This is a genomic window from Vreelandella sulfidaeris Esulfide1, from assembly GCF_054072535.1.
Window position 1 is genome coordinate 2,232,746 of sequence record NZ_CM133364.1, and the last position, 57,671, is coordinate 2,290,416.

A 57,671-nucleotide genomic window follows, 5' to 3' on the forward strand; every position below is an offset into this window, starting at 1 on the left:
TCCAGTATTATTGTTGTTATTACTCTTCGTTAGATTAGGACAGGGTTAAGTGAGATATTAGCAGTATAGAAAATATGTGCCATTCGTCACGCTTTGCTTATTTAACGCTCTCAACGCTTTTCAGCGGGCAGCGAAAATAGCCAGAAAAAAGAGCAGCGAAACAAATAACAGCGTAATCACTACGCCAACAGCAATGAAGGCAGCTGGCCTGTTACTACTAAAATCTTTTTCCCGCTGTTGGTTGCTCTGAACGCCCAGTAGCGCTGCTAACACTGACTTCACCACCGACCACATAAAACCTCCAAGTGAATGTCGCTTTCACATGCCTTTAGGCCTGCAAGGTTATCCTACTACTATCATAGACATACCCAATCAGTGCGTCAGGTCAAGAGAAAAGATCTTAACGTTTACAGCTAAGGAAATGACCACCTATAGTTTCTCGGTATGCGATACTAAGCTTTTCCTAAGTAAATAGCGTCCCCCTATGGAGTGCCCATGTTCAAGCGCCGCTCAATGCTACCAGCCAAAACTTTATTGATTGCTTTTCCCCTGCTATTAGCTGGGTGTACTACATACACATGGCCGGACGGCTCACAGGAAACCGTCATTGGCGTTGTACCCGAGGAAGAAAATCAACGCTTCGAAGAACAACAAGTTGAAGGCGTACGCTACCGCATTCCCGATGAAATTCCCGAAAAACGCAGCGAGTAAGAGCCGGTAGCACAGCGATAATTGTCACACTTTCCGCTTGGTATGCGCGGTTGGGGGTGACGTAAGCGGATCCTCTGGCCAAGGATGCTTAGGGTAACGGCCTCGCATTTCCTTGCGTACCTCAGGGTAGCCATTTCGCCAAAAGCTGACCAGATCTTGGGTGATTTGTAGTGGCCTACGCGCCGGTGAAAGTAAATGAATCATCACGGCAACGGTACCATTAACAATGGTGGGCGTTATTCGCCAGCCAAACGCTTCCTGAAGTTTCAATGCTAAAATAGGCGGTTGCCGGGAAAGGCATGGCAGGTAATCCAAGCCAACATATTTGCCACTTGGAACCTCAATCGTCACTGGGGTTAGCCGCTCAAATTCCCTTTGAGCCTCCCAGGGCAGCGTATTAATCAAGTAGCTTTCTAATGGCAATCCCTCGATTTGGCTCAACCGAGCTACACCGACTAAGTACGGTGCTAGCCAGGCCTCTAGCGAAGCTAATAACGACTGTTCAGACCAATCGGGCCATACCTCACCCAATTTTTCGCGTAGCAGCGCCATACGTCCACACAACTGCTGAAGTTTTACGCCGAATAACCTGCTGGGCTGCTGACGCAATGCGTCCAGTAAGGCCTGTTTCACTGCCTTTTCAGGCAGCTGCGTCAAGGGCCGTTTAGCAATTATTAGGCTAGCATGCGCTTGTACCTCTTCACCTATTAAACGGCCTTGATCTTGCGACCACGCTACACGCGACTGCCATTGCCTAATTCCAGGATAGAGAGAAAGCAGTGAAGCAATGAGGAGCGGCTCGCCAGCGGTAATTCGCGCATCGTCATAAGCCGTGCTATTTAATGCGACGGCCACTATATAAGGCTGATGAGCCAGCGTATCGTTTAAAGCAAGCGTAGCGGTTTTGCCATTAGCCAGTCGAAACTTCCCGGGGCTTATCTGCTGACCAATACGCTCAGGATAGACCATTGCCAAAAGCGACCCAAGCGGCTCTAGCACTGCCTCACTCAGTGATACCCCGGCTTTTTTCGTCAGCCTAAGCGCCTCACGTCGCCAATTAGGGAAGCGTTTAGGCTGGCAAAGCCGTTCTGCTAATGCCTCTTGCAGAGAAGAGTCGATGCTGTCACGGCTCTCTAGCAATGCTGCTAGCCCGCAGGCTAAGGGCAAAGTATTCAAGTCGGCCGCCTTCTCCAGCATGACGGCTAGCCTTGGCTCCACAGGCCACTGCGCACAGCGGCGACCCAGGGGAGTGAGACGATGATCCTCATCGAGTACACCAAGCTGTATCAGTAATGCTTGGCCACTACGCCAGGCGCCCTCTGGTGGAGACGTAACCCAACTCAGCTTCTGCGGCGATGTTACGCCCCAGCACGCTAGCTCATGCACCACTGATGAGAGGTCCGCTTGCCGAATTTCTGGCTCAATGTAAGGTACAAGTACCTGCTCCTGGGGCCAAAGCCTAAAACAGATGCCCTTGCCTTGTCGTCCTGCACGCCCCCGTCGCTGGTCAGCACTGGCGCGATTGATACGTCGAGTTGTCAAGCGGGTCAAGCCGGTGCGTGGCTGAAAAAGTGGCACTCGTTCCAAGCCACCATCAATTACCACATTAATACCATCTACGGTGATACTCGATTCGGTGATAGCGGTGGAAACAATAATACGCTGCTGTGGTGTGTTCGCTGCCAAAGCCGCTTGCTGTTCAGTAATACTCATTCTGCCATGCAGTGCCCGTATCGCGAGATGGGGCAAGGCCTGCTGCAACGTTTGCACTAAGCGATTGATCTCGGCCACGCCTGGCAAGATGACTAGGATATCCCGTGTGATAGAACTTGCTAGCGCTTCATTGATCACTCGAAGAGCATGGCTAACGCTCTCTTCGCCGCTCAAGGGAGGACGGTAAATGGTCGCCACAGGATACTGACGACCATGACATTCGATGACGGACACCTGTTCTCCTAGAACCTGCCTAAGGGCCGCGACATCCAGCGTTGCCGACATGACCAGCAGGCGTAAATCGTCGCGAATACTGGTTTGTACATCCAATGCCAGCGCCAAGCCTAAGTCAGCTTCCACGCTACGCTCATGAAACTCGTCAAAGATGATCCCGGCCACGCCCTCCAGTAGCGGGTCATCCTGCAGCATGCGAGTAAGGACTCCTTGGGTTACGACTTCTAAGCGGGTTTGAGAACTCACACAGCTATCACCGCGCATGCGGTAGCCCACCGTTTGCCCTACGCGTTCGCCTAACTGCTGCGCTATAAAATTAGCTGCTAAGCGAGCTGCAACGCGCCGGGGTTCCAGCAAAAGCAGTTTCTGCCCTCTTGCCCAATCAGCAGTTAGCAGCACAAGCGGCACGCGGGTAGTCTTCCCCGCTCCCGGCTGGGCAACGAGCATAAGACGATTACTGTTGGTTAAAACGCTCTTAATATGATCAAGATGCTGATCAATCGGTAAGACACTCATTAGGGGTTCATTTTTCCGCTCTGCGAGCATTTACACTAACCCGGTTGACCCCGCAGCCTTTTAAAATGACGTGCTCAAGAAATGCCGAAATTGATTCAAGGTCATCTTCGCTCAACGCATCCCGCCCTAGAATACCGCTTACCTGAGCGCTATATTCGGTGTAGTGCTGGGTGGCAGACCAAATCAAGAAAATTAACCACCTGGGGTCGACGTCATCCATTTTACCCTGGATAGACCATTGACGAATGATCGCGGCGCGAGCAGCTACCCAATCACGCAGCTCGCCAGCCAGATAGTCACTCAAGAAGGGGGCACCCGCTAAAATTTCGGCGGCAAACAGCTTTGAACCCTCGGGGTAGCGTTGACCAAGCACCATTTTAGTGCGAATAAAGTCACTCAGTACCGTCGCTGGGTCACTATCAACAGTAATGTCTTCAAGCACCTCATTCCAGCGGTGCATCATGCGGTTAAGCAGCCGCCCATAAAGTGCTTGCTTGCTTCCCATGTAGTACAAAATATTAGCTTTAGGAAGACCGGCCCGATCGGCGATCACTTGCAAGCTAGCCCCGCGGTAGCCGTGCTGCGAGAACACCTGCTCAGCGGCCGCTAAAATACTTGCTTCAATTCTTTCCCGGTTTGGGGTTTCTTGAGTGACAGGTACGGCGGTCATTAACAGTGTCCCTTAATAGAATCGGTGGTTAGGCAATTGCCCCAAACAGTGGCATTTCCCATAAGCTTGCCCCACTCCCGTGCAGCGATCAAATACTTGCAAGGTACGGCGTTTTGTCCCAAGCTCAACCCACATTGACCGATCGGTCAGCACAATACGGTCTATACAATTACAATGGAGTTCGGCATGGCAACGATTGCGTTCCTGCTCAATGGTATTCCCCAGAGGTGTGAGGTTTCACCAGACACGAGCATTTTAACCTTATTACGCGAGCATTTGGCCGAAACAGGCACGAAAGAAGGTTGTGCCTCAGGTGACTGTGGTGCCTGTACTGTCGCAATTGGTGAGTTAGCAGCTGACATTCAAGGGTTTGCTAGCGCCAACGCTTGTATTACGCCTGCCCCCCAACTTCAGGGCAAGCATCTGGTGACCGTTGAAGGGTTAGCCAAAGAGGGGCAGCTTCACCCAGCTCAGGAAGCAATGATCGAGTGCCATGGTAGCCAGTGCGGTTTTTGTACGCCGGGTATTGTTATGTCGCTTTTCACTCTGCATGACGAGCTTACCCAGCGTCCTGCTCCGTTGACCCCAGAACGCCTTGAAGCAACCTTGGGGGGCAACTTGTGCCGCTGCACAGGTTATCGTCCTATTCGGGAGGCGGCGCTGCGTATGAATGATCTGCCTTTCGAGCGCCCCCAGTGGTACGACGCGGCGTTAACAGAAGCTGAGTGTCTACCTTCATTAACAGCGGCAACCGACGCCAGCTCGTTTTTTGCCCAGCCGCAGTCTCTGGTGGAACTAACACAGCTGCGCCAAGCAGCCCCTCAGGCGCGTCTTGTGGCTGGCGGCACAGACCTTTGGCTGGAAAGCACTCAGCGCTTGGCCCAGCTTGATCAGTTAATTGACATTTCACGTGTTGCCGAGCTGTTAACGGTCGAAGAGGCCACATTAGAACGTCAAGCCGGCTGGTGGATAGGCGCTGGAGTCACTTACACCAAGCTTGAACCGCTCTTCAACAAGCATTTCCCCACCTTTGCTCACCTTCTGCATCGCCTCGGCTCCCAGCAAATTCGAAACCGTGGAACGATGGGGGGCAATATTGCAAATGCCTCTCCCATTGGCGATACGCCGCCTGTGCTACTTGTCTTAGGCGCCTATGTAGAGCTTGCCAACACTTATGGTAATCGTTGCATAGCGCTTGAAGACTTCTTTCTGGATTATAAAAAGACCGCGTTGGCGGCTGATGAAGTTATTTCGCGAATCTTTATTCCCCAGGCGCCTAAAGACAGCCAACTACGTATTTGGAAGCTATCCAAGCGTCGAGAAGATGATATTTCTGCGGTACTTGGTGCCTTTAGTTACCGTGTTGAGCAGGGTGTTTTGCACGATGTACGGATCGCTTTTGGCGGCATGGCAGCAATACCCAAACGCGCGCAAGCTGCCGAAAAAGCGCTCGAAGGTAGCAACATTTCTGTAGAAGCTTTTCGTGCCGCCCAGCAGGCACTGGAGGTTGATTTCCAGCCGATGAGTGATGTGCGAGGTAGCCAGCAATATCGTCAACAGGCTGCCAAAAACTTGCTTGAACGCCTCTACCTTTCTCTTTTAACGCCCGACCAAGAGGTGATGCTCCATGCGTACGCTCACTAAACTGGATGGCGATAGCAGCCGTGCTCGCCAAGAGCTTCACGATCATATTCAAGGGTCTGGTCCCTTGGCTCGACATACGGTCGATAGCACTGGGCAACGCCAAGCGGGTAGCTCAAGTTTTCACGAGAGCGCCGAAAAACATGTGACAGGCAAAGCCGCTTATATTGACGACTTAGTACTGCCCGCCGATGCCTTGCATGTAGCATTAGGCCTATCGCCAGTCGCCCATGGCACCTTGACGCAGCTTGATCTCAGCAAGGTAAAAGAGGCACCTGGCGTGCTCGATGCGATTACCTTCCATGACGTACCGGGGCATACCGATATTGGTCCGGTGTTTCCAGGCGATCCCATTTTTGTCGATCAAGAGATAAGCTACGCAGGGCAATGTCTCTTTGCTGTGGCGGCAACATCGCTGCAGGCAGCTCGCCGCGCGGTAAGATTAGCGGCTATCAGTATAGATGAGCAGCCTGCAAGCCTAGACCCGGTGGCTGCGACAGAGCGCGAAGAGTTTGTACGCCCCACTCATGTTCAAACCCGTGGTGATTGGCAACAGGCGCTGGCTCAAGCGGAGCAGATAATAGAGGGTGAGCTATTTATCGGCGGGCAAGAGCACTTCTATCTGGAAGGCCAGGCGTGCGTGGTTCATCCTACCGAGGATGAAGGCGTTATCGTCCATACCTCTAACCAACACCCGAGCGAAACGCAAAAGCTAGTGGCAGAAGTGCTGGATATCCCTTTTCACGCTGTGACCGTAGAAGTGCGCCGCATGGGGGGCGGGTTTGGAGGCAAAGAGACGCAGGCGTCTCCGTGGGCCTGCATTGCCGCGATCATAGCGCGCCGCACGGGGAAATCGATTAGCTTGCGCCTACCGCGCAGCGAAGATATGCGCGCTACGGGCAAGCGCCATCCTTTTCATAACCGCTATCGACTCGCCATTGATGCCGAGGGCGTTATTCAAGGTGGAGAAATTACCGTCATCGGTGACTGCGGCTACTCGCCGGATCTCTCCGACGCTATCGTTGATCGCGCTATGTTCCACGCCGACAACGCCTACTCGCTGGGGGATGCTCAGGTAGTCGGTCATCGAGCCAAAACCCATACCGCTTCTAATACCGCCTTCCGGGGCTTTGGTGGGCCCCAAGGGATGATGATCATCGAAGCGGCCATGGATGACATTGCCCGTCAGATTGGTGAAGACCCGCTGACTGTGCGTAAACGCAACTTCTACCGCGATGGCCGCGAGGTGACTCACTACGGGCAGCAGGTCGACCAGCGGCAACTCCTGCATACACTTGTTGCAACACTCGAAAACGACAGCGATTACTGGGCGCGGCGGAAAGCGATCAGTGACTTCAACGCCGCTAGCCCTGTTATTAAGAAAGGATTGGCGCTTACCCCGGTTAAATTTGGCATCTCGTTTACCGCTCAACACCTTAATCAGGCAGGCGCCCTTTTGCATGTTTATACCGATGGCAGCGTGATGATTAATCACGGCGGTACCGAGATGGGACAAGGCCTGCATACCAAAATTTGTCAGGTCGTAGCCCGTGAGCTGGGGCTGGATCTAAATAAGGTACGTATTACCGCGACGCGAACCGACAAAGTCCCCAACACTTCCCCTACCGCTGCCTCGAGTGGTGCTGATTTAAACGGTATGGCAGCACGCGACGCAGCCAGCAAACTACGTGAACGTCTCTTTGACTTTGCTGCAGAGCATTTTACTGAGGGATTGGATCGTGAAGGCATGCGCCTGGAGGATGGCATGTTGGTAGCCGGGCTTGGTGAGAGTGAGCGACGCGTTCCTTGGGGTGAACTAGTCCAAACAGCCTATCTCAATCGTATCTCGCTATCGGAGAAAGGCTTCTACGCCACACCTTTGATTCATTATGACCGCTCGGTCGGTCAAGGCCGTCCCTTCTACTACTATGCGTTTGGCGCGGCAGTGACGGAGGTAAGCGTGGATACATTGAGCGGGGAGTACCAGGTAGACCGTGTCGATATCTTGCATGACGTGGGAGATTCACTAAATCCAGCCATTGATATTGGTCAGGTGGAAGGCGGTTTTATCCAAGGTATGGGCTGGTTAACAAGCGAAGAACTCAAGTGGAATGATAAAGGCGTGCTCCTGAGTGATGGCCCAGCCACTTATAAAATCCCCACCTTTGGAGACTTACCCGCTATCTTCAATGTCTCGCTATTGGAAGGTCACCCTAACTCCATGGCGAGTCTTTACCGTTCAAAAGCGGTTGGCGAGCCACCTTTTATGCTCGGTATCAGTGTGTGGTCTGCACTACGTGACGCACTTTCAAGCCTTACCGGCTACACCGTCTCTCCCCACTTAGACACGCCTGCTACTCCTGAACGTGTCATGCTGGCAGCTAATACGATCAGGGAGAAAGCGCTGTGAGTATTTCGCCAGCTTCGGAAGCCTGGCATTCAGCGCTGCATCGCCTACAGCGCGATGGCACGCCGCACGTATTAGCCACTCAGGTGACCAGCGCAGGCTCCACTCCTCGCGAGCCTGGCGCACGCATGGTGATCACCGACGATGCGATTTTCGACACATTGGGGGGCGGTACTTTTGAGTGGCAAACCATTGCCGCAGCACGCGAGCGCTTAGCAGCGCAGCGCTATGGACTGAGTTTAGAAGCCTTCTCACTGGGAGGGCGAAGCGGCCAGTGTTGTGGCGGCTTCGTGAATATACTGCTCGAGGCATTTCCAGGTGTAGAGGCGCATCTGGCGATATTTGGTGCAGGTCATGTGGGGCAGGAGATTGTAAAGCTAAGTGCTGCACTTCCATGGCAATTGCATTGGTACGACAGCCGTAGCGATGCGTTTGATGAGAATTATCGGCAGCAGGCACGTCTTGCTTGCCACTCCCTCTCCAATACAAGCCAATGTGTCGCAGCTTTGCCTGTTAGCGCACATGCGTTGGTTATGACCCATAACCATGAAGAAGACTACATGCTAATCAAAGCGTTGATTGAGCGCGATGACCTTGCGTCGATTGGACTGATTGGTTCTGCCAGCAAATGGGCTAGCTTTGAAGGACGCCTTAAACGCGATGGTTACCCCACCGATCAAATTGCGCGGGTGCGAAGCCCCATCGGCCTGATCCACGCCACTAAGCTCAATAATAAAACGCCCTATGCGATTGCTTTAACGGTGGTGACCGAACTGCTGTGGCTAACGGACACACCCTCTTATCGAGAAAATCGCGGGCTTGATTCCAAAGCACTGCGAGCACTCTTTACTAACGCTCCGACGACCACGAGTTGATATGAATTCTACCAATGATACGTTTATTCGTGCCGAACTAATTAGTTTCGCCCGAGACCCAGGGGATGGCGATAAGCCTGAACCGGGTAGTTTAGAGCATTACGGCGACGGATTGCTTTGGCTGAAAGGCCAGCATATTCATGCCATCGGCCATTTCGCCGAACTCTCACCTTCACTACCCAAAGGTGCTGACGTTCTCAATTATCGTGACAAACTTATTATGCCGGGGTTTATCGATACCCACGTACACTATGTTCAGTTAGACATTATGGCTTCCTATGGACGTCAACTATTGGACTGGCTAAACGATTACACTTTCCCTGAAGAGTGTCGCTTTGCCGACCATGCCCACGCCGAAACGCTATCCAATGCCTTTTTGGATGAAATGTTGCGAGCAGGTACAACCACCGCTCAAGTATTTGGTTCCAGCCACCCAGGTGCCATGGACGCCTTTTTCAACGCTTGTCAAAAGCGGCGTTTGCGTATGTTGGCCGGCAAGGTATTGATGGATCGCAACGCACCAGATGCGTTACTAGACGGAGCGACGGGCATTGCCGATAGCGAGCGACTCATTGAGGATTGGCACGGCAATGGCCGTCTGGGCTACAGCCTAACCCCTAGATTTGCGCCCACCTCGACCAAAAAGCAAATGGACGCCGCTGGTGCTCTTCTACGCAATGACCCAACACTTTGGCTCCAAACGCACTTGGCTGAAAATAGCGGTGAGCTGGACTGGGTAGCTGATCTGTTTCCCGGTAGTCGTGACTACTTGGCCGTTTATGAAGAGGCAGGTTTAGTCGGCCCCCGCAGTACCTTCGCACATGGCATCCATCTTGATAACGGCATGCGCAAACGCTTGGCGGATCGAGGCGCCAATATTGCCTTTTGCCCTAGCTCTAATCTTTTCCTGGGCAGCGGCTTATTTGACCGAGAAGCGGCCAAACAGACCGGCATGGCATTTACCTTTGCCAGCGATATCGGCGCAGGTACCGACTTATCGGGCTTCGGAACGCTTAAAGCAGCGTACCAAGTGGGCCAGCTAAACGGACAACCTCTCACCGCATGGCAAGGCTTTTACGGTTTAACCATGGGTAATGCAAAGGCTCTCTCTCTGGATAGCCATATTGGCCAGCTAGCCCCTTCTCTTGAGGCTGATTTCGTAGTGATCGACCCACAGGCAACGTCGTTATTAGCTCGGCGTATCAACCGTTGTGCAACGCTTGGAGAGCGCCTGTTCGCATTAATGATGCTCGCTGATGATCGCGCGATTTATGAAACTTGGTCAGGCGGGCAATGCCAACATCGTAGAGATACCATCTAATCACAGTTTACCGGTGGCAGCTTCAGCTCGCGATGGCTGGTGCCACCGCAGGTCGAGATGGCCACGTCGCTGCGCTCCTCGCCATGACATTTAGTCAGCCACAGCAAACGGCTCTCCACCTATCATCACGCTTTCACATGTCATCGCGAGCGAAGCGCAGCGATCTCGGGGTGGCTGGCCACCGCAGTACGAGATGGCCGCGTCGCTGCGCTCCTCGCCATGACAGAGGAAGGAGGTATGGTCGTGCTTTTCTTCCAGGCAACAAAAAACCCAGCCGGGTGGCTGGGTTCTTCGTTGAATAAGTGCCTGACGATGACCTACTCTCGCATGGGGAGACCCCACACTACCATCGGCGCTAAGCGGTTTCACTGCTGAGTTCGGCAAGGGATCAGGTGGTTCACGCTCGCTATGGTCGTCAGGCGTAACTGGCTATGTACATCATGCTGACTAGCGTTTGCTATCTTGTGATCGTCTCATCGCCTGCCGCCCTGGCTTTACTTTTCCTGGGCCACACGCTGCGTATCCGGTGTTGTTAATGTCTCGTTATCACTACGACCAGACCCCTTGGGTGTTATAGGGTCAAGCCTCACGGGCCATTAGTACACGTTAGCTCAACGCCTTGCAGCGCTTCCACACCGTGCCTATCAACCAGCTGGTCTCGCTGGGCCCTTCAGGAGGCTCTAGGCCTCAGGGATGTCTCATCTTGAAGGGGGCTTCCCGCTTAGATGCTTTCAGCGGTTATCCCGTCCGACCATAGCTACCCGGCAATGCCACTGGCGTGACAACCGGAACACCAGAGGGTCGTCCACTCCGGTCCTCTCGTACTAGGAGCAGCCCTTCTCAAACATCCAACGCCCACGGCAGATAGGGACCGAACTGTCTCACGACGTTCTAAACCCAGCTCGCGTACCACTTTAAATGGCGAACAGCCATACCCTTGGGACCGACTTCAGCCCCAGGATGTGATGAGCCGACATCGAGGTGCCAAACACCGCCGTCGATGTGAACTCTTGGGCGGTATCAGCCTGTTATCCCCGGAGTACCTTTTATCCGTTGAGCGATGGCCCTTCCATACAGAACCACCGGATCACTAGAACCTGCTTTCGCACCTGCTCGACGTGTCTGTCTCGCAGTCAAGCACCCTTATGCTCTTGCACTCAATGCACGATGTCCGACCGTGCTGAGGGTACCTTCGTGCTCCTCCGTTACTCTTTAGGAGGAGACCGCCCCAGTCAAACTACCCACCACACACTGTCCTCGATCCGGATAACGGACCTGAGTGAGAACGCCAATGATGCCAGGCTGGTATTTCAAGGTTGGCTCCCTTCGAACTGGCGTCCGAAGTTCAAAGCCTCCCAGCTATCCTACACAGGCAACATCAGCGTCCAGTGTGAAGCTATAGTAAAGGTTCACGGGGTCTTTCCGTCTAGCCGCGGGTACACCGCATCTTCACGGCGATTTCAATTTCACTGAGTCTCGGGTGGAGACAGCGTGGCCATCATTACGCCATTCGTGCAGGTCGGAACTTACCCGACAAGGAATTTCGCTACCTTAGGACCGTTATAGTTACGGCCGCCGTTTACCGGGGCTTCAATCAAGAGCTTCGCCTTACGGCTAACACCATCATTTAACCTTCCGGCACCGGGCAGGCGTCACACCCTATACGTCCGCTTGCGCGTTAGCAGAGTGCTGTGTTTTTAATAAACAGTTGCAGCCACCTGGTATCTTCGACCGGTTCGGGCTTAGAGAGCAAGTCTCATCACCCTACGCCGGCGTGCCTTCTCCCGAAGTTACGGCACCATTTTGCCTAGTTCCTTCACCCGAGTTCTCTCAAGCGCCTTGGGATTCTCACCCTGACCACCTGTGTCGGTTTGGGGTACGGTCGCACATGATCTGAAGCTTAGAGGCTTTTCCTGGAAGCGTGGCATCAGTGACTTCCTGACCGTGGTCAGTTCGTTTCGCATCTCGGCTTTAAGATCCCGGATTTGCCTAAGATCTCGGCCTACATGCTTTCACCAGGACAACCAACGCCTGGCTCACCTAGCCTTCTTCGTCCCCCCATCGCAACCATGTCCGGTACGGGAATATTGACCCGTTTCCCATCGACTACGCCTTTCGGCCTCGCCTTAGGGGCCGACTCACTCTGCTCCGATTAGCGTCGAACAGAAACCCTTGGTCTTCCGGCGAGGGAGTTTTTCACTCCCTTTATCGTTACTCATGTCAGCATTCGCACTCGTGATACCTCCAGCGAACTTCTCAATTCACCTTCATTGGCTTACACGACGCTCCTCTACCGCTCACACCTAAGTGTGAACCCGTAGCTTCGGTACCTGGTTTAGCCCCGTTACATCTTCCGCGCAGGCCGACTCGACTAGTGAGCTATTACGCTTTCTTTAAAGGATGGCTGCTTCTAAGCCAACCTCCTAGCTGTCTGAGCCTTCCCACATCGTTTCCCACTTAACCAGGATTTCGGGACCTTAGCTGACGGTCTGGGTTGTTTCCCTTTTCACGACGGACGTTAGCACCCGCCGTGTGTCTCCCACGCGTTACTCACCGGTATTCGGAGTTTGCCTCGGGTTGGTAAGTCGGGATGACCCCCTAGCCGAAACAGTGCTCTACCCCCGGCGGTACTACATGAGGCGCTACCTAAATAGCTTTCGAGGAGAACCAGCTATCTCCGAGCTTGATTAGCCTTTCACTCCGATCCACAAGTCATCCAAATCTTTTTCAACAGATCCTGGTTCGGGCCTCCAATTGATGTTACTCAATCTTCACCCTGCTCATGGATAGATCGCTCGGTTTCGGGTCTATATCCAGCGACTGTGTCGCCCAGTTAAGACTCGGTTTCCCTACGGCTCCCCTATACGGTTAACCTCGCCACTGAATATAAGTCGCTGACCCATTATACAAAAGGTACGCAGTCACAGAACAAGTCTGCTCCTACTGCTTGTACGCACACGGTTTCAGGATCTATTTCACTCCCCTCTCCGGGGTTCTTTTCGCCTTTCCCTCACGGTACTGGTTCACTATCGGTCAGCCAGGAGTATTTAGCCTTGGAGGATGGTCCCCCCGTCTTCAGTCAAGGTTTCTCGTGCCCCGACCTACTCGATTTCACATGATCAGATTTTCGACTACGGGGCTATCACCCGCTACGGCCGCGCTTCCCAACGCGTTCGCCTAATCAGTCTCATGCTTAAGGGCTGGTCCCCGTTCGCTCGCCGCTACTAGGGGAATCTCGGTTGATTTCTTTTCCTCAGGGTACTTAGATGTTTCAGTTCCCCTGGTTCGCCTCGTACATCTATGTATTCAATGCACGATACTCATCTTATGATGAGTGGGTTTCCCCATTCAGAGATGTCCGGGTCACAGGTTGTTGCCACCTCACCGAACCTTATCGCAGGCTACCACGTCTTTCATCGCCTCTGGCTGCCTAGGCATCCACCGTGTGCGCTTCATTGCTTGACCCTATAACCCGAAGGAGTCTGGACTCGCAATGATAACGTTTCATTTGCCGGATACGCTTGAGACGTATCACAATTTAAGACCACTTCTTGCGAAGTGTTCTTGTCAGCATGATATACATTGTTAAAGAGCAGCTGTTCAATGAACAGTGATAAGGCGACGCTTAGCGTACGACTTATCAATGGTCACGAAACATCAACAAACGGCATGTAAGATAAGGACTTAATGGTGGAGCCAAGCGGGATCGAACCGCTGACCTCCTGCGTGCAAGGCAGGCGCTCTCCCAGCTGAGCTATGGCCCCATTAATACATAACTTTTCCGGGAAATTTTATTCAGAACAAGATATTTTATGGCGACACATAGCCTGCTATGCGAGTCATAAAATAACGCAGTGCTGGATAAAATTTGGTGGGTCTGGGCAGACTTGAACTGCCGACCTCACCCTTATCAGGGGTGCGCTCTAACCAACTGAGCTACAGACCCGGGTATTCCGCTGCCAGTTTGAACTAATCACTCAAACACAGCCGAAAAACTACCGTTTGCTCTATGATCTGATCAGGTAATTCATTGTGGACGCTTACTGACTGTGACGCATCGTTTAAGGAGGTGATCCAGCCGCAGGTTCCCCTACGGCTACCTTGTTACGACTTCACCCCAGTCATGAACCACACCGTGGTGATCGCCCTCTTGCGTTAGGCTAACCACTTCTGGTGCAGTCCACTCCCATGGTGTGACGGGCGGTGTGTACAAGGCCCGGGAACGTATTCACCGTGACATTCTGATTCACGATTACTAGCGATTCCGACTTCACGGAGTCGAGTTGCAGACTCCGATCCGGACTGAGACCGGCTTTAAGGGATTCGCTGACTCTCGCGAGCTCGCAGCCCTTTGTACCGGCCATTGTAGCACGTGTGTAGCCCTACCCGTAAGGGCCATGATGACTTGACGTCGTCCCCACCTTCCTCCGGTTTGTCACCGGCAGTCTCCTTAGAGTTCCCGACATTACTCGCTGGCAAATAAGGACAAGGGTTGCGCTCGTTACGGGACTTAACCCAACATTTCACAACACGAGCTGACGACAGCCATGCAGCACCTGTCTCTGCGTTCCCGAAGGCACCCCGGAATCTCTTCCGGGTTCGCAGGATGTCAAGGGTAGGTAAGGTTCTTCGCGTTGCATCGAATTAAACCACATGCTCCACCGCTTGTGCGGGCCCCCGTCAATTCATTTGAGTTTTAACCTTGCGGCCGTACTCCCCAGGCGGTCGACTTATCGCGTTAACTTCGCCACAAAGTGCGCTAGGCACCCAACGGCTGGTCGACATCGTTTACGGCGTGGACTACCAGGGTATCTAATCCTGTTTGCTACCCACGCTTTCGCACCTCAGTGTCAGTGTCAGTCCAGAAGGCCGCCTTCGCCACTGGTATTCCTCCCGATCTCTACGCATTTCACCGCTACACCGGGAATTCTACCTTCCTCTCCTGCACTCTAGCCTGACAGTTCCGGATGCCGTTCCCAGGTTGAGCCCGGGGCTTTCACAACCGGCTTATCAAGCCACCTACGCGCGCTTTACGCCCAGTAATTCCGATTAACGCTTGCACCCTCCGTATTACCGCGGCTGCTGGCACGGAGTTAGCCGGTGCTTCTTCTGCGAGTGATGTCTTTCCTGATGGGTATTAACCACCAGGCGTTCTTCCTCGCTGAAAGTGCTTTACAACCCGAGGGCCTTCTTCACACACGCGGCATGGCTGGATCAGGGTTGCCCCCATTGTCCAATATTCCCCACTGCTGCCTCCCGTAGGAGTTCGGGCCGTGTCTCAGTCCCGATGTGGCTGATCATCCTCTCAGACCAGCTACGGATCGTTGCCTTGGTGAGCCATTACCTCACCAACTAGCTAATCCGACATAGGCTCATCCAATAGCGGGAGCCGAAGCCCCCTTTCTCCCGTAGGACGTATGCGGTATTAGCCTGGGTTTCCCCAGGTTATCCCCCACTACCAGGCAGATTCCTATGCATTACTCACCCGTCCGCCGCTCGTCAGCATCCCGAAGGACCTGTTACCGCTCGACTTGCATGTGTTAGGCCTGCCGCCAGCGTTCAATCTGAGCCATGATCAAACTCTTCAGTTTAAAATCATTGTGATTCTTACTCGTCACTCGAAAGTGACAAAAGCGAATCAAACTTGGCTCAAGGTTCAAACGAATTCATTCAAACTTACGTTCTCATGACCGCTTGCCTTGACATTTGGTGATTTGTCACCAACGTCAGCAAGCGCCCACATGAATTACCTGATCAAATTGTTAAAGAGCTGGTCGTTGAGGCTGTGCCCCGTTGACGTGTGCGTATACTACCCGATTTACCAATAAGGTCAATAGCGATTTGGAGATTCATCAGCAAAAGTCATTAAAGACGAAGGTTCCTCAGAAGCAGACCATAAAACAACCCAGGACTTGATCCAGGACAAAACGACTAATTTCTTCTCCCATAAGCTTATAGATAGCGGCCGTTGACGCTTTACTTCATCAGAACCGAGACGCCGGTTGTAAAAGCAAGGGAGAAAAATCATGACCACAAAAGCTATATTATTACCTACTTTGGCGATGAGCAGTTTTTTAACAGCGAGTTTAGCCATGGCTGATGATGGGCTGGAAAATTACCGTGACCGCTTCGAAGCGCTGCCTTACTTACCGCCTATACCAGCCGATAACTCGTTAACAGAGGAGAAGGTCGAACTTGGTAATATGCTGTTTTTTGAACCGCGTATATCTTCTAGCGGCGTTATCAGCTGCGCCACCTGCCATAACCCAGCACTGGGCTGGGCCGACCGGATTCCACGTGCAGTGGGCCATGATGGACAAGTGGGTGAACGCAATACACCGACTGTATTAAACAGTGGCTTCTTAGGCTCACAATTTTGGGATGGTCGCGCGCCTGATTTAGAAGCCCAAGCACTGGGGCCTATTGAAGCACCAGTAGAAATGGCCATGGACCTAGACAAGGCACTAGAACGGTTAGTAGGTTTCGAGCTTTATCAGCAAAAATTCAGCGAGGCCTATCCTAGTCAAGAAGATCCCATTACTGATGATAACTTAGCGCATGCACTAGCCGCATTCCAACGCACACTCAACACTCCCAACTCACCATTTGATCGTTACCTACACGGCGATCAAGAAGCGATAAGCGAGCAAGCCAAAGATGGCATGGTAGCGTTTGTTGATAACGGCTGTATCGCTTGCCATCGGGGAGCAAATTTTACCGACAGCCAATTCCACGCGATACAAGTGCCGGGATCAACCGATTTAGGCCGCTATGTTGTTACGGAAGAAGAAAGCGACAAGTATCGCTTCAGAACCCCCACGCTACGTAATGTGGCGGTAACCTATCCGTACATGAATAACGGTGCCACCGAAACGCTGGAAGAGGCTGTCGCCATCATGGGACAGGAAATGTTGGGGCGCGAGTTCGATGATGGCACGATTAGTGATATCACCGCATTTCTGCATACATTAACCGGCGAAATGCCTGACTTTGAAGTACCTGCCCTGCCTTAAACCACTCCCTAGCTTCAGCTAAGCAGCCGCCTGGCCATCATCGCCAGGCGGCTAAACGTTATACTTCAGCCAACCGAGCTAACAGCTCTTCGCGTCGCTCCTGGGTAGCAAAAGCTTCCTCAATAGCATTACGCGTTAACTGACGAAATATCGTCTGATCCCATCCAAATGCCTCTGCACAAGCGATGTGATTAGTCAGCATGCCACCACCAAAATAGGCGGGATCATCTGAGCTAATCGTTACTTTTAGCCCTTCAGCCAAGAGTTTGGGAAGAGGATGGTCTCGCAGTTCTTCTACTACTTTTAAACTGACATTAGAGAGCGGGCAAACCGTTAGAACAACCTGTTCACTGCGCAAGCGCTTCACCACTTCATCACTTTCCAAGCAGCGCACCCCATGATCTATGCGCTGCACACCAAGGACATCCAGAGCCTCTGTAATATACTCGGCGGGCCCCTCTTCACCCGCATGCGCCAAGCGAACAAGCCCAAGTTGCTTGGCGCGCTCGAATACATCAATAAACGCTGCAGGAGGATTATTCTGCTCAGCGCTGTCTAAACCAATGGCATCCAGCATTTTCCAATAAGGGGCCGCTTGTTCAAGCACCTGCAATGCCTCCTCTGCGGGACGATCGCGCAAAAAAGCCATAATCATGCCGATGGAAAGATCCAGTGTGTCCTCTGCCTCTTGCTTGGCTTTTAATAGCCCAGCCATTATTACTTCAAGCGGCACTCCACGCTGCAGGTGTGCCTGGGGGTCAAAGTGCATGTCGATATGTACAACGCCTTCACCCCGGGCGCGCTTGAAGTAGTCCATCGCCAGGTCGTAAAAGTCCTCTTCATTACGAAGCACATTCATGCCTTGGAAATAGAGATTCAGGAACCCTTGCAGATCACTAAAATGGTAAGCATCTTTAGCTTCTTGCACCGTGGCATAGGGCAATTCAACGCCATTACGCTGCGCCAAAGAAAACATTAATTCTGGCTCAAGCGAGCCTTCGATATGTAAATGGAGCTCTACTTTAGGAAGGTCGCGTAAAAAATCGTGCATTGAGGGCCCCTTGTTGTCGTATCAATTAAACAATGTCACTCACTAATGATTAGTTAAGCAGGCATTGGCTAAGTTTACCGGCATCAAGGTGCCAGTGGTACTCGACCCCAGGCAATAGATTGAGTGAGTTAGCTTGATGAACAAAATAGATAGCCGTTCTATTAACCAACCATTGGTCCAAAGAAGCTGCAATATGCTTCGCCGTCGCAGCGTCAACACCCGCAAACGGCTCGTCAAGAAACACCACCTGAGGATTCCGTAACATTAAGCGCGCGAGCGCCAACCGCCTGGCTTGCCCGCCGGAAAGCTGCTGACCCTTCTCTCCCACCGCTGTTGCTAAGCCTTGCGGTAGTTGCTGAACCCAACCGTCCAGCACAACAGCACCAAGCACCTCCCAGAGTGCTGCATCGCTAGCGGATGGATTGGCTACACGCAGGTTCTCGGCTAACGAAGTATCAAACAGGTCTACTTGTTGGGTCAGCATTGCAAAATGGTGGGCACGGCTTTCGGATGACAGCTGCCAGGGGAGCTCACCACCTATCGTTACTTCACCCTGCGTAGCTTTTAAGCGCCCCATCAACACACTGGCTAAGGAAGATTTACCAGCACCGGAATTGCCGGTAATAACCGCTCGCTTACCGGCTGGTAGGTGAAAATCGACGTTACTTAGCGCTGGCTGCAATGTCTGCGCATAATGCAAAGAGAGGTGATTAGTACGGATAGCCAAGCCTGCTTCTTCTGAAAGCGTCGCCGTTGGATGTACCGGCTTGGAATCACTGGTTAATTGATTTAACCGCCGAACAGCCGCGTAGCTCGCACCAAGCTTCATAAAACTGGCAGGTAGCGCAATGAACATCTCATTCACCCCCAGTGCGATCAATACGGCCATCACTACAATCGGAGCTGTTACCAGTTGCTGGGTAAACGCCAAGCTAGCAAGCCACAGCACGGCCACTACCATCAAACCGCTAACGGCACTCACCAAGCTGTTTATCAACGCCGCCTTGCGCCCTAAGCGGCGTTGATTAATGTACGCTTGCTGCTCATGGCCAGCAATAATTTCACGGTGCCACTGCGCGCTTTGATAACTCATTAACTCAGCGGCAGCCTGAACTTGGTCGACGACTAGGTGACGCAGAGACTGTTGGTCAACGACCTGCTGGTAGCTTTGAGAGAATCCCCACGAAGCGGCGAACAACGTCACTACTAACCAGAGCAGCCCTAGCGTCCCTGCCATCAACACGGCAACACTGGGCAACCAAATAGCCACAAAAAGCGATACCGTCATAATGCCAAGCAGTGCTACAAATGGCGGCACCAAAATACGCAAATAAAAATTATCCAGGGTGTCGATATCAGCCGTTAAGCGACTCAGCCAATCACTGGCACGCTCACCGTGCAAGCGAGCATCATCCAATTGCGTTAAATAGCCAAATACACGATAGCGTAAGTCAGCCAGCAGCGTTAAGACCGTATTATGGTTGTAAAGCCGCTCAATATAACGCGCAACGGTACGCGTCAAGGCAAAAAAACGAATACCGCCACCGGGCACATAAACATCTAAATGCGCGGCAATACCCAGTGTTAAGGCAATACCGGTTAATGCACTGGCGGTAATAAACCAGCCCGATAGTCCTAGCAGGGCAAGCCCAGCCATTTGGGTAATCCAAATGAGAAAAGCGCCCACTAAAAAACGCCTGCGCCGCTGTATTAGAAGCAACAGCCAAGGGCGAAAGTCGCGGAAAATAGCAATCAAGCGAGCACCTCTACCAACTCATCCCTTTCAAAAGAAAAATGGCGTTGCGCAGCAGCTATAACAGCAGGATGGTGGGTAGCAATTACCAGGGTGCGCCCCTCTTGGGCAAGCTTAAGTAAAGCTGACATCACAAACTGCTCAGTGTCTTGATCCAGGCTGGCGGTAGGCTCATCCAATAACACCAGCGGTGCATTGCTAAGGTACACACGTGCGAGTGCAAGGCGCTGGGCCTGGCCGCCCGACAAGCCAACCCCTCTCTCACCGATTAAGGTATCAAGCCCATCAGGCAGCTGTTTCAAGAAAGGTCCAAAGCCTGCCCGGTACAGCGCAGCTTCCATTTGCTCATGGGACGCTTGTGGTGCTGCTAAGCGCAGGTTATCAATCAAACTGCCGTGTAAAAGACAGGGTTGCTGATCTAACCAAGCATACTGGTAGTTTTCTTGTAGACGATATATGCCGGAACTAGGCGCGAGAAAACCTGCCAGTAACGCCAGCAGGGTCGACTTTCCACTACCGGAGGCTCCGCTAATCGCCACTACTTCACCCTTTTTTATCGTCAGGTCGATAGGACCGATTACTTGCCCTCGGACAGGATAACTAACGCAAGTAGCCGTTAATTCAATGACCGAGGTACTCAATAGCGGAGCCACAGCGGCATGCCTGCTAACTAAAGCTGGTTCATTGAGCACATTAACCACGCTCTCAGCAGCGCCCAGTGCCGCTGCACGGTCATGATAGTGCTGAGAAAGCGTACGCAAGGGTTGGAAAAATTCAGGCGCCAGCAATAATACTGCCAGGCCCGAAAAAAGTGTCAGAGATGATGAAGGACCGTACTCGATATACCCCAGCAGGCCAAAACCAACATACATGGCCACTACCGCAATGGCTACGGAGGCAAAAAACTCCAGCACCGCCGAGGAAAGAAACGCTAGGCGCAAAGTGCGCATACTAAGACGTCGGTAATCATCAGTGGCGTACCAGACATCTTGTTGCGCGGCTGAGGTTCGGCCAAATAACTGCAGTGTTGTCATACCACGCACACGATCTATGAAATGAGCTGACAACCTCGATACGGCAACAAACTGATCGTGATTAAGACGCTCAGCTCCCATCCCTACCAGCGCCATAAAAATCGGAATAAGCGGTGCAGAAAGTAGTAAAAACAGTGCCACCAGATAATCCAGCCAACCCGCCACCACCAATATCAGCAGCGGCAAACACAGTGCGATCCGCAATTGGGGATAAAACCGGGAAAAATACCCTTCCAGCGCATCAATATGTTCAACTGCCTGGTTGGCTAGGGAGCCGCTGTGCTGACCGGTTAGCCAAACAGGGCCTAAGGCGGACAGCTTACTTAATAATTGCGATCTGGCATGCTGCCGAATACGTAGGCTTGCTTCCAGGCCCAGTATTTCATGCCCCCACTGAAAGGCAGCGCGTAACAAAACGCTACCTACCAGCAGAGCGAATACAGGAAATAAGGCTGTGGGAGAACGATCATGTACTGCTATCTGATCAATAAGCCACGCCAGGCCAACTACCATGACAATCGTTTGGCTACCTGCCAACACGCCACATAGCGATGAACCAAACAGGTAATGGCGCTCTCCTTTAGCCAATGTTTTTAGCCAACGGCGTGGCGTTAGAGAGAGCGCATGCTCAGTTCCCATGTGATTAGTGGTATCCCTCGCCTACTCGCACCTTGCCGCGAAACACCCAATAGGTCCAAGCGGTATAGGTCAATATAATAGGGATAACAATGGCCACGCCTACCAGCAGGAAAAGCTGAGACTCAGGCGCAGAAGCCGCATCCCAAAGCGTGTAGTTCGGTGGAACGACAACGGGCCATTTGCTGACGATCAGACCCAGATAGGTAAAGACATAAATGCCAATAGTGGCAAGAAAAGGTGCTAGCTCACGACGTTTTTGGACAGAACGAAAAACGGTAAATGCGCAGGTCAACGCCAAGAAAGGAAAAATCCAAATTAACTGAATATTACCAAACCAGCGCTCCCATACGAGCGGGTTCACGAAGGGCGTCCACAGACTAATCACGGCGAAAACAAATAGCACGAGCGCCAGTAACAAGGGAGTGATTTTATACGCCCAATCCTGCACATACCCCTCAGATTTTAGTATCAACCAAGTAGCGCCTAGCAAAGCATAGCCTGCCATCAGGCCAAGCCCCGTCAACACTGAGAATGGCGTCAGCCAGTCAAATGCACCGCCTACATAGGCAAAGTTTTCAACGGGAAAGCCCTGGATGTAAGCTCCAACGACCGCACCTTGTGCAAAGGCAGCAATGGCCGACCCCCAGGAAAATGCACGATTCCACCAATGCCGGTTGCGGCGCGATTTAAAACGCAGCTCAAACGCCACCCCCCTGAAGATCAGTCCCGCCAGCATCAAGAACACACCGATGTAAAGTGCCGGCAAAAATACCGTGTAAACTAATGGGAAGGCTCCTAAAAGCCCTGCCCCACTCAGCACCAACCACGTTTCGTTACCATCCCATATTGGTGCGACCGAGTTCATCATTACATCCCGAGCATCCTCATCGGGAGCAAAGGGATAGATAATCCCCAATCCCAGATCAAACCCATCCATCAACACATACATGATGATGCCGAAACCAATGATGAAAGCCCAAATTAACGTTAAATCAAACATATCCATGTTTAGTTCCTCACCGGGTCAAGGTCATCATCAAAGGAAGTCTCCGCCCCTGACATCGGACGCATGGGCCGCCTAGAGTTATCTGCTTCCGTTTCACGCTTTTCTTCGGGCAACATACCATTGCGCACGACGCGTGTGAGGTAATAGATGCCTACGTAAAAAACCACCGCATAAACCAGGATGTAGCCAAGTAGCGTAAATAACGCCATAGGCCCTGTTAGTGAAGGCGTCAGGCCTTCTTCGTGGGTCATCATGCCGTAAACCAGCCAAGGGGCCCGGCCCGATTCGGTAACAACCCACCCAGCCAAGACCGCCACAAACGGCACCGCAATCATCCTGGTCATCGTCTTTAAAAACAGCCGTTGTGTATAGATGCGCCCTTTGCGCCGTAATATCAGCCCCGTCAACGAAACTGCAATCATTAAAAGCCCAATCCCCACCATTACGCGAAATGCCCAAAACACAATGAATACAGGCGGCTGTTCCTCAGGCGGCGCTTCACTAATGCCCGGTATTTCACCATCAACCGAATGGGTAAGGATAAGGCTCGCTAAGTTAGGAACGCCAAATGAGAAATGGTTGGTTTGCGCCTCCTGATCAGGTATCGCAAATAACAGCAACGGCACATTCGTGGCCGTTTCCCAATGCCCCTCCATAGCAGCCACCTTGGTCGGCTGATGCTCTAAAGTATTGAGCCCGTGGAAGTCACCGATTACCGCTTGGGTCGGCGCGAGAAAAAGAAGCAGCCAAAGGCACATTGAAAGCGCACGACGATTTGCTTCCGGGTCACGGTCGCGTAATAAAAACCATGCGCTGACGCCTGCCACGACAAAACCACCGGTTAAAAAGGAAGCCACTGCCATGTGAAAGAAGCGATAAGGGAAGGAAGGATTAAATATAGCCTCCATCCAAGAGGTAACATGGAAGCGGGAATCAATGAGTTCTACACCCGCAGGCGTATGTAGCCAGCTGTTGGCTGATAAAATCCAAAAAGTCGAAATGAAAGTTCCTGTCGCTACCATAATAGCGGCAAATAAATGCACCCCTTCAGGTACCTTACCGCGACCAAATAACAGTACGCCTAAGAAGGCTGCTTCAAGGAAGAAAGCCGTAATAACTTCATAGCTCAGCATAGGGCCAATAAAATTAGACGATGCTTGAGAAAAATTGCTCCAGTTAGTGCCAAATTGAAACGACATCACGATGCCTGACACCACTCCCATTCCAAAAACAACGGCAAATACCTTTGTCCAGAAAAGCGCAAGGCGATCCCAAGCTTGATTGTCAGTCTTGTAGAAAAGGCCATGAAGCAGCGCGATGTAAGACGCCAAGCCAATAGTAAACACGGGGAAGATCGCATGAAACGATACGACGAATGCAAACTGAAGCCGCGATAGCACCAGGGGATCAAGTTCCATTTCACTCTCCTAAGACCTGAATCGATATCCTATCAATGGGTTCACACAAGCTTAGTTGAGCCTTCATGGCACTGCACTTTTAGTTATAAGCACTAAGCTTATTTCTTAATATTTTTTAATTTTCTGTTTTCCTAAGTAACCATCCTACCTTAGACAGCCCAACGTCTTTGATGTGTCTCATTGACGCACAGGCTAATTTAGATGGGCTATAGTCCGCTGACAAACTACCGGGATAACACTACCACGCTCACCATATAGCCGGTATAAGCGATAAATAGCGCCAGTAAGATGCCCCCTTCCAAACGGTTGATTCGCCGTGGGCGCCCACGCCAAGAGAAAGCAAACAGAATCATCAGTAACGTCATGCCTGTCATCACACTCCAGTCACGCACTAATACCTCTCGACCTGCGTCAATGGGTGCAATAATTCCAGCAAGGCCGACAACCGCCAAGCTGTTAAACAAATTTGAACCGACCACATTGCCGATCACCAGGTCATGCTCTTTACGACGCAAAGCAGTGATAGAGGATGCTAGCTCGGGCAGTGAAGTACCGATGGCTACCACGGTCAAACCAACAATCAAGTCGCTTACGCCGAAACGAACCGCAATTTCAACCGCTCCCCACACCAGCAAGCGGGAACTGGCGATCAGCAGCGCCAGCCCTACCAGCGTCCACATTATGGATTTCCCCCGGGACATTGGCTTGCTATCCAGGGTCTCAGCTACTTCAGAGACGATTGCGTCGTCTGGCTGGTTGCGTGAACGAACGATACTAACAACAATAAAAACCACTAATGCCAGTAAGAGACAGACGGCTTCCCAGCGTGCTACAAAACCGTCGAGAAGAATCAAGCCAGTCGCCAACATGACGAGCATCAGTATTGGCATCTCTTTGCGAATAACACTGGAGTGAACAGCAAGGGGAGCAATCAGCGCGACCAACCCGAGTATTAAACCAATATTAGCAATATTTGAACCGTAGGCGTTGCCTACTGCCAATCCTGGATTGCCGTCCAACGCAGCCAGTACTGAAACCATCATTTCCGGCGCTGAAGTACCAAACCCAATGACCAACATACCAATCAACAGGGGTGAAAGCCCAAGCCAACGAGATGTAGCCGCTGCGCCATCGATAAACTTCTCGGCACTCCAAACCAGTAATACCAATCCAAACACAACCGCTAATATGGGAAGCAACATTTCATTTCCTTCATGGCATAATGATCGGCACTGTTTCCATGCGTCACATTTAAGAACTGTATCTAGGGACTCATTCTAAGGGCTACTTTTAAGAACTACTTCATAGAGACGGCCTTAAGGTGCTATTACTAGCGGCACTTTGCTTATGAATGATCCCTGGCAAACGAGTCAGCCACTCTGCAGGTCGCATTCAACTGTCTCTCATTGCGCCGCAGATCGTTCTCTAAGCTGACGCCTTAGTCAAGCTGCTAGTCTATGTTTTTTGAGTAGTATTTCAGCAACATAGGGTTGCTAAAAAGCGCGTTTGACCGCCTAATCCGCCACATCCTAGTAGTTTTACTAAGGATTCGCACTGAGAGTTTTGGTTTTTGCCTCCACAACGATTAATAAAGCGACATACATTACCGGTCAACACCCCCCTCGTTGACCGCTCGCCCCCTGAAGTTAGAACTCAGCGGCGGCGTTTGCGTGCTTGTCATGAGTGCGACTGGGTGTCGGCATTGCCGCCGCTTAGCGCAGGCGAAAAAGCAAGCTGTCCGCGCTGTACACATGTCTTGGTCAAACGCCATCGCTACCCAGCACAACGCAGTATGGCCCTGGCCATCGCCTCACTGATTGCCCTCATAGTGGCGGTGTCATTTCCCTTTATTAGCTTCACAGTTAGTGGTGTTAGTAACCGTATCGAGCTAACGCAGACCGCCACTACCCTGATTGGCTTTCATCAACCCATAGTCGCTATCGCCATCATCATGACGATTGTCGTGCTGCCAGCGGTATACCTTATCGGCGTTCTGTGGCTTCAATTTGGCCTTCTGCGTGACCGCCTATTGCCCTTTAGCCGGGATATTGCACGCTCCCTATCTCACCTAACACCTTGGATGATGGCTGATGTCTTCATCATTGGCGCCTTAGTCAGCCTGATCAAAATAGCCGGCCTGGCCGATGTTGAGCTAGGCATATCGTTCTGGGCATTTTGTGTATTTGCGCTGCTGTTATTGATGACGACCCAGTCTATCGACGCCGACTGGATGTGGTTCTCGTTAGAGGGAGAACCGCTGGCTCCCGAAGGTACTCAAACGGGCGTTCCTGCAGCAGGACAAGGGTTAACTGGCTGCCCAACCTGCGGACTCATCAACCGCCTATCGCCACAAGGACGCGGCTACTGCACTCGCTGCCATGAAAAGCTTCATCAACGCTTGCCACATAGCTTACAGCGCACCTGGGCGCTCCTCTGCGCATCGGCCATCATGTATATTCCCGCCAATGTGTACCCTATTATGACAACCACCAGTCTAGGCCACTCAACGCCCTCAACTATTATTGGCGGGGTTGTTCAACTCATCCAAATGGGCTCTTGGCCCATCGCTGCCGTCATTTTTATTGCCAGCGTTATCGTTCCAGTAGGTAAATTAGTCGCGTTAACCTGGCTTTGCTTAGTCGTCAGGCGCAGCAGTGTACTCAATGCCCAAAGCCGTACCCGGCTTTATCGACTAACAGAATTTATTGGGCGCTGGTCAATGGTGGATGTCTTCGTCGTCGCCATTTTAGTGGCATTGATTCGCGCCGGATCATTAATGTCGATCACACCTGGCCCGGCGGCGCTCGCCTTTGGCTCAGTGGTAGTATTGACCATGCTAGCGGCGATGACATTTGATCCACGCTTAATTTGGGATACGCCTCTCCCTGCTAAAAATTCACTACGTCACTCTCTTCTTCGCCGTAAAACGGCCACCAAGGAACCTGTTGATGGCTAACGAAACAACACCGCCTACTTCTGAACAAACGAAAACCAACTCAACCAACGAACAGGATTTAAATAAAGCTAAAACATCACGCCAAACCCGCCTTTCGCCTATATGGATAGTGCCGATCGTTGCCATCGCCATTGGGTTATGGCTGGTATACGATAATTACTCCAATCGCGGCATCCTGGTAACGCTTAACATGGATAATGCAGAAGGCATCGAAGCGGGCAATACGCTCATTCGTAGCCGCAATGTTGAGATCGGAAGGGTCCAAAACGTACAACTCTCAGATGACCTGTCCCACGCTGTTTTGACCGCCAGTATCCAGCCAGAAGTAGAGGATATGTTGCGCGAAGACAGCCGTTTCTGGGTGGTCAAGCCACGTATCGGTCGTGAAGGGATTAGCGGCTTAGGCACCGTGCTCTCAGGGGCTTATATTCAGCTTGAGCCTGGCACTGAAGAAGCGCCGCGACGAGAATTTCCAGTCAGTGATACCCCCCCTGTAGCACCTGCTGGTCAGGCAGGGCTTCGTCTTAGCTTAACCAGCCAAATGGGCAACTCTCTTCGCGTTGGCGATCCGGTGTCTTATCAAGGCTACACCGTGGGACGTATTGAAGAGAACAGTTTTGAGCCTGAGTCACGCACCATGCAACATCAGGTATTCATTGAAGAGCCATATACCAATTTAGTCACTGACAGTACGCGTTTTTGGACCTCAAGTGGCATCGACTTTCGCCTAGGTGCCGATGGTGTACGCGTTAACGTTGAATCTATTGAAGCGCTACTCGGTGGTGGTGTCACCTTCGGCGTCCCCGAAGATTTACCAATGGGACAACCGGTTGAAGCCAATACCCGCTTCACCCTCTATGCTGATGAAGACGCAGCACGAGAAGGGACCTTTAACCGCTATTTAGAATATGTGCTACTGGTAGATGAAACAGTGCGTGGCCTGTCCAAGGGAGCGCCGGTCGAGTTTCGTGGTGTGCGCATGGGCACCGTTGCCGCCGTGCCCTGGAACTTTACTGCGCCGCAGCCCGACTCACGTGCACGCTTTGCGATTCCCGTACTGATTAGGATTGAGCCTCAGCGACTGGGTATTGAAAATAGCGATATTGACCTCGAAGAATGGGAGGAGCGGTTCCAGCGCATGTTCGGCTTAGGGCTCCGTGCATCGTTAAAAAGTGGCAATCTGCTAACGGGTGCACTGTTTGTCGACCTAAACTTCCACCGTGACCTTGCCGATGAGTATACCGCTGAGCAATTTTCTGACCGCAGCGTCTTTCCAACGGTGGCAGGCGGCTTTGCACAGATACAAGCCCAGGTAACAGATTTACTGGATAAGCTAAACGCGCTTGAGGTTGAGCCGCTATTAACCGGCCTGGACCGCAATTTAGAGGCTTCTGAAAGCGTACTCAACGAGATTCGCGAAGTAAGCTCTTCGATAAATCAGTTACTGAATGACCCTGAGACCCAAGCCATTGGGGGCAATCTCAACGGAACACTTGAGGAATTGCGTAGCACATTACAAGGGCTATCACCTTCGTCGCCCGCGTATCAAGAGCTCACCACTGCGATCGAACGACTGGATCGCTTAATGCGTGATCTACAGCCGCTTACGCGCACGCTCAATGACAATCCCAGGGCACTACTGTTTGACAACCTGGATGCTCAAGACCCTATTCCGCGTGCACCACGTGACTAAGGAGCCAAAATGCTGATATGGACAAGTATGTTTAGATGGATTGGGTATTTGCTGCTGCTGACAGTCTGCGTCGTGATATCGGCCTGTGCCAGCAGTGTCACGCCGCCTGCCCGCTATATGCTACCGAGCGAACCGTTGGCAAGCACACCGAGTCAACCCGAGGGCACACTTGTGCTGGGCACTCCTCGGCTTGCCCACTACCTGGACGTCGATGGCATCGTGATGCAACTTGATGACATTACGCTGAACGCCGCGCGGGAACATCAATGGGCAGAAGGGTTAGACAGGCAGCTGGAGCGGAGGATGCGCACCCACCTATCGCAAGCGCTACCAACGCTTAGAGTTGTCCGTACCGAAAGTAGACAACCCAATGCGCTGTCTTTGCGCTTAAACATTGACCAATTCCAGGGCCGCTTTGATGGCGTGGCCGTGGCTAGCGGCCAATGGCAATTGCTGAATGGCGAGGGAGAGCTACTAGCAATGGAAAATTTCTATGCGGATACAGCCCTTGAACAAGATGGCTACCCGGCGCTGGTACGCGCATTGAGTGAAAGCTGGGACCAGGCCGCCGAGCTCATCGCCAACAACATACGCCAAGGCAACTATTTTGATTAGCCCTAGGTTTTTAAGCCTAGGCTTTTACACCTCGGTTTTTAAACTTCGGGTTTTTAAACTTCGGTTTTTTAAACATCGGTTTTTTAAACATAGCTTGCTGAACTACGCTTAATGCTCTTCTTCTCAGAGATGTTCACATGACAGATGATTCGAACAACACAGCAGTACTACCCGCGGAGCAATTGCGCGATGCGGTGGATGCTTTGAGACAGACGGTAACGACACTACTGGAGGGCGAAGCATCGCTGACGACCTATGAAACTGCTATCAATAGCCATGACGCCCTTCTTGATCAGCTAGCCATGCACTCACTTGACGCCCCAACGCTCGCCGCGCTTGAGCGTATTGAACAATTTATCACCCTGCACGCGGGAACTTACTATCAAACCGCCATCGCCAAGCTGGACGAAAAACAGAAAAATCGTTTTATCTCACTGTTTGCGCGACGGCTACTCGCCCTGGATGGCTTAGGGCCAGCAACTGCGCGCCAGCTTTTTCAGCTAGGTGTTTTTACCCCGGAGCACTTTTTCGCATTAACACCCAAGGAGCTTGCTCAGCTTCAACTGCCACCTGCCACTTTAGCTCGGTTAATTCCCCTACATGCCCAGCAATCTTGCGCTGACAAGCGATAGCTAAACAAGCTGACGTTTCATAACCGTGTTATACTGCTTGGCTTATTACTGACACGTAAGTTTTCTGGTGTGTCCGTGCACACCCGATGAGAGCGCCTCTGCGCGCTGTCACCTTCACGTCTCCTTTCACGGTCATCCACGGCTAACCAACGACCATCGCGGCACGCTGAATTATCTGGCACACTTCGCTGCCGCGAAGGTGTATCAACCTCGCTTTTTGAACATTACATCTAGTGATAACAACCACTTACCGGGGCTTACTCACTAGGTGACTGCGGAGAACGCATGAGCTTTTCTGAACTTGGCCTGCACGCCGATTTGTTACGCGCTGTCACAGCGCAAGGTTACACCGAGCCTACCCCGATACAACGACAGGCCATCCCCGTCGTACTAGAAGGCCGTGACATGCTGGCCAGCGCCCAAACCGGCACTGGCAAAACAGCTGGATTCACGCTGCCCATGTTACAACGTCTTACTGCTGGACCACGACCTGGAAAGCGCCAGGTACGAGCGCTTGTGTTAACTCCTACCCGTGAGCTCGCCGCTCAAGTAGGCGATAGCGTGTCGACTTATGGCCAGCATCTCGCGCTGCGCTCGCATATTATCTTTGGCGGTGTCGGTCAGCAGCCTCAAATCGATGCCCTGAAGGCTGGCTTAGATGTGCTTATCGCCACCCCCGGTCGCCTATTAGACCTTCATCAGCAAGGGCATATTGATCTTTCAGCCGTTGAAATTTTAGTGCTTGATGAAGCTGACCGCATGCTGGATATGGGCTTTATCCATGACATTAAACGGCTGCTGCGTCTGGTGCCCAAAAAGCGTCAAAACCTGCTGTTCTCTGCAACCTTCTCCAATGAGATACAAACCCTGGCTCAACAGCTGCTGGATAACCCGGCTATGATTGAGGTTGCGCCGCGCAATGCCACCGCCGAGAAAATTGAGCAAGCTATTTACCGGGTAGATCGCGAGAAAAAGCGTGAACTACTGGCCCACCTAATCCAGCAAAACGGCTGGTTTCAAGTACTGGTGTTTACGCGAACCAAACATGGTGCTAACCGCCTTGCCGAGCAGCTTTCCAAACAGGAAATTCCCGCCATGGCTATTCATGGCAACAAAAGTCAGGGAGCCCGCACGCGCGCTTTAACGGCTTTTAAGAGTGGTGACCTGCAGGTGTTGGTGGCGACCGACATCGCTGCCCGTGGCTTGGACATCAATGAACTGCCCCACGTGGTTAATTTCGACCTGCCCAACGTAGCCGAAGATTATGTACACCGCATTGGGCGTACCGGGCGTGCTGGCAGCAATGGCGAAGCCGTTTCATTAGTGTGTGTCGACGAACACGCCTTGCTAGGCAATATTGAGCGGCTGATAAAACAGACGCTACCAAAGCATATCGTGCCAGGCTTTGAACCCGACCCGAGCATCAAACCTGAGCCCATTGAGAATGGTCGTCGCAACCAGCGCCAGCCTCGCGCCAAACGCAAACCGGAAGGCCAGAGCGCCAATAACGGCGGTGAACGCAAACGACGCGCTCGGCGCTAGCTCACAGTTCAGGAATATGCGAAGGTGTCGCCTTTGCATATTCCAAGTCGCTGTATCTAGCAACTATTTTAGCCGTTAGGCATGAACTACTTTTCATGGAGTGATTATGGCCTCATCCCAACTTATGGCCGACTATCGTCAATGGCTGACATTTCAACGTCAAGAACAGCTCAGCCGTGAACATCAAGGGATTGTTCAACGTCTAGAGGATGCTCGCGCATCAGCTAATCAAGTCGTTCAGGCCTACCGCAGCATGGCTGAAAAAGCATCTGTCGAGGGCGCTTGTTACCGTACGATTTTCTTGCGCCAACGCGATGACAAACACTCCCTGCCATGTGAAGGGTGGCTGTTCGTACGCCGCGTGCTGAGTGAAGGGAATAGCACGCGCGTGCGTGTCACCCTGCTTGAAACGTTTACGCTTGAAGATGGCATCATGGCGGCAGGCGATAAACCTGCACGCAAGCTAACCTTAGAGATCTATGATCAGTTACAGATAGATAAAGGCATGCGAACAAGTGTAAAAGTGGACTGCTTGGACACCCCTCAAGACTACCATTTTATTACCCTACTCGATGCTGTTCGCGGAGACTTGCGCCCTCACCTTAAGTAAACGTTAACGTGAAATAAGCATAGATATGGCATCGCGTCGTTCAATTACCTTTATTCTGCTGATGGTCGTGGTGGGGCTAAATTTACGCCCTGCCATGTCGTCCGTTGCCCCTTTATTGACACGCCTGCAGGAGAGCGCTGGGCTTTCAGCAGCCGCAGCGGGGCTACTCACTACGCTTCCCGTGCTATTTTTAGGCCTTTCCGCCCCGCTCGCTCCAACGTTAGCAAAGCACCTAGGCAGCGAACGTACGTTGAGTGCCGCGCTCATTCTGCTGGCAGCAGGGCTTATATTACGTGGCTTGCCATTTCCCGGTGTGTTATTTATCGGCTCTGCGATGGCAGGCTGCGCAATCGGTATCGGCGGCACGCTGCTACCTGCCCTGGTTAAACGTGAACTCCCAGAAAGCGCCGACCTGCTCACCGGCTTATACACCATGGCGCTCTGCCTGGGCGGAGCGCTGGGGGCCGGCTTGAGCGTGCCCCTTACGCAACTACTCGGTAGTTGGCAGGCAAGCTTAATGAGCTGGTCACTACTGGCGCTGCTAGCGCTTGTTTTATGGCACTATCAAATGCCCCGCTCTACCACACCAAACACGCCCAATCCGCCCAAAAGCGGCATATTCCGCCTGCTTAAGCAACCGCTGACCTGGCACGTTATGCTATTTATGGGCATTCAGTCCTCCATGGCCTATATCGTGTTTGGATGGCTTCCTACACTGCTGGTTGAGCGCGGCTATAACGAAGCCGATGCAGGCTGGACCATGGCCGTTTCGATTATGTGTCAACTGGCTTCAGCCCTGGGCGCTCCCTGGCTTGCTCGCTTGGGGCGAGACCAGCGCCCCGCTTTATTACTGGTACTTTTGAGTACCGCCGCGGGATTATGGATGCTGCTTATCGCACCACTGGAGTGGAAATGGCCCGGCGCCGCCCTGCTAGGCATTGGCCAAGGCGGCAGCTTTAGCTTAGCGCTCAGCTTGTTAGTCTTACGCACAGCCAATTCACGCCTTGCAGGCCAGCTCTCAGGGCTTGTCCAGGGCGGTGGGTACACATTGGCAGCATTGGGGCCTTTTGGTGTAGGGGTTATGCTCCAATTAGGCGCCCACATAACTCACATTGCCTGGTTATTAATCGCTCTAATCAGTGTTTGCTGTGGCTTTGCGTTACTGGCTGGGCGTAATCAGCGCTTGAATGACCAAAGTGGCGGACTTTTGGTAGAGCGCGGTACTCGCACTAACTGATTAGCAGGTTTCGTACAAAGCCCCTGGAGATGACGATGCCCCCCTACTCTCTTCTAGCAAGCAATAACCCACATCAAGAGCGCGTCTTAGTCATTTATACGGGCGGAACCATCGGCATGCAGCCGCATGCTAATGGGCTTGCGCCTGGTGGCGATTTCGCCAAGCGAATGACCATCGCCCTTAGCCAGTTACCGATTGCCCAACAGCATGCTCTGCCGCCATATGAGGTCATCAGCTACACCACACTGATTGACTCAAGCGCCGCCACCCCACTTACCTGGCAACAGCTTGCCCGCGATATCAGCGACCAATTAACGGCCTACACAGGCTTCGTCATTATTCATGGCACCGACACCCTTAGCTGGACCGCCGCCAGCCTAGCCTATCAATTGCAAGGGTTGGATCGCCCCGTGGTCGTAACGGGCTCCATGTTACCGCTGGAAGCACCCGACAGTGACGCCGTAGGCAATTTACACGGCGCGCTGCAGTTCGCCTCTAAGCCCGCCCTACAAGAAGTGGCTATTTACTTTGCCGGGCAACTGCTACGTGGCACCCGCGCCATCAAGCAGCATAGCGAAGCGGTCATTGCCTTCGCGAGCCCCAACTACCCGTTGCTCGGCGAGCGTGTTGGCGACGATTTCGTTTATTACCCCAGTCGTGGACTTGGCCTTCAACAACGAGGTGCCCCTCGCTTCGAGCTACCCGATTACCGTTTGGTCAATCAAGGTGAGGTCGTACGCATCGTCCTGTGGCCAGGAATTTCAGCCTGGCAATTGGACGCTTGGTTGAGTGATTCTCGCGTTAAGGGCGCATTACTGCAGCTCTGGGGGGCGGGAAACACACCCGACGACCCCAGCTTGCTTAACGTACTGGCTAAAGCCAGCGGAGAAGGCAAGCTGCTAGCTGCTATTAGCCAGTGCCCGCAGGGCAGTGTTCAGTTGGGCGCTTACGCGGCGGGTCATGGTCTCAGCGATGCAGGCATACTCGCGGGCGATGATATGACACCGGAGGCAGCTTTCACAAAGCTTGCCCACTTACTGGCCCAGCCTCTCTCTTTAGAGGATCAGCGCCAACGATTTTTAACGCCGCTCGTCGGAGAACGTTAACCAGTCAAAGCTGATAAATGTTAGCGTAGGCTGAGAATCAAGTAAGGTGGTAGAAAGCACTCTGTTATAGAAAGTACTCTGTTATAGAAAACACTCTAATCGACTGAAGGAGCAACAGAATATGGAAAAACCGGTGCATCATTTCAGCGAATTATTCGAGCAACTGGGCCTTGCTTCTGATCCTGACTCAATTGAGCGCTTTATACAGCGCAACGCCCCACTACCGGAGACAATGCCACTTGCTGAAGCGCCCTGTTGGAACGAAGGCCAAGCAGAGTTTCTAAAAGAGGCGGTTGACGAAGATGCCGATTGGGCAGAAGTCGTCGACCACCTGGATGCCTCGATGCATAAGCCAAACTAGCACTCTAGTGCGTTAATTAGTGCGCCGCCGATTGTGGCGCACTAACCATTCAAACGCGCCTCTACGCGATCAAGAATTTGACGACTGACTTTCCCCACCAACGGTTTGGCAGCTTTATTAACCGCCTTTTCCATTAACCGGTTACGAATTTCATAACTCAAAGTAAGCGCCACTTCCGTACCTTCGGGCACTTCGCGTAGGCGATATCGCCCCTGGTTTTTAACGCCGTCTAACGACTCCCAGGCAAGCACATGTGGCGGCTGGATCTCAGTGATCATGACGTCAAACGACCAATCCATTCCCACTGCGCGTACATGCCATCGATAGCGGTTTTCCCCTAACGAGTCGATGGAGCGAATCAGATCCGAGTAATCAGCAAAATCTTCGACGCGTCTCAATAATTCAAACACCCTTTCAGGGGGAGCCTTAACAATTTCACTGTGCTCAATGGTAGCCATTGTTTTCCCTCTAACAGCGTGAGTGTTAGCGTATCATGTCGAAATTAATGCTGCCCGCCAATGCTGTGTTTACTTCAATATGCGCTAGAACTGGTCAGATTCACGGCTATTGCGTAAACTGCCGACCTCCGGACCGGACCCCGGAACGCCGCGCCAGCTAATCGCTGCACGCGATTAACAAATTCTCCGACAATGAGTGTTTTATCATGTCTTCAACACCCTACGTGGCTGCTGATACAGCGACCACGGCCATCGTTATCTATTCCGGCGGAATGGACTCTTTTACCGTGCTTCACCGCGCATTGCGTGAAGGACTCAACGTACACGCGCTGTCTTTTGATTATGGCCAGCGACATGCCCGTGAACTCGACACCGCGCGTCAGGTTTGCGCTGCACTTGGTCTGCCACACCAAGTGGTCGATATTCGAGCAATACACAGCCTGATTGATAATTCAGCCCTGACCAATCCAGACCAACCGATGCCCCAGGGTAACTATGCCGCGGACAATTTACACGATACCGTAGTACCCAATCGCAATATGATTCTGCTCTCCCTGGCGATTGCCAAGGCCGTGAACATTGGTGCGGAGCGAGTCGACTACGGTGCCCATGGCGGTGATCACGTTCTCTATCCCGATTGTCGCCCCGAATTCGTCGAGGCAATGGATCACGTAGCAGGCATCGCCAACTTCGAGCCAGTGAAGCTACACGCCCCTTATCTCTATGCGAGCAAGGCAGACATTCTTCGCGAAGGCTTGGCCATGGGCTTGGATTACCGCCTTACCTGGACGTGCTACGAAGGCCGTGAACTTGCCTGTGGCATGTGTGGAAGCTGCCGCGAGCGGTTAGCTGCCTTTGCTGCCAACGGTGTCACCGACCCATTAGGCTATAACCCAGACACCACAGCAGGCCAGGGCTGATGTATCAGGTTAAAGAAGCGTTTTATACCCTGCAGGGCGAAGGCGCCCAAGCGGGCAGAGCGAGCGTTTTCTGCCGCTTTAGCGGCTGCAATCTATGGTCGGGCCGCGAAATTGACCGGGCGACCGCTAAATGCACCTTTTGCGATACCGACTTTATCGGTACAAACGGTATCAATGGCGGAAAGTTTGTCACTGCCAATGCGCTTGCCCAGCATATAGCGTCTCTCTGGCCCAGCCAAAGCGGTGACGCAAAGCCCGATACAAAGAACGATGCAACGCCCTATGTAGTATTTACCGGCGGTGAGCCTTTGCTGCAGCTTGACGCGACGTTGATTACCGCACTGCACAGCCATGGGTTTGAGGTGGCGGTCGAGACCAACGGTACGCTTGCTCCACCCCCGGGCATTGACTGGCTATGCGTCAGTCCTAAGGGCAGCAATTCGTTAGCCGTTACGCAAGGCGACGAGTTAAAGCTCGTTTTTCCTCAAGCAGATGCTCCGCCAGAGCAGTTTTCAAGCCTTGATTTTCGCCACTTTTTCTTGCAGCCGATGGATCTTACCCCTCTCAATCAGGAGAAGACCACCGTCGCAGAAGCGACCGCTTACTGTATGGCTAACCCCCAATGGCGACTGTCGCTGCAAATGCACAAACTAGCAGGCTTTGATTAATGTCCCTATTCGTTAAACAATTGACCCACATTGACGTATCCCTGTGGTGCTCTCAGCGCGGCCTAGTGGGCTGTAGCTGGCTGGTGGACGCAGTACTGGATGGCGAGCTGGGCGAAGATGGCATGCTATTCGATTTTGGTGAAGTGAAACCATGGATCAAGCGCACCCTTGATAGCGGCTTAGATCATACTCTGCTGGTGCCCACAGCGGCATCAGGTATCAGTGTCTCCGAGTGTCCCGAAGGATTAAGCATTCGCACCACTACACCTTACCCAATGGAAGTGCGCGGGCCACAAGAGGCATTCACCCTGCTTCCCTGGCAAGCCATTACGCTTGATAAGGTCGCTGAGCATTTAAGCCAGCAGCTCACCGAACAGCGCCCTAAAAATGTCCACCAAGTCACCCTAACGCTTAGCGACGAGGCCATTGAAGGCGCTGCCTATGGCTACACGCACGGCCTAAAGCGCCACCAAGGCAACTGCCAGCGTATTGCCCATGGCCACCGTTCGCGGCTACATATCTTTCAGCAAGGGGCGCGTCAACCTAAGCTCGAACAGCAGTGGGCCACATGGTTGGATAATCGCTACCTGCTTGAAGAGGCGGATATCACCTCGCAGGAAAAAGACTTCCTTACCTGCAGCTATCGGGCCGCCCAAGGCGATTTTTCCATTACGCTACCAGCGACGCTATGCGCTGTGCTCCCAGGCCCCACCACAGTAGAAAATATCGCCGCCTGGCTGGCAAAAGAGGTTGCCACGCAAAGCGGCCAAGCCACACGCATTCAGGCGTTCGAGGGTATCAACAAGGGAGCGATTGCTATGTTTTCACCAAGTGCTCTACCAAGTACCAGGTTATGAGTGAAGGCTGCCGTGCTGGATGTGGCGCCTGCTGTATAGCGCCTTCTATTAGCTCTGCCATTCCCGGCATGCCGGAAGGCAAGCCCGCGGGCATTCGCTGCGTACAGTTAGATGAAAATAATCTGTGCCGTTTGTTTGGCGATCCAAGTCGCCCCAGGGTTTGTGAGCGCTTTAACTTTGACGCCAGTGTGTGTGGCGAGCACCGGGAAGAGGCGCTCGCCACATTGACCTGGCTGGAGCAGGACACTTGCTAAGCAGCGTTCTGCTCTAGCTGATCAACCTTCTGCGCCTACCGGCCGCGGCAAACGACGATCCAACAAGCTAATCCAGCGGGTAAGCACCGGCGCGTCGCTATGGCTAACCTCGCTCAACAGCTGCCTAAAGCTCTCTTTCGCCTGCTGGTCGTTGGGCTCAATACGGGTTAGCCATAGCTCAAGTGCCGCTAGCTCCTGGTGGCGATTGCCGTGCTCCCGAGACTGGCTTATCGCCATTTCAGCGAGAGCTTTGACTTCATTGGCAGGATGCCCAAGCAGGTCACGCACCTTGGCCAGCTGGGTGGCTAATTCAGGCAGAAATAGCGTGGTGCGCTCCCGGGCAATCACCAAACACTGGTCTAGGTAATCCTCTGCGGCGTTTAACTCACCCAGCTCAATGCAGGCATCTGAATACCAGAGCACTGGCCGCTGATAGCGGTCACGCCCGTTCAGCTCTGCCATCTGGTCCAAGCTGTCACGCAATTGTGCTAACCCGGTGGTGTCGCCTGCCAGCGCACGCTGCCAGCCGAGAATGCTTTGCGCCGAAATTTGCCATAACTGTAAATCCGGCGTGCCTGTCATCGCGGCCGCCCGTTCGGCATGCCGGGCAGCCAGATGGACGTGTCCTAACTGACGATAAAGCGCGGCGGCAAATAGCAGTGCTAACGCCAAGGTGCCAGGATGAGCGATTTTCTCTGCCAAACGAATTGCTGCCGAGACCTGACGCTCGGCACGCTGATAATCACCGCGCAGACAGAGTGCCCATCCCTGGAAGCAGGCAGCCGAAACTTGCGGGTGATCGGAGAACGGCAGCCACTCGATCATCATTGGTGCATTGAGGGGATCGATTTCATCTAAATGGTCGTGAGCCTGCTGAATGCGGCCTGCCCAGTACTCGCAGTTGGCGCGGGCATAATCGGCCAAACGGCGATAGCGTGGATCCTCTAAACGAGAGGCAATATCCGCCAGTGTCGAAGCCAGTGCAAAGGCATCTGCATGGGCATAGCGTTGACTACGCCCTACCCAGAGCCCCCATTTGACCAGGAATATCTGCTCTAGATCTTCTGGATCCTCTAAACTATCGGTACCCGATTCGCGCAGCAGCTCCCTCGCACGCACAAAGCTCTCATGTGCGGTTGGCGAACCGTGGCCTTCTAATGAGAACGCCGCCTGACCGCGCACGGTGAGTAGACTCACTTCGCGCTCAATCTCATGCTCAACGTGGCGCAGACTCGCCAAACCAAAATCTGCCATACGCAGTGCGGTTCGATTTGCGCTCACTTTTAACGCTTCACGAGCAGCCAACTCAAAATAGCGGGCACCACGGGCGTAATGCCCGCTACGCCGTAAGTGCGTTGCAAAATCGCCGGGGTGGCGGCTAATCCACACCGGGAAGCGCTCCTCTATCAAGGTCACCACTTGTTGGTGCAGCTTGACGCGCACATCCCGAGGACAGGAAAGGTAGGCCGCTTCTTGCAGCAGCTGATGGCTGAACTGGTATTCGTGCTCACCGTTCTCTTTATCGACAGGCTCGACAATCTCCAGTACACGCATATGTTCGAGCGCTTGGTTAAGCCGCCCTTTTTCCCAGCCACTGCATTCCAACAGAAAGTCCAGCCGGAAGCGCTTCCCCAGCACTGCCGCTACGTGGGCAATGTCGCGGTCACTTTCAAGCTGATCGATGCGGCTTGCCAGTAGCCCTAATAACCCTTTAGGCAGTTCATCGAACTGGACACTGCGCCCTTCACGACGATCCATATCCAAGCGTCGACAAATCTCCTGCATGTACAGGGGTACGCCATCACAGCGCTCAATAATCTGATTTCGCAGCCGCGGGCTCAGGTGAATACGGTAACGGCGAGACAGTTGCGACAATAGCCGCGAGGACTGAAGTGCATCCAGGTTTCCCAGACTAATTTGCTGGTCCCAATGTAGTTTTACCGGTAGTTGATCTCGCCCGTGATGACTAGCCACAAGCATAAAGGCGGTATTAATAGGTAAGCGCGCTTGTAGACCGGCCAGTACTTTAAAAGAGGGCTCATCAAGCCACTGCAAGTCATCAATCATTAACACTAGGGTATGCGTGGCAGCCTGACGCTCAATGAGTCGGTGCAGTAGCATCACTACCAATTCGACGGCTTCACCACTTTGGGCTAACTGGGTAATCTCTTGTACTTCGTGAACACCTAGCGCTTCTTCTAGCAAATGCTGGCGGTCAGGCTCAAGCTGGTCAAACCCTAGCGATGCTTGTAGCTCGTGAATAGCGTCAACGGTCAGGGTTTGCGTGAGATACCAACTGACAAGAGTACGGGCGACTCCGTAGGGGTCTAGCACTGACAGCCGTGTAGTGGGCTGCCAACAAATAGCGGCTTCTCGGCTAAGCTCCAACTGACGGAAACCCACCATCAGCGCCGACTTCCCCATTCCCGATGCTCCACGCACCAGGACGCTTTGACGCAAGCCAATACCTGCACGCGCCAGTGCATCGCGTAGGGTGCGTAGCGAGGTTTCACGCCCTACAAGACTAGGCGGCAGCGCATCACGGCCACCTTCATTCTGACCCAGCACCAGCGCACGTAAACGAACACGCCCATCGCTGGCGATCAAGCGGGACACCAGCCGTGGCTGTAGATCAAGCGCGGGCGGCATATGCTGGCTGGCCTCTTGGGAAATAACCAGTTCACTGCCTTCGGCTGCACTCATTAATTCTAATGAGGTTTGCGTGACTTGGCCCAACGGATCTGCCAATTGACGCTCAGGCAGATAGACGACACGTCCACTATGCAGGCCAGCGGCCAGCTCAAATTGCGGCACCTCGCCTTCGCCAGACCAATAGCGTGAACTTTCCTGGGGAAGCGCTTGGCGGCAATGTTCATAAAGCGCCACTAACTCAGCCAACTGGTGCGCGGGGCCATGGGTACCAAAACACGCCAATCCTAAGCCGCCAGTAGCGCCTGGCAACCAAAAGCCACCCAAGTGATGACACTGCTGCTCTAACCAGCGCAACAATTCCAATTGCAGCGTAAGGCAGTGGCGTGTCGCCCCGCGATCCTGCCATTCACCTTTTAAACGCAACCGGATAGCCATCACAGAAAGCTGTCGCAACTCAATTTCATCTTCACGTAACGGCTTGCTGTCTGCCGCTAGTGCCCGAGAAAAAGCGCCTTGGGGACTCATCATGCGAGGGTCGTGATGCCCATCGGACCAATAGCTGGCCAGTTGCAAGAAACTCGGCTCTGGCTGTTGGCCCGACAGTGCTAATAGTTGTAAATAGCTATTATATTGCTCATGTGCAGCGGCCATTTGGTTCTGCTCAGCGAGTTGGCGAACCAGCCGTTCATGAAATGGGCCATAACCTGAAAAACGACTAACAAGTGTTTCTAGGGTTAGGTCAGGTACGTCGGTATGCGCCTCGAGTACATGTTCCGCAAAACGAATAACACGCTGACGCCACTCGTTGCGTATCTGGACTAACCAGCGCTGAAATTCACTACAGTTCGCTAGCTGAAGCTCTTCAATCAGATCACCTTGGTAGCAGTTCATCAACGCTTCAAGGGTGTCTAAATCTCGAGGCCCTTCGAGCAACTGCTGCAGCGAATGCAGGTCTACTTGCCAATGGCTGGGGAGCTGGAAGGCGATCGTTTGCCGGGAGACACTTAATACCTGGTCGGCACTCTCGCCTAATGATTGACGCAAACAGTGCAGCGCGTGACGCAGGTTGGTTCTGCCTGACGACAGCCCTTGGTCGGGCCATAATAACTCTGCTAATGCGGCACGATTAACCGGTTGGCGGTGCAACAAAAGATAAACAAGCAACGCCTTCACTTTGTCGTAACTAAAGTGGGTTAGTACATCTTCCCCCTGAGTAAGCGAAAAATGGCCGAATAAGGTTAACTGGTCTGTCTCACGGGCATCGCGCATGATAAACATCCTGCCGGGCTAAGCGGCTTAAGCTGGCACACCGCTATGAAAACGAAAAGCCGTATCGGGCGAAGTAATCAGCTCCGCTTCACGCGCTACAAAAAAAGCGATCCGCTCGTCAATTGAGTTTTGAGTTTGCTGGCGAGCCAGTAACAAATAGTCCTCAAAATGACGCCCTTCTGATTTCACCAGGGTACGATAAAATTTGGCAAGTTCTTCGTCTAAATAAGGGATTAAACAAGCAAATCGCTCACAGCTACGTGCCTCAATAAGGGCACCGATGATTAATACATCGATTAGCCGTTCGGGGTCATTGCTGCGCAAGTGCCGTCTAAGGCCTTCCGCATAGCGTGAAGCTGTCAAATGCTGGTAAGCCACTCCGCGCGACTCCATAAGCGCGACTACCTGCTCGAAATGCAGCAGCTCCTCCCGGGCTAGCTGCGACATTTTGCTTAGCAAGAATGGCTGGTCAACGTAACGATAAAGCAGGCTCATTGCCGTTGAAGCGGCTTTTTTTTCACATTGCGCATGATCAATTAAAAGAGTTTCAGGATTTTCAAGCGCCCACTGTAGCCACGCAACCGGGGTTGAACAGGCTAAAAACTGGTGCAGACTCTCCGGCAACAGATCATCTGCTTTCAGCGCATGATCAGCCATTTGCAAGGCACTATTGTGTAATTCATTAGCATTTAACGCATTAAGTTGTATCGACATAACACCATCACCGATCTTGTATTTCACTATTGTACAACACATAAGCGCGCAAGGCGCCTAGCCCTATTATTTGTAATCCTTTACGCGTTATTTTTTTATACTTTATATTGTCTAATGCTAATTTAGTGAAACCAGTAAAAAAGATGGAAGCACTTTATTCCTCCCTCGCTCATGAGTTTACATGACGCTCACAAGCGTTGATTAGTAGGTAGGTCCTAAAGATATAAATTGAGGACTATGGTAACGCGCTGTAACAACAATCACACCTGCACTGCCAGCGGTTAATGAAGAAATGGAAAAAAATTTCCTGTTTTTGGGCCAATTGACTCATAAAAAACGTTTTTTTGATTCGTTTAGATCGAGGCATCAACATAAAGTACAAGAGCCGCCCTGACTTGCCAGCTTAACATTGTCGACAGTTTGCCGTAGAATCCCAGCCATCCAACCACACGCTGTTTGTCAAGCGTATGTCCTATGTGATCGGCCCCACTTTACATCAACTGCGCGGCCAACACCGTGCAACGTGTATGCCGTCACCATAAAGTAAATGAGAACGTAAAATGAGAGGGCCCCAACGTGCTTGAAGCTTACCGCCAACATGTCGAGGAACGTGCCGCTGAGGGCGTCCCGCCCAAACCCCTAAACGCTGAGCAAGTAGCCTCACTGGTTGAACTGCTGAAAACGCCACCGGCAGGTGAAGAAGAGTTTATTCTCGATTTAATTACCCACCGCGTACCGCCGGGCGTTGATGAAGCTGCGTATGTAAAAGCTGGCTTTCTCACAGCCATTGCTAAAGGTGAAGCGAGCTCTCCGCTGATCGACAAGATTCACGCCGTCAAGCTGCTGGGCACCATGCAGGGTGGCTACAACATCGTTTCAATGGTGGAGCTACTCGATAACGAGGAGCTTGCCCGCGAAGCAGGCGAGCAGCTTAAGCACACCCTGCTGATGTTTGACGCTTTCCACGACGTAGAAATGCGTGCCAAAAATGGCAACAGCGTTGCTAAAGACGTTATTCAGTCGTGGGCAGATGCTGAGTGGTTCCTCTCTAAGCCCGCGCTGGCTGAAAAGATCACCCTTAGCGTATTTAAGGTACCTGGCGAAACTAATACGGATGACTTGTCTCCCGCGCCAGACGCTTGGTCACGCCCGGATATTCCGCTGCACGCCAACGCCATGCTCAAAAACGAGCGCGACGGCATTGAGCCAGTGGTCCCAGGCACCACTGGCCCGCTCAAACAGATCGAAGACGTTAAAGCAAAGGGCTTCCCCGTCGTCTATGTCGGCGACGTAGTCGGCACCGGCTCATCGCGTAAGTCAGCCACCAACTCGGTACTGTGGTTCTTCGGTGACGATATTCCTTACGCGCCCAACAAGCGTGCTGGCGGTTTCTGCTTTGGTAGCAAAATTGCGCCTATCTTCTTTAACACCATGGAAGACTCAGGCGCCCTGCCGGTTGAGATGGATGTCACCAACCTGAACATGGGCGATGTCATCGATGTTTACCCCTATGCAGGTAAAGTGTGCAAACACGATAGCGATGACGTAATCACCACTTTTGAGCTTAAAACGCAGCTGATTCTGGATGAAGTACGCGCTGGCGGCCGTATTCCCCTGATCATTGGCCGCGGCTTGACTGGCAAGGCACGTGAGTCGCTAGGCCTACCCACCTCTGACGTTTTCCGCCTACCTGATCAACCTAAAGATACCGGTAAAGGCTTCACCTTAGCGCAGAAAATGGTCGGTAAAGCCTGTGGCCTAGAGGGCGTTCGCCCCGGCATGTACTGCGAGCCCAAAATGACCACCGTTGGCTCACAAGACACCACCGGCCCGATGACCCGTGATGAGCTGAAAGACCTTGCCTGTCTTGGCTTCCAAGCCGACCTGGTAATGCAGTCGTTCTGCCACACCGCGGCTTATCCGAAGCCCGTAGATGTGGATACTCACCACACTCTGCCCGACTTCATTATGAACCGTGGCGGCGTTTCACTGCGCCCAGGTGACGGCATTATTCACAGCTGGCTCAACCGCATGCTGCTGCCTGATACCGTTGGCACCGGCGGCGATTCGCACACTCGCTTCCCGCTAGGCATCTCTTTCCCAGCCGGTTCAGGCCTGGTCGCGTTTGCCGCTGCCACCGGTGTCATGCCGCTGGACATGCCGGAATCTGTACTGGTTCGCTTCAAGGGTAAGCGTCAGCCGGGCGTTACGCTGCGCGACCTGGTTCACGCCATTCCGCTCTACGCCATCAAGCAGGGCTTGCTGACCGTTGATAAATCCAACAAGAAAAATGCCTTCTCTGGGCGCGTGTTGGAAATTGAAGGTCTGGAAGACTTAACCGTTGAGCAAGCCTTCGAGCTTTCTGATGCGTCCGCCGAGCGCTCCGCCGCTGGTTGTACCATCACGCTGTCTGAAGAGAGCGTTACTGAGTATTTGAAGTCCAACATCACCCTGCTGAAGTGGATGATGGCCAACGGTTATGGCGACGAGCGCACCATCAGCCGTCGTATCGAAGGTATGGAAGCATGGCTGGCCAACCCCAGCTTGATGCGTGCCGACCAAGATGCCGAGTACACTGAAGTTATCGAAATTGATCTGGCTGAAATTAAAGAGCCGGTTCTTTGTGCGCCGAATGATCCTGACGATGCACGCCTGTTGTCTGACGTGGCGGGCGAGAAAATCGATGAGGTCTTTATCGGCTCTTGCATGACCAACATCGGCCACTTCCGGGCGGCTGGTAAGTTGCTTGAAAAGCAGCCTGCCGGTAGCTTAAAAACCCGACTGTGGCTGGCACCACCGACGAAAATGGACCAGCATCAGCTGACCGAAGAGGGCTACTACGGCATTTACGGCCGTGCCGGTGCCCGTATGGAGATGCCGGGTTGTTCATTGTGTATGGGTAACCAGGCCCGCGTTGCCGCTAAGAGCACCGTGGTGTCTACGTCTACACGTAACTTCCCGAACCGTTTGGGTGATGGTGCCAATGTGTACCTCGCCTCTGCGGAACTGGCGGCCGTTGCCGCAGTAGAAGGACGCCTACCCAGCGTTGAAGAGTATCAACGCTATATGGGTGAATTTGACGCTATGGCGGGCGAGATTTATCGTTATATGAACTTTCACGAAATTGAGGAGTATCAAAAGATAGCCTCAAACGTGATTCCGGTCGCTCAAGAAGCCTAATGCTTGTTAAGCACTTGAGATAGGCCGCCCCATCGCCGATGCTCGCACCATCGCAGAAAATGCGACCTGTTGCATTTTCTGAGTCGATGACCGAACGCCCCGCCACTGTTTTACAGGGCGGGGCGTTTTTTATGCTCTACCTTTCTAAACTGATCGATAATCCAACAGCGTTTAACCTTAGAAGCGAGTGATGACGAATTCGATTGATATAGTGACGCCCGATCTCTGCGATGCGCACCCAGAGGTCGCTGTACTTGACCCGCTGTTTGCCAATTTTGGCGGGCTTGAAGCCTTCTACGGCCCTATTCGTACAATAAAGTGCTTTGAAGATAACTCTATGGTGAAACAAGCCGTTGCCGAACCGGGGAACGGCGCGGTGCTAGTGGTGGATGCGGGTGGTTCGCACCGCTGCGCCATGCTGGGGGATATGCTTGCCGAGCAGGCCGTCGCCAACGGCTGGGCGGGGGTCGTTATGTACGGCTGCGTGCGGGATGTTGATATACTCGCCGCCCTACCGATTGGCGTTCAGGCGCTAGGCAGCCATCCGCGCAAAAGTGAAAAACGCGGCGAAGGGCAGCGTGATATTGACGTCACCTTTGCCGGCGTTACTCTTCGGCCCGGCCAGTGGTTGTATGCCGATAACAACGGCATCATTGTTGCCGAGCAAGAGCTGCCACTTTCTTAACAACGACCTCAGTAGTCATTAAGTTTGACTTAAAAGAGCCCCTTGCCAGGTGTGGCGGTAACTGCCACCCTGGTGCTTCACTCTTACCGTTTAATGACAATGCAGCCTTTGACCTATCTTGGCTCTGCCTTACTACGAACGCTGCGCGATCATCTTCGACCCCTGATCGCCTACCACCTGTTTTTCACCTTGCTCGCCTCAGCCTTGCTGCTGCCAGCGGTCACCTGGGTAGTTCGCGGGCTGCTTGCCCAACTCAACCGTACCGTCGTCACTAATGATGAGCTGATTACCTTACTGTTCAGCCCATTGGGATTGTTGGGCATGTTGGTAGGGCTTGGACTCACATTTGTAATTATTTACTGGCAGCAGGCGGGCATGCTGCAAGTCGCCGTCAGACCACGTGACAACCACTATCGCTTAGCCCTTGAAGCACTCTGGTTGAGCACTCGGCGACTACCCGCCCTGGCGGGCTTGGTGTTTCTTCAGGTAGGCACACACTTATTGCTGCTTGCGCCCTTCATGGCAGCGCTCGCCTGGTTATATGATGAGTGGTTAGGGGGTATTGACCCCTACTATTTACAGCATGTACGCCCCCCCGTCCTATGGTATTTCATAGGCTGCGCCTTACCACTTGTCATCGCCTGGATATGGGCAGCTTCATGGCTCTATCTACGCTGGCTACTGGCGCTGCCCTTGGTAGCACTGGAAAGATGCAGCCCATTGCAGGCACTCAAGCGCAGCGTTAGTTTAACGCGCGGCTGGCGGCGCTCTATTGGTGCAGCGGTTTTACTCTTGCTGCTGATTATTATCAGCCTTCCACTGCTGATCACTCTGCTATTCGACCGCCTGTTCACGCCCCTACTGTGGTGGCTACCCGAACATAATGCAGTGCTGATTCCGGCGATGTTGAGCTATTTACTGGGCTATGTGCTGGTAACACTCGCCATTACGTTTATTGGTATTGCCGCCAATGCCCTGCTTTCTGCCTGTTTGTATATGCAGCTAGCTCATCAAGAACCACGCCCAGCGGCTCCACCGGAAGATACTAACGCAGGACGACTTGCCTGGGCGGTTGAGCTCAGCGTGCTGGTTTTCGCCGGCTTACAAGCGTGGTGGATTCTGAATAGCTTTGAAATTCGTGACAACGTTGCAGTGATCGCCCACCGTGGAAGCTCCATGGTGGCTCCAGAAAACACCCTTGCCGCGCTGGAGCAGTCACTGCTTGATGGTGCTCACTACATAGAAATAGACGTTCGCTTGAGCAGTGACCAGCAAGTGATGCTTTACCACGACCGCAGCATGGCGCGGCTGACCGGCGACAGCCGTGAGTTTGGCGAGCTAACCAGAGAACAACTCAGCCAGTTCGACGTGGGCAGCTGGTTTGGCGATGCTTTCCAAAACGAAGCCATTCCTGGCCTCGATGAAGCGCTCGAACGCGTTAGAGGAAAAGCGGGATTAATGATTGATATCAAACCGTTGCCAGGGCAGGAACAAACGTTAGCCAACGCAGTAATAGATACCCTAGATGCCGAAAGCGATGTGCGATATCGCTGCTGGGCGACCCAGCACAATGCCTTCGATGGCTATGCCAACTGTGGCTTCCCCAACGCGCTGTTAGACACCCGCATGGCCACCATGTCGCCATTGTTACTTGAGCATATTAATACTCGAGCGCCAGAGCTGCGTGTCACGCTACTGGCACAGCTCATTTTGCCCGGCACGCTGAATCGTCGCGGCTTTGATGCACTCGGCCTTCGACACAATCGAATAACGCAAGGAGAAATTCGCCTGGCAAGACTGTATGGCTACGAAATACACGCTTGGACAGTCAATGACCGGGCCAGAATGTCGGCGTTAATTGACCTGGGTGTCGATGCAATCATCACCGACTACCCAGATCGTTTAACAGCGCTTATTCACGACCGTCGGGAGTTAAGCGACGGGGCACTAATGCTGGTGAAGCTGCGCAACTGGCTTCGCCAATAAAGCGAATTTCTAGTCACCCATGACCACGCCTTCACGGCGAGGATCAGCGCCACCAAACAGAGTGCCATCATCAAGGCGCATAATTGCTTGAAGTCCACTGGTTAGCTCCCGTTCGCTAACCGTGTGGCCTCGTTCGCGCAGCGCCTCGAGAGTTGCCTCAGGAAAACGGTCTTCCTCGACATATACTTCTCCGCCCAGCGTAATGGCATGGGGAAGGTTCAATGCTTCCTGCGCATTCAAACCCCAATCGCGCATCGCTACGAGCGTACGAGCCGTGTAATGAATAATCGCAGCGCCTCCCGGCGAGCCCAAGCTGGCGACTAGCTCTCCGCTTTCTTGATCGAACACGAGGGTCGGGCTCATGCTGGAACGCGGGCGCTTACCGGGCTCGACCCGATTCGCCACGGGGTCACCATCCACTTCAGGCACGAATGAAAAGTCGGTTAGCTCATTATTAAGCAGGAAACCACCTGCCAACCCTGTCCCACCATCCGAGAGAATGCGTGAACCAAACGCCTGCTCAATAGTAGTGGTCATTGACACCGCGTTGCCGTCTTCATCAACAATGCTGATATGGCTAGTACCGTATTCTGGCTGATTCGGCTGGCTGGCCCAACTAACCGCAAGCTCACCGGGATTGCCCGGTTCAGCGCTATCCCCCATGCTCATCTCACCAATGAGTTCGCTACGCTTTTCAAGGTATTCAGGGGCCAGCATCAATGACCAATCGCCGCCCGGAGCCTCGACAAAGTCGGGATCGGCGATGTAACGTCCACGGTCGGCAAATGCCAGGCGCGCGGCTTCAAGAAACTGGTGCAACCAGGTGCTGCTTGGGGCGCCATTATCCAACGGGGCTTCAAGCAGCGACTGTTGATCAAGCATACCCAATATCTGCATGACGGTGAGATGACCTGATGAGGGTGGCGGGAAACCGCACACTTCCCACTGTTGCCAAGGGGTGCACAACGGTTCGCGGTCAAGCGCCTCGTAGCCATTTATATCCTCAAGCGCCAGACTACCTGGGCGCTCGGGATGATTCTGAACCCGCTCGACAATATCCTCTGCGACGGAACCCTCGTAGAAAGCTGCACTGCCTTGGGCTGCCACGCGGCGAAAGACTTCTGCCAAGGCCGGGTTTTTAAGCGTTTCTCCAACCGCGATCGGCTCACCTTCATCGTTGTAATAAAACTGGCTTGCGAGCGGATCCCGGCGCAGATACTCATCGCTCTCCAAGCTAGTATGCAGCCGATTACTAACGGAAAACCCCTCCTCGGCCAAGGTAATGGCAGGCGTAAACAACTCTTTCCAGGCCAACTCACCATGCTCTGCGTGAGCTTTTTCAAGCATACGCAGCGTGCCTGGCACACCGACGGAAAGACCACTAGCAACCGCCTGGTTAAACTCAAGCGGCTCGCCATCTTCCAGAAACAACTCACCACTAACGCCTTGGGGAGCAGTTTCACGGCCATCATAAGCGCGCACTTCGCTGCCGTCGTAGTGCATTAAAAAAGCCCCACCTCCGATACCGCTAGACTGGGGCTCTACCAAATTCAGTACCATTTGCACTGCAATGGCCGCATCAATGGCGTTACCGCCGGCTTTCAGCACTTGGTAACCAGCATCGGTCGCTAGCGGATTGGCAGCAGCCACTGCAAACGTCTCAGCCTCCCAACCGGGTTTCTCTTCATAGCCAGATTCACTTTCTGGGGAAATAGCAGGAGTCTCATAGCTAAACCCCCAACTATATAACGGCGCCACAAGCAGAACAGGTAGCGCGAACTTAGCCGCTTTTGGGGACATCTCAACGCTCTCCACGTTAATTTAAATAAAAAACCACTCACAAAGGGTAGCCTATAAAAACAGCAACGCCCGGCACAATGGCCGGGCGCACAACGATCACTGAAGGTGAACGCGATTACTCGATTTTTTGTCCTGCGAGCATAAACCACGTTTCCAACACCGCATCGGGGTTCAGTGATACAGAGTCAATGCCCTGCTCCATCAGCCATTTCGCTAAATCTGGATGGTCTGACGGGCCCTGCCCGCAAATACCCACATATTTACCTTTTGCTTTACACGCCTGAATAGCCATCGCAAGCAGTTTTTTAACCGCCCCATTACGCTCGTCAAATAGATGCGCCACGATACCTGAGTCACGATCCAAACCTAGCGTTAACTGGGTCAAATCATTTGAGCCGATCGAGAAACCGTCAAAATACTCCAGAAACTCGTCGGCCAGTAGTGCGTTAGCAGGCAGTTCGCACATCATTATGACTTTAAGCCCTGTCGGGCCACCGCGCTCCAGGCCGTTCGCCGCCAGCAGTTCTACCACTTCACGCGCTTCATCGGTTGTGCGTACGAAAGGCACCATAATTTCGATATTCTCGAAGCCCATCTCTTCACGCACCCGCTTCAAGGCACGGCACTCGAGTTCAAAGCAGGGCCGGAACGCCTCAGAAATGTAGCGTGACGCGCCACGGAAACCCAGCATTGGATTTTCTTCACCTGGCTCATAAAGCTTACCGCCAATCAAATTTTCGTATTCGTTTGACTTAAAATCTGACAAACGCACGATCACACGCTGAGGGTAGAATGCGGCCGCCAGGGTAGAGATGCCTTCTACCAGCTTATCCACATAAAAACTGACTGGATCGGTATAACCTGCGGTACGTAAATCGATTACCTGCTGTAAATCCACAGGCAACGTATCGTACTCCAACAGCGCCTTTGGGTGGACGCCAATCATGCGGTTAATAATAAACTCAAGGCGTGCCAAACCAACACCTGCGTGAGGCAAGCTGGCAAACCCAAAAGCGCGATCAGGGTTGCCCACATTCATCATGATTTTGAAAGGGATTTCTGGCATGGCATCGACACTGGAGACTTTACAATCAAACTCCAGAAGGCCTTCATAGACATTGCCGGCATCGCCTTCAGCGCAAGACACCGTCACGTCGATCCCATCTTGTAGTTGAGTGGTGGCATCCCCACACCCCACTACCGCAGGAATGCCCAACTCGCGGGCAATAATCGCCGCATGACAGGTGCGCCCGCCTCGATTAGTGACAATCGCAGAAGCACGCTTCATGATCGGCTCCCAATCCGGGTCGGTCATGTCAGTGACCAGGATATCGCCGTCATGGATCTTGTCCATATCATCCGGACTTAACACTACCTTAACGGTACCCCGGCCAATGCGTTGGCCAATTGCCCGTCCGGTAATCAATGTGCGACCCTTTTCGCGTAGCTGGAAGCGCTCAAGCTTGCCCCCTTCCTGCTGAGAGACCACCGTTTCAGGACGTGCCTGTACGATATACAGCTCACCGTCATCACCATCCAGCGCCCACTCGATATCCATGGGCCGCTGGTAGTGCTGTTCGATAGTCATTGCCTGACGGGCCAGGTCCATCACTTGCTGATCGTTGATACAGAAGCGGCCGCGGTCGGCATGGGGCACATCGACGGTTTCAACCGATTTACCGGCGCTGGCATCTTGGCCATAAACCATCTTGATCAGCTTAGACCCCAAGTTACGGCGTAATACCGCCGGACGACCTGCCGCGAGTGTCGGTTTATGTACATAAAACTCATCGGGGTTAACCGCGCCCTGCACCACGGTTTCACCCAACCCCCAAGAGCCAGTGACAAAAACGGCATCTTTAAAACCAGATTCCGTGTCCAGAGTAAACATAACGCCGGCCGCGCCGGTCTCTGAGCGCACCATTTTTTGCACGCCTGCCGACAAGGCGACATTTTCGTGGGCGTAGCCCCGGTGTACTCGGTAAGAGATTGCACGATCATTAAACAGCGAGGCAAAAACTTCGTGCACTGCGCGTTTGATGTTGTCGAAGCCTTCGATATTCAGGAAGGTCTCCTGCTGTCCCGCGAAGGAGGCGTCGGGGAGATCTTCCGCGGTGGCTGAGCTGCGCACGGCTACTTTCAGTTGCGGGTGCTGTTGTTGAAGTTGGCCATACGCTTCACGCAAGGCTGCTTCAAACGTGGGGGGAAGCGGGGTATCGATAACCCATTGGCGAATGTTGCGCCCTGCTTCGGCCAAGGCTTTCACATCATCTACATCCAGACGAGCAAGAGTAGCGTTGATACGTTCATTTAGCCCTTCATGGGAGAGAAATTCGCGATAAGCGTGGGCAGTGGTGGCAAAGCCGCCAGGAACCGTCACTCCAGCACCTGAAAGATTGGAAATCATTTCACCCAGCGAGGCATTTTTGCCACCCACGCGTTCGACGTCCGACATGCCCAACTGATCGAACCACAGAATATACTCTTCCACGTAACCCCCTCGCTCATAGACACCGGCACAGCCGCTGACATAGTTACCAAAACCATGCATAGTCGATAAGACCATGGGCCATGGATAATTAATCAAGACACCCTAGCACCACGCCCCACTATTCGCCATTGGTCTAATAGCGAAGAGAGTGGAGGATTTTTACAACAGTAGGGCTTTTTGGGCTGGTTATGTAGTCAGGTGCGAGCGCCTTTCATCAAATGTGTATCGCGCTGACGAAGTTGCCGCAGTAAATTGCTATGCCACGTTGTGCTGGCAAAAGGCTCGGCCCACAATAGACGCATTCATCATCACTGGATTTTGTCATGAAACGTACGGCTTTTTTTATTTCAGATGGCACCGGCATCACGGCGGAAAGTTTAGGGCGCAGCCTACTGGCCCAGTTCAGCGATGTCGAAATCGACATGCAGACCAAGCCCTATATCGATACGCTGGAAAAAGCTCAGGCGTTAGCAGCGATCATTGAATCAACGGCCGACCGCGACGGGCATCGTCCTATTATCATTGACACCATTGTCGACCAGCAGATTCGCGACGTCATTCGTCAGGCATCCGGTTTCAAAGTCGATATTTTTTCGACTTTCCTAGAGCCTTTAGAACAGGAGCTGGACACTCACTCTTCCTACAGCGTGGGGCGTACTCATTCGATTGGTAGTGATGACGTTTATATGGACCGTATTCACTCCGTTCACTTCGCGCTTGATAACGATGACGGCGCCCGCACCCATCAATATGATAAAGCAGATATCATCCTGGTGGGCGTCTCACGCTGCGGCAAAACACCCACCTCGCTCTATTTGGCACTACAGTTTGGCATTCGAGCAGCCAACTATCCGCTGACGGAAGATGATCTAGATGAAGACGGAATGCTGAAGCTGCCCAAGGCACTTGTGCCTCATCGTCAAAAACTGTTTGGCTTAACGATTGATGCACGGCGCTTGTCGGCGATTCGCAATGAAAGACGCCCCAATAGCCGCTACAGTTCGATGGATCAATGCCTTCAAGAAGTGGAACAGGCTGAATCGCTTTACCGCACCATGCATATTCCCTTTATCGATGCGACACGCTTTTCGGTGGAGGAGATCTCTACGCGAATGATTGCCGAGACCGGTTTAGCGAGGCGCTTTTCGCCCCGCTAATACGATAAGTCACTGGGTGATTACATGCCTTTCGGCGCAAAAATACCCGGTGCGTTGCGCCAGTAACCTTTGTAATCCATACCAAAGCCGAACACATAACGATCGGCGACTTTCAAGCTGCAATAGTCGGCTTTCAAACCGGGCACTGCTTTGCGATCGTGTTGCTTATCGACCAATACAGCCGTGGTGACACTGGCGGCTTGGGCTTCTTCACAGTAAGCCAAAATGGCCGCCAGTGTCGCGCCTTCGTCCAAGATATCGTCAACGATTACCACATGGCGGCCTGCCATGGGTACTTCTGGGGAAACACGCCAAAAAAGCTCACCTCCACGGAGTTCATTGCGGTAACGGGTGGCATGTAGATAGTCCACTTCCAGCGGGAAGCCTAACCGGGTGAGCAAATGCCCTGTCGTAATCAAGCCGCCATTCATCACACAATAAAAAACCGGCAGTTTATCGCCTAAATCACGAGTGATTGCTTCCGCCATGCGATCAAGAGCCAGTTCTACCTCTTGTTGTGAAATTAAACAGTCGGCGTTATCCATCAACTCACGCATTGAGTCTAGCGACTCTAACGCCTCTTTATCCAACTTTGACATCTACCAACTCCAGGGCGGGTTATAAACTTTATTTGCTGCAACAGTGGTTAAATAGCGCTGGGTTTTGACTGGTTCGCCAGCGCTTCCAGCTTAGCGTGAGCACGACGCCAACGGCCCAGTGCACTCAGCGCGTCTAAATCAGGGCGCGCACGACTATAGCGCAGTTTAGCGGGACGTTTGGTCTCAATGCCCTGGCACGCCAGCATCACTTCTAGCGCGGCAGCACGATCATTACATACCAACAGCATATCGCAGCCTGCCGCTAGCGCCGCCTGAGCGCGCGCTTTAGGATCGCCCGCTTCGTGGGCGCCCGCCATGCTTAAGTCATCGGAAAACACACAGCCTTTGAACCCCAGCGATTCGCGCAACATACCGAGCCAACTAGGTGAAAATCCTGCTGGGCGCTTATCGAAAGCACTGTAAATCACATGCGCAGGCATCACGCCTTCTAGCTGTGTGGCTAGCTGGGCAAAGGGTATCAGGTCATGCCGTTTAATATCCTCTAGCGGACGGTCATCCACCGGCAGTGCGATGTGAGAGTCTGCGGCTACCCCACCATGGCCAGGGAAGTGCTTACCCACCGCCGCCATACCTGCATCGTGTAGGCCCTGAATAAACGCGCTGCCCAATTGCGCTACGTGTTGGGGATCACTGCTAAAACTGCGATCACCAATAACACTTGAGACACCGCTTTCAACATCCAGTACGGGAGCAAAACTTAAGTCCAACCCGCAGGCGGCCATTTCCATTCCCAATAACCACCCAGCATCTTTTGCTAACGCCAAGCCATCCTCGGGATTGTCGCGATAGCGCTCGCCAATGCGCGCCATGGCAGGAAGACGGGTCAACCCTTCTTTAATACGCTGAACGCGTCCGCCCTCTTGATCGACTGCCAGCAGTAAATCAGCACGCACACGGCGAATATCGCTGCAGAGTTGGCGAACCTGATAGCCATTCTCGACATTACGGGCAAATAAAATAACGCCCCCTACCGTCGGTTCAAGTAGTAAGCGCTTTTCTGCAGCCGTCAATTTAGGGCCTTCAAGGTCCAGCATGACCGGGCCTAACGGTTGAGTCATCGTGATAGGTCCATTAAAAGGGGCGATGATTCTAGACGATCGTCTAGCAGAGTCAAAATCTGAGACACATTAACGGTTGTTGCTGTCAGTCACAGCCTGGTTCGTCAAAACACTGCCGACCGCCATGCAACCAAACCGGGGTACCCGGCACTGCTAACGAAAAGATAGTCAGCAAATCACTGTTACGTAAACGGATACAGCCATGGGAAGCAGCAACACCCATCGGCTGATCAGGTGGCGTACCGTGCAGGTAGATATAGCGCCGTTGAGAGTCTACCTGGCCTCCGCGGTTCACTCCCCTTTCTAACCCGCAAAGCCACAAAATACGGGTTAAAATCCAGTCACGTCCTGGATGACTCTCGTCTAGCGCAGGTGAAAATACCTCACCATTCCAGCGTCGGCCCCGAAAAACGGCATTCTCCGGTCTATCAGCACCAATAGCGGCTCGTACATAGTGCCAACCATGGGGTGTTTTACCACTCCCATTTTGCTCTCCATTACCGGCGGCACCGGAAGAGATCGCGTATTCATGAAGCACTTTCGCGCCCCGCCAGCAGCGCAGTAGCTGTTGACTGGTATCAATCTCCAACCAGATGTTTTCAGTTGGAGGTAGCTCAGCTAGCTTGGGCGTTCGCATGTTTTCCTTCTTCGAGGGCAGGAGGTAACGGTGCATTCATGGCAGCAACTACCACCGGACGCAACCGCCTTACTAAATCCCGCACAGTGACCTGCTCGTGATAATCCTTTTCCGCGATATCTCGCAATGCATCGAGTCCTGACAGAGTAAATATCACGGTACCAAGCATAAAGTGTAGTCGCCAAAAGCGTTCCGCGTCAGGCAGGTCTGGTGTCGCCTGACGCACAAGCTCCGTGAAACGGGCAAACACATCGCCATACTCTTGCTGAATATGGCGTCGAAGATGCCCTTGTGCTTGGCTGTAGGCCAGTCCTAGTAAGCGCATGAATACTTTGAGACTATTGCGTTCAGCCGGCACAGCCAGGACGGTTGTTGCCATTGTTTCGAGTAACGTTTCAAGCGGCACAACGTGCCCTTTATGCTGGGCTTCAAGCTCATCAAGCGCGGTGTGAAAACGCACTGTAAAAGGATCTAGATAGCGAGAAAACACAGCCTGTATTAAGGCTTTCTTAGAGCCAAAATGGTAGTTCACGGCTGCTAAGTTGACGCGCGCTTTGCTAGTGATGTTGCGCAGCGAGGTTTCAGCAAAACCACGCTCTGCAAACAGCACTTCAGCGGTATCGAGTATACGGGTCACCGTATCAGACTGAGCCATAGCGCTCTCCAGGGAAACAAGTGTTTAAAACATAGCAAAATACTATTCTATAAACTTGGCAGGCTCAACGCTTGATTTACTAATGAAATATGGCGTCTTGTATAAGCAAAAACTTAGTTTAAAACGATGACTAAAATTGCCCGCGTAGAGAAAATGAGGATTGACAGGCCATATACTGGACAGAGGAACATACTGTATACTTAAACACTTATCGATTAATTCGACGTTTATCTTGTTACTGTCAATTCACTATCAATTTACAAATTATGGAGTCTGGTATGTCGCGTCCGCTAACCGCTCGTCAACAGCATGTTTTTGATTTTATCGTTAAGACCATGGGCGAATTTGGCTACCCTCCTACGCGCGCCGAGATTGCTAAAGCGCTTGGCTTCCGTTCTCCTAATGCGGCTGAAGAACACCTGCGCGCACTTGAGCGCAAGGGGGTTATTCGCATTATCCGCAATACCTCTCGCGGCATCCGCCTGCCCAACCAAGAGCCCCAAGAAGCCCTGGATAGTGCCACCACAACCGTACCCTCCAATGTAGAGCCGCTGCCCACAGGGCTACCGGTGATTGGAGAAGTGGCGGCAGGCAGCCCTATACTGGCCGCCGAGCATATTGATCGCTACTGCCCATTACCACCAGAATACTTCACCCCAAAAGCTGACTACCTACTGCGTGTACGTGGTTTATCAATGAAAGATATCGGCATCTTAGAAGGTGACTTGTTGGCAGTTCACCGCACCGAGCGGGTACGTGATGGACAGATCGTGGTGGCTCGTCTTGAGGATGAAGTGACCGTTAAACGCTTCAAACGCCAGGGGCATCAGGTAACCCTGTTTGCAGAAAATTCCGA

General features: G+C 52.7%; 42 protein-coding genes, 2 tRNA genes and 3 rRNA genes (1 of these 47 cut by a window edge). 24 read left to right on the forward strand and 23 right to left on the reverse strand.

The genetic code is table 11. From position 1 onward, the window contains the following. Positions 1 to 120: 120 nt before the first annotated feature. Positions 121 to 294: a DUF2970 domain-containing protein gene (locus tag ACW44H_RS10465; protein WP_113270725.1), complete on the reverse strand. Its 174-nt coding sequence runs from the start codon at positions 292 to 294 to the stop codon at positions 121 to 123. Between the two features lie 201 nt (positions 295 to 495). Between ACW44H_RS10465 and ACW44H_RS10470 the strand changes: the two genes are divergently transcribed. Further along, positions 496 to 711, forward strand: coding sequence for a hypothetical protein (locus ACW44H_RS10470; RefSeq protein WP_457504410.1), 216 nt, complete (start codon positions 496 to 498; stop codon positions 709 to 711). Between the two features lie 24 nt (positions 712 to 735). Here the strand turns inward: ACW44H_RS10470 and hrpB are convergent, their stop codons facing one another. Beyond that, complete coding sequence (gene hrpB / locus ACW44H_RS10475) at positions 736 to 3,174, reverse strand: ATP-dependent helicase HrpB (protein ID WP_457504411.1); 2,439 nt, start codon at positions 3,172 to 3,174, stop codon at positions 736 to 738. A gap of 7 nt (positions 3,175 to 3,181) precedes the next feature. Further along, positions 3,182 to 3,844, reverse strand: coding sequence for a TetR family transcriptional regulator C-terminal domain-containing protein (locus ACW44H_RS10480; RefSeq protein ID WP_457504413.1), 663 nt, complete (start codon positions 3,842 to 3,844; stop codon positions 3,182 to 3,184). Positions 3,845 to 4,030: 186 nt separating this feature from the next. Here ACW44H_RS10480 and xdhA point away from each other — a divergent pair, with 186 nt between their 5' ends. The 4 genes from xdhA to guaD are packed head-to-tail and all read left to right on the forward strand — an operon-like array spanning position 4,031 to position 10,088. Next, the gene (gene xdhA, locus ACW44H_RS10485; protein ID WP_457504414.1) at positions 4,031 to 5,488 is read left to right on the forward strand and encodes a xanthine dehydrogenase small subunit; all 1,458 of its coding nucleotides are present in this window, start codon (positions 4,031 to 4,033) and stop codon (positions 5,486 to 5,488) included. Continuing rightward, entirely contained in the window at positions 5,472 to 7,895 is a 2,424-nt protein-coding gene (gene xdhB / locus ACW44H_RS10490; protein WP_457504415.1) for a xanthine dehydrogenase molybdopterin binding subunit, read from the forward strand. Before xdhA ends, xdhB begins: the two co-directional genes overlap by 17 nt. Beyond that, a complete protein-coding gene (xdhC, locus tag ACW44H_RS10495) occupies positions 7,892 to 8,767 on the forward strand; it encodes a xanthine dehydrogenase accessory protein XdhC (RefSeq protein WP_457504416.1) in 876 nt (291 codons plus the stop codon). Before xdhB ends, xdhC begins: the two co-directional genes overlap by 4 nt. Before the next feature lies 1 nt (position 8,768). Next, positions 8,769 to 10,088, forward strand: a complete 1,320-nt coding sequence (gene guaD / locus ACW44H_RS10500) for a guanine deaminase (protein WP_457504418.1) — start codon at positions 8,769 to 8,771, stop codon at positions 10,086 to 10,088. A 304-nt stretch (positions 10,089 to 10,392) separates the two neighbouring features. On the opposite strand, the gene rrf is transcribed toward guaD, so the two are convergent. The 5 genes from rrf to ACW44H_RS10525 all read right to left on the reverse strand — a co-directional run bounded on the left by rrf (position 10,393) and on the right by ACW44H_RS10525 (position 15,679). Then, positions 10,393 to 10,508 (reverse strand): 5S ribosomal RNA (rrf, locus tag ACW44H_RS10505). A gap of 155 nt (positions 10,509 to 10,663) precedes the next feature. Next, positions 10,664 to 13,553 (reverse strand): 23S ribosomal RNA (locus tag ACW44H_RS10510). Positions 13,554 to 13,776: 223 nt separating this feature from the next. Next, positions 13,777 to 13,852: transfer RNA gene (locus ACW44H_RS10515), tRNA-Ala, on the reverse strand. Positions 13,853 to 13,957: 105 nt separating this feature from the next. Then, positions 13,958 to 14,034, reverse strand: a tRNA-Ile gene (locus tag ACW44H_RS10520). 116 nt (positions 14,035 to 14,150) lie between these two features. Beyond that, positions 14,151 to 15,679, reverse strand: a 16S ribosomal RNA gene (locus ACW44H_RS10525). The 16S, 23S and 5S rRNA genes sit together here with 2 tRNA genes alongside, the layout of an rRNA operon. Before the next feature lie 435 nt (positions 15,680 to 16,114). On the opposite strand from ACW44H_RS10525, the gene ACW44H_RS10530 reads away from it, so the two are divergent. Further along, the gene (locus ACW44H_RS10530; RefSeq protein ID WP_457504419.1) at positions 16,115 to 17,101 is read left to right on the forward strand and encodes a cytochrome-c peroxidase; all 987 of its coding nucleotides are present in this window, start codon (positions 16,115 to 16,117) and stop codon (positions 17,099 to 17,101) included. A 58-nt stretch (positions 17,102 to 17,159) separates the two neighbouring features. On the opposite strand, the gene ACW44H_RS10535 is transcribed toward ACW44H_RS10530, so the two are convergent. The 6 genes from ACW44H_RS10535 to ACW44H_RS10560 form a co-directional block, all read right to left on the reverse strand. After that, the gene (locus ACW44H_RS10535) at positions 17,160 to 18,152 is read right to left on the reverse strand and encodes an adenosine deaminase (protein ID WP_457504420.1); all 993 of its coding nucleotides are present in this window, start codon (positions 18,150 to 18,152) and stop codon (positions 17,160 to 17,162) included. Positions 18,153 to 18,201: 49 nt separating this feature from the next. After that, a complete protein-coding gene (gene cydC / locus ACW44H_RS10540; RefSeq protein WP_457504422.1) occupies positions 18,202 to 19,908 on the reverse strand; it encodes a thiol reductant ABC exporter subunit CydC in 1,707 nt (568 codons plus the stop codon). Next, the gene (gene cydD, locus ACW44H_RS10545; RefSeq protein WP_457504423.1) at positions 19,905 to 21,578 is read right to left on the reverse strand and encodes a thiol reductant ABC exporter subunit CydD; all 1,674 of its coding nucleotides are present in this window, start codon (positions 21,576 to 21,578) and stop codon (positions 19,905 to 19,907) included. Before cydD ends, cydC begins: the two co-directional genes overlap by 4 nt. 4 nt (positions 21,579 to 21,582) lie before the next feature. After that, positions 21,583 to 22,584 carry a cytochrome d ubiquinol oxidase subunit II gene (cydB, locus tag ACW44H_RS10550; protein ID WP_457504424.1) on the reverse strand — a complete coding sequence of 334 codons (1,002 nt, stop codon included), beginning with the start codon at positions 22,582 to 22,584 and terminating at the stop codon, positions 21,583 to 21,585. A 2-nt stretch (positions 22,585 to 22,586) separates the two neighbouring features. Beyond that, the gene (locus ACW44H_RS10555; protein WP_113269694.1) at positions 22,587 to 24,002 is read right to left on the reverse strand and encodes a cytochrome ubiquinol oxidase subunit I; all 1,416 of its coding nucleotides are present in this window, start codon (positions 24,000 to 24,002) and stop codon (positions 22,587 to 22,589) included. Between the two features lie 224 nt (positions 24,003 to 24,226). Then, positions 24,227 to 25,204: a calcium/sodium antiporter gene (locus ACW44H_RS10560; RefSeq protein ID WP_113269693.1), complete on the reverse strand. Its 978-nt coding sequence runs from the start codon at positions 25,202 to 25,204 to the stop codon at positions 24,227 to 24,229. A gap of 368 nt (positions 25,205 to 25,572) precedes the next feature. Between ACW44H_RS10560 and ACW44H_RS10565 the strand changes: the two genes are divergently transcribed. The 9 genes from ACW44H_RS10565 to ACW44H_RS10605 all read left to right on the forward strand — a co-directional run bounded on the left by ACW44H_RS10565 (position 25,573) and on the right by ACW44H_RS10605 (position 34,754). Next, on the forward strand, positions 25,573 to 26,958 hold the full coding sequence (locus tag ACW44H_RS10565; protein ID WP_457504425.1) for a PqiA/YebS family transporter subunit: 1,386 nt from the start codon (positions 25,573 to 25,575) through the stop codon (positions 26,956 to 26,958). Continuing rightward, the gene (pqiB, locus tag ACW44H_RS10570) at positions 26,951 to 28,651 is read left to right on the forward strand and encodes an intermembrane transport protein PqiB (protein WP_457504426.1); all 1,701 of its coding nucleotides are present in this window, start codon (positions 26,951 to 26,953) and stop codon (positions 28,649 to 28,651) included. Before ACW44H_RS10565 ends, pqiB begins: the two co-directional genes overlap by 8 nt. Positions 28,652 to 28,660: 9 nt before the next feature. Then, positions 28,661 to 29,266: a PqiC family protein gene (locus ACW44H_RS10575; protein WP_457504427.1), complete on the forward strand. Its 606-nt coding sequence runs from the start codon at positions 28,661 to 28,663 to the stop codon at positions 29,264 to 29,266. A gap of 137 nt (positions 29,267 to 29,403) precedes the next feature. Further along, positions 29,404 to 29,898 carry a helix-hairpin-helix domain-containing protein gene (locus ACW44H_RS10580; RefSeq protein WP_457504428.1) on the forward strand — a complete coding sequence of 165 codons (495 nt, stop codon included), beginning with the start codon at positions 29,404 to 29,406 and terminating at the stop codon, positions 29,896 to 29,898. A 285-nt stretch (positions 29,899 to 30,183) separates the two neighbouring features. Then, positions 30,184 to 31,440 (forward strand): DEAD/DEAH box helicase, encoded by a 1,257-nt coding sequence (locus ACW44H_RS10585; protein ID WP_457504429.1) that lies wholly within the window; start codon positions 30,184 to 30,186, stop codon positions 31,438 to 31,440. Positions 31,441 to 31,546: 106 nt separating this feature from the next. Further along, the gene (locus ACW44H_RS10590; RefSeq protein WP_113269688.1) at positions 31,547 to 32,050 is read left to right on the forward strand and encodes a hypothetical protein; all 504 of its coding nucleotides are present in this window, start codon (positions 31,547 to 31,549) and stop codon (positions 32,048 to 32,050) included. 25 nt (positions 32,051 to 32,075) lie between these two features. After that, complete coding sequence (locus tag ACW44H_RS10595) at positions 32,076 to 33,287, forward strand: MFS transporter (protein ID WP_457504431.1); 1,212 nt, start codon at positions 32,076 to 32,078, stop codon at positions 33,285 to 33,287. 29 nt (positions 33,288 to 33,316) lie between these two features. Then, complete coding sequence (locus ACW44H_RS10600; protein ID WP_457504433.1) at positions 33,317 to 34,393, forward strand: asparaginase; 1,077 nt, start codon at positions 33,317 to 33,319, stop codon at positions 34,391 to 34,393. 121 nt (positions 34,394 to 34,514) lie between these two features. Beyond that, a complete protein-coding gene (locus ACW44H_RS10605; protein WP_113269685.1) occupies positions 34,515 to 34,754 on the forward strand; it encodes a DUF2789 domain-containing protein in 240 nt (79 codons plus the stop codon). 41 nt (positions 34,755 to 34,795) lie between these two features. Here the strand turns inward: ACW44H_RS10605 and ACW44H_RS10610 are convergent, their stop codons facing one another. After that, on the reverse strand, positions 34,796 to 35,212 hold the full coding sequence (locus ACW44H_RS10610) for an SRPBCC family protein (protein WP_113269684.1): 417 nt from the start codon (positions 35,210 to 35,212) through the stop codon (positions 34,796 to 34,798). A 206-nt stretch (positions 35,213 to 35,418) separates the two neighbouring features. Between ACW44H_RS10610 and queC the strand changes: the two genes are divergently transcribed. Genes queC through ACW44H_RS10630 form a run of 4 tightly spaced genes read left to right on the forward strand, consistent with a single transcriptional unit; the run spans position 35,419 to position 37,911 of the window. After that, positions 35,419 to 36,132, forward strand: coding sequence for a 7-cyano-7-deazaguanine synthase QueC (gene queC / locus ACW44H_RS10615; protein WP_457504435.1), 714 nt, complete (start codon positions 35,419 to 35,421; stop codon positions 36,130 to 36,132). Next, positions 36,132 to 36,800, forward strand: a complete 669-nt coding sequence (queE, locus tag ACW44H_RS10620) for a 7-carboxy-7-deazaguanine synthase (RefSeq protein ID WP_457504436.1) — start codon at positions 36,132 to 36,134, stop codon at positions 36,798 to 36,800. Before queC ends, queE begins: the two co-directional genes overlap by 1 nt. Continuing rightward, the gene (locus tag ACW44H_RS10625; protein ID WP_113269681.1) at positions 36,800 to 37,657 is read left to right on the forward strand and encodes a 6-pyruvoyl trahydropterin synthase family protein; all 858 of its coding nucleotides are present in this window, start codon (positions 36,800 to 36,802) and stop codon (positions 37,655 to 37,657) included. The genes queE and ACW44H_RS10625 overlap by 1 nt, the downstream gene beginning before the upstream one ends. Next, positions 37,654 to 37,911: a YkgJ family cysteine cluster protein gene (locus ACW44H_RS10630; RefSeq protein ID WP_457504437.1), complete on the forward strand. Its 258-nt coding sequence runs from the start codon at positions 37,654 to 37,656 to the stop codon at positions 37,909 to 37,911. Before ACW44H_RS10625 ends, ACW44H_RS10630 begins: the two co-directional genes overlap by 4 nt. 21 nt (positions 37,912 to 37,932) lie before the next feature. Here the strand turns inward: ACW44H_RS10630 and ACW44H_RS10635 are convergent, their stop codons facing one another. Next, entirely contained in the window at positions 37,933 to 41,832 is a 3,900-nt protein-coding gene (locus tag ACW44H_RS10635; RefSeq protein WP_457504438.1) for an AAA family ATPase, read from the reverse strand. 27 nt (positions 41,833 to 41,859) lie between these two features. Then, positions 41,860 to 42,546, reverse strand: a complete 687-nt coding sequence (miaE, locus tag ACW44H_RS10640; RefSeq protein WP_457504439.1) for a tRNA isopentenyl-2-thiomethyl-A-37 hydroxylase MiaE — start codon at positions 42,544 to 42,546, stop codon at positions 41,860 to 41,862. A gap of 576 nt (positions 42,547 to 43,122) precedes the next feature. Here miaE and acnB point away from each other — a divergent pair. From acnB to ACW44H_RS10655, 3 genes are all read left to right on the forward strand, one after another. After that, positions 43,123 to 45,726 carry a bifunctional aconitate hydratase 2/2-methylisocitrate dehydratase gene (gene acnB, locus ACW44H_RS10645; RefSeq protein WP_113269679.1) on the forward strand — a complete coding sequence of 868 codons (2,604 nt, stop codon included), beginning with the start codon at positions 43,123 to 43,125 and terminating at the stop codon, positions 45,724 to 45,726. Positions 45,727 to 45,916: 190 nt separating this feature from the next. Next, a complete protein-coding gene (gene rraA, locus ACW44H_RS10650; RefSeq protein ID WP_113269678.1) occupies positions 45,917 to 46,411 on the forward strand; it encodes a ribonuclease E activity regulator RraA in 495 nt (164 codons plus the stop codon). 42 nt (positions 46,412 to 46,453) lie between these two features. Then, on the forward strand, positions 46,454 to 48,397 hold the full coding sequence (locus tag ACW44H_RS10655; protein WP_457504440.1) for a glycerophosphodiester phosphodiesterase family protein: 1,944 nt from the start codon (positions 46,454 to 46,456) through the stop codon (positions 48,395 to 48,397). A 9-nt stretch (positions 48,398 to 48,406) separates the two neighbouring features. Here ACW44H_RS10655 and ggt read toward each other — a convergent pair whose 3' ends face one another. Next, a complete protein-coding gene (gene ggt / locus ACW44H_RS10660; RefSeq protein WP_457504441.1) occupies positions 48,407 to 50,197 on the reverse strand; it encodes a gamma-glutamyltransferase in 1,791 nt (596 codons plus the stop codon). 115 nt (positions 50,198 to 50,312) lie between these two features. Next, positions 50,313 to 52,688 carry a phosphoenolpyruvate synthase gene (gene ppsA, locus ACW44H_RS10665; RefSeq protein ID WP_457504442.1) on the reverse strand — a complete coding sequence of 792 codons (2,376 nt, stop codon included), beginning with the start codon at positions 52,686 to 52,688 and terminating at the stop codon, positions 50,313 to 50,315. 323 nt (positions 52,689 to 53,011) lie between these two features. On the opposite strand from ppsA, the gene ppsR reads away from it, so the two are divergent. Beyond that, the gene (gene ppsR / locus ACW44H_RS10670) at positions 53,012 to 53,845 is read left to right on the forward strand and encodes a posphoenolpyruvate synthetase regulatory kinase/phosphorylase PpsR (protein WP_457504444.1); all 834 of its coding nucleotides are present in this window, start codon (positions 53,012 to 53,014) and stop codon (positions 53,843 to 53,845) included. A 20-nt stretch (positions 53,846 to 53,865) separates the two neighbouring features. Here ppsR and ACW44H_RS10675 read toward each other — a convergent pair whose 3' ends face one another. From ACW44H_RS10675 to ACW44H_RS10690, 4 genes are all read right to left on the reverse strand, one after another. Further along, positions 53,866 to 54,444, reverse strand: a complete 579-nt coding sequence (locus tag ACW44H_RS10675) for a hypoxanthine-guanine phosphoribosyltransferase (RefSeq protein WP_113269674.1) — start codon at positions 54,442 to 54,444, stop codon at positions 53,866 to 53,868. 47 nt (positions 54,445 to 54,491) lie between these two features. After that, positions 54,492 to 55,523 (reverse strand): beta-N-acetylhexosaminidase, encoded by a 1,032-nt coding sequence (gene nagZ, locus ACW44H_RS10680; protein ID WP_457504446.1) that lies wholly within the window; start codon positions 55,521 to 55,523, stop codon positions 54,492 to 54,494. An 85-nt stretch (positions 55,524 to 55,608) separates the two neighbouring features. Continuing rightward, positions 55,609 to 56,160: a L,D-transpeptidase family protein gene (locus tag ACW44H_RS10685; protein WP_457504448.1), complete on the reverse strand. Its 552-nt coding sequence runs from the start codon at positions 56,158 to 56,160 to the stop codon at positions 55,609 to 55,611. Continuing rightward, a complete protein-coding gene (locus ACW44H_RS10690; protein ID WP_113269672.1) occupies positions 56,138 to 56,815 on the reverse strand; it encodes a TetR/AcrR family transcriptional regulator in 678 nt (225 codons plus the stop codon). Before ACW44H_RS10690 ends, ACW44H_RS10685 begins: the two co-directional genes overlap by 23 nt. Before the next feature lie 278 nt (positions 56,816 to 57,093). On the opposite strand from ACW44H_RS10690, the gene lexA reads away from it, so the two are divergent. Next, positions 57,094 to 57,671, forward strand: partial view of a transcriptional repressor LexA gene (gene lexA / locus ACW44H_RS10695; RefSeq protein WP_113269671.1) — the 5' portion only. The gene runs 100 nt beyond the window's last position; only the first 578 of its 678 coding nucleotides appear in the window; its start codon is at positions 57,094 to 57,096; the stop codon falls past the right edge of the window.

What these genes read in the sequence shown, in the direction of transcription:
- ACW44H_RS10465 (WP_113270725.1), bottom strand. Translation starts at nt 294, where the DNA reads ATGTGGTCGGTGGTGAAGTCAGTGTTAGCAGCGCTACTGGGCGTTCAG.
- ACW44H_RS10470 (WP_457504410.1), top strand. Translation starts at nt 496, where the DNA reads ATGTTCAAGCGCCGCTCAATGCTACCAGCCAAAACTTTATTGATTGCT.
- hrpB (WP_457504411.1), bottom strand. Translation starts at nt 3,174, where the DNA reads ATGAGTGTCTTACCGATTGATCAGCATCTTGATCATATTAAGAGCGTT.
- ACW44H_RS10480 (WP_457504413.1), bottom strand. Translation starts at nt 3,844, where the DNA reads ATGACCGCCGTACCTGTCACTCAAGAAACCCCAAACCGGGAAAGAATT.
- xdhA (WP_457504414.1), top strand. Translation starts at nt 4,031, where the DNA reads ATGGCAACGATTGCGTTCCTGCTCAATGGTATTCCCCAGAGGTGTGAG.
- xdhB (WP_457504415.1), top strand. Translation starts at nt 5,472, where the DNA reads ATGCGTACGCTCACTAAACTGGATGGCGATAGCAGCCGTGCTCGCCAA.
- guaD (WP_457504418.1), top strand. Translation starts at nt 8,769, where the DNA reads ATGAATTCTACCAATGATACGTTTATTCGTGCCGAACTAATTAGTTTC.
- ACW44H_RS10530 (WP_457504419.1), top strand. Translation starts at nt 16,115, where the DNA reads ATGACCACAAAAGCTATATTATTACCTACTTTGGCGATGAGCAGTTTT.
- ACW44H_RS10535 (WP_457504420.1), bottom strand. Translation starts at nt 18,152, where the DNA reads ATGCACGATTTTTTACGCGACCTTCCTAAAGTAGAGCTCCATTTACAT.
- cydD (WP_457504423.1), bottom strand. Translation starts at nt 21,578, where the DNA reads ATGGGAACTGAGCATGCGCTCTCTCTAACGCCACGCCGTTGGCTAAAA.
- cydB (WP_457504424.1), bottom strand. Translation starts at nt 22,584, where the DNA reads ATGGATATGTTTGATTTAACGTTAATTTGGGCTTTCATCATTGGTTTC.
- ACW44H_RS10555 (WP_113269694.1), bottom strand. Translation starts at nt 24,002, where the DNA reads ATGGAACTTGATCCCCTGGTGCTATCGCGGCTTCAGTTTGCATTCGTC.
- ACW44H_RS10560 (WP_113269693.1), bottom strand. Translation starts at nt 25,204, where the DNA reads ATGTTGCTTCCCATATTAGCGGTTGTGTTTGGATTGGTATTACTGGTT.
- pqiB (WP_457504426.1), top strand. Translation starts at nt 26,951, where the DNA reads ATGGCTAACGAAACAACACCGCCTACTTCTGAACAAACGAAAACCAAC.
- ACW44H_RS10575 (WP_457504427.1), top strand. Translation starts at nt 28,661, where the DNA reads ATGCTGATATGGACAAGTATGTTTAGATGGATTGGGTATTTGCTGCTG.
- ACW44H_RS10580 (WP_457504428.1), top strand. Translation starts at nt 29,404, where the DNA reads ATGACAGATGATTCGAACAACACAGCAGTACTACCCGCGGAGCAATTG.
- ACW44H_RS10585 (WP_457504429.1), top strand. Translation starts at nt 30,184, where the DNA reads ATGAGCTTTTCTGAACTTGGCCTGCACGCCGATTTGTTACGCGCTGTC.
- ACW44H_RS10590 (WP_113269688.1), top strand. Translation starts at nt 31,547, where the DNA reads ATGGCCTCATCCCAACTTATGGCCGACTATCGTCAATGGCTGACATTT.
- ACW44H_RS10595 (WP_457504431.1), top strand. Translation starts at nt 32,076, where the DNA reads ATGGCATCGCGTCGTTCAATTACCTTTATTCTGCTGATGGTCGTGGTG.
- ACW44H_RS10600 (WP_457504433.1), top strand. Translation starts at nt 33,317, where the DNA reads ATGACGATGCCCCCCTACTCTCTTCTAGCAAGCAATAACCCACATCAA.
- ACW44H_RS10605 (WP_113269685.1), top strand. Translation starts at nt 34,515, where the DNA reads ATGGAAAAACCGGTGCATCATTTCAGCGAATTATTCGAGCAACTGGGC.
- ACW44H_RS10610 (WP_113269684.1), bottom strand. Translation starts at nt 35,212, where the DNA reads ATGGCTACCATTGAGCACAGTGAAATTGTTAAGGCTCCCCCTGAAAGG.
- queC (WP_457504435.1), top strand. Translation starts at nt 35,419, where the DNA reads ATGTCTTCAACACCCTACGTGGCTGCTGATACAGCGACCACGGCCATC.
- queE (WP_457504436.1), top strand. Translation starts at nt 36,132, where the DNA reads ATGTATCAGGTTAAAGAAGCGTTTTATACCCTGCAGGGCGAAGGCGCC.
- ACW44H_RS10625 (WP_113269681.1), top strand. Translation starts at nt 36,800, where the DNA reads ATGTCCCTATTCGTTAAACAATTGACCCACATTGACGTATCCCTGTGG.
- ACW44H_RS10630 (WP_457504437.1), top strand. Translation starts at nt 37,654, where the DNA reads ATGAGTGAAGGCTGCCGTGCTGGATGTGGCGCCTGCTGTATAGCGCCT.
- ACW44H_RS10635 (WP_457504438.1), bottom strand. Translation starts at nt 41,832, where the DNA reads ATGCGCGATGCCCGTGAGACAGACCAGTTAACCTTATTCGGCCATTTT.
- miaE (WP_457504439.1), bottom strand. Translation starts at nt 42,546, where the DNA reads ATGTCGATACAACTTAATGCGTTAAATGCTAATGAATTACACAATAGT.
- rraA (WP_113269678.1), top strand. Translation starts at nt 45,917, where the DNA reads ATGACGAATTCGATTGATATAGTGACGCCCGATCTCTGCGATGCGCAC.
- ggt (WP_457504441.1), bottom strand. Translation starts at nt 50,197, where the DNA reads ATGTCCCCAAAAGCGGCTAAGTTCGCGCTACCTGTTCTGCTTGTGGCG.
- ppsR (WP_457504444.1), top strand. Translation starts at nt 53,012, where the DNA reads ATGAAACGTACGGCTTTTTTTATTTCAGATGGCACCGGCATCACGGCG.
- ACW44H_RS10675 (WP_113269674.1), bottom strand. Translation starts at nt 54,444, where the DNA reads ATGTCAAAGTTGGATAAAGAGGCGTTAGAGTCGCTAGACTCAATGCGT.
- nagZ (WP_457504446.1), bottom strand. Translation starts at nt 55,523, where the DNA reads ATGACTCAACCGTTAGGCCCGGTCATGCTGGACCTTGAAGGCCCTAAA.
- ACW44H_RS10685 (WP_457504448.1), bottom strand. Translation starts at nt 56,160, where the DNA reads ATGCGAACGCCCAAGCTAGCTGAGCTACCTCCAACTGAAAACATCTGG.
- ACW44H_RS10690 (WP_113269672.1), bottom strand. Translation starts at nt 56,815, where the DNA reads ATGGCTCAGTCTGATACGGTGACCCGTATACTCGATACCGCTGAAGTG.